Origin of the sequence: Nocardiopsis lucentensis DSM 44048 (assembly GCF_000341125.1) — a bacterium.
In the GTDB taxonomy this organism is placed as follows: domain Bacteria; phylum Actinomycetota; class Actinomycetes; order Streptosporangiales; family Streptosporangiaceae; genus Nocardiopsis; species Nocardiopsis lucentensis.
Genome location: NZ_ANBC01000112.1, coordinates 17,813 through 61,857 on the forward strand (window position 1 = coordinate 17,813; position 44,045 = coordinate 61,857).

Genomic DNA, 44,045 nt, shown 5'->3' on the forward strand with positions numbered 1-44,045 from the left:
CTGGAGGAGGTGCTGGGCGGGCGGGCGTTCGCCGCGCACGTCGAGAAGGCCGCCGAGGCCTACCTCGCCCCGGAGTTCCCCGACTACACGGGCCGCGCCGCCCCCCAGGACCTCTTCGGACTCGGGGCACTCACCTACCTGATCTTCACCGGCCGCCCCCCGGGCCGGAACCGCAGCGAGCTGAGCCAGCAGATCCAGGAGCACGGCTGCCTGACCCCGGCCGCGATCAGCGACGACGTCGTGCCCCAACTCGACACGCTCGTCCGCGAGTCCACCCGGCGCTCCCCCAACGACCGGTTGGCCAACGTGCAGACCTTCCTGCGCATGCTCGACCAGGTCGAGGAGTACCTCACCCTTCCCGAGACCATCACCGACCCCCTCGACGCCCGCCGCGGGGACGAGGTCGTGCAGGGCTGGAGGGTCCGCGAGGTCCTGGGCAAGGGGGCGACCGCCCGCGCCCTGCTCATGGGGCGCGACGGCCATCCCGAGGAGGTCGTCTACAAGGTCGCCCTCAACCAGGAGTCCGCCGCCAAGGCCCTGCGCACCGAGGCCGAGACCCTGCGCACCGTCGCCGGGAGCACCAGGATCGTGGCGCTGGCCGCCACGGGCGACGAGAGCGCGTCCGGCGTCCTGGAGATCGGTGAGCGCACCATCCTGCCGCTGGAGCGCGCGGGGGAGAGCACCCTCGCCGACTACCTGTCCCGCCAGGGAGCCCTGGGCCCCGGCGAGCTGCTGGGCTTCGGACGGCACCTGTTCGACGCGGTCGAGCACCTGGAGGAGCACGAGGTCTTCCACCGCGACATCAAACCCGCCAACCTCGGAGTCCGGGAGACCCGCAAGCAGGGCAGGGCCCTGGTGCTGTTCGACTTCTCCCTGTCCCAGGCGTCCGTGGAGAGCGTCACCGCCGGCACCCGCGGCTACCTCGACCCCTTCCTGGGGCAGGGCCGCCCCTACGACGACGCGGCCGAGCGCTACGCGGTGGCCGTGACCCTGCACGAGATGGCCACCGGAGAGCTCCCGGTCTGGGACGACGACGGCGTGGGCCCGGAGTTCCTCGGCGACGACGTCGTGGTCCCCCGCCTGGCCGAGGAGGCCCTGCCCAAGCAGAGCCGCACCGCACTGGTGGCGTTCTTCCACCGGGCCCTGCACCGGGACCACCGTCAGCGCTTCGGCGCGCTGGCCGACATGCGTGACGCCTGGGAGTCCGCCTTCCACTCCGGCTCGGTCACCGACCAGGTCGAGGAGGACGAGGAGACCCGGCGGCGCAACGCCGAGGCCGCCACGCTGGACACCCCCCTGAACCTGGCCGGGCTCACCCCGCTGGCCCTGGACGCGGCCCAGCGGCTCCTGCGCTGCGACAAGGTCGGCGACCTGCTCAGCAAACCGGTCCGGGAGATCACGCACATGCGCGGTGTCCCCCTGGCCGTGCGCAACGAACTGCGCAAGGAGTCCTCCGAATGGCGCAGGCGCCTGGACGTGGCCGAGTACGCGGTCGCGACCCGGGCCAAGCTGCCGACCGGCGCGGGGGAGGACGTCAAGCGCAACGCCGTCCTGGACCAGGTGATCCGCCAGTTCCTCCCGACCACCACCGACGCCAACCGGCAGTGGGTGCGGGTGGTGCGTGAGCTGGTCGGCATCCCGGAGGGGCGGAAGGGCCGCAAGCACTGGTGGCCGACCCGGCGCGAGGTCGCCCGCTCCCTGGGGATCCCCCGCTCCCTGGTGGACGAGAGCCTGCGACAGGCGTGCGCCCACTGGGGAAAGAACGCCTCCCTGCTGGGCTCGGTCCGCGATGACGTCGTGGACATCCTGTCCCGCAACAGCCGGGTGCGCGAGGTCGGACAGATCGCCGCCGAACTGCTGACCCTGCGCGGCTCGACCCTGGAGGGCGACGAACGCTCGGTCTACGCCCTGGCCGCCGTGCGCGTGGTCGCCGAGTACGAGGAACAGCGCGTCGAGCAGCGGTTCGTGGTCCGCAGGTACGACCGCAGGGTGCTGGCCGCCCAGGTGATCGACGACGACCCCCGCGTGCCGGTCGAGGGCGACCTGTTCGACTACGCCGAACTGCTCGGGCTGCGCGCCGACGAACTCGTCTCCCTCGGCGACGCCGACCTTCTGCCCGGCCCCACCGCGGTCAGGGAGGCGCTGCGCGGAGTCGACGCCCCCGAGGGCATGGAACCGTTCACCGACACCGCCCTGGTGCAGATCGCGGCGGCCGCCTCCGGCAACGCCGAGGCGACTCCGCGTCTGGAGCTCTACCCGGCCGACCTCGACCTCGAGCGGGCCCTGCGGATCACCCAGGCCGTCGGCTACCTGGGCAAGCCCGGCATCACCCCGGAGCAGATCCAGGACCGGGTCCTGTCGCGGTTCCCCGCACTGCCCAGGCCCGGCGAGAAACGGTTGCGGGCACTGCTCAAGCGGCGGCACCCCAAGCTCCAGGAGACTCCGGTCGACGGCACCGTGTGCTGGTACCTGGAGCCGGAGGTCACCACCTACCAGCCCTCGACCCACACCGGACACCACGAGCCGGACCGGGTCGACGCCGCCTCCGTCGAGACGTGGAACCGCCTGGCGCAGGCCGTGGCGAGGGGCGGCTACCGGGCGGTCAAGACGTGGATGCCCGACACCGAACGCGCGGCCCACGCGCTGGGGCGGATGCCCGGTGTGGTGTCCTTCGACGTCTCCGCCGAGTTCGTCCACGTCGTCGACGAGGTCATGGACGGCATGGGAAGCGCCCTGAACTGGGACATCCTGAGCGAGGCCGACAACAGCCGCCCCGAGCCGTTCAACCGGATGCTCGCCGAGGTGTTCCGCCGCCTGGGGGAGCGTGTCCGCGCCGCCGGGGCCGACGCGCCCACCGGCGACGGGGTGGTGCTGCTGCACCGGGCGACCCCGCTGGCGCGTTACGAGCCGGGGCGTGCCCTGCTGGGCAGCCTCGTGCAGGAGGCCCGCGAGGCGAACCGTCGCCCGTACGGACTGTGGCTGCTGTGCCCGATGCGGGGGCCTCAGGCCGTCGCCGCCCTCGACGGGCGCTCCGCGGGCATCATCGGCGAGTCCGAGCAGGTGCTGCTGCCCAGGGGGTTCTCCGCGCCCGAGGCGGCGTTGGCGGGCTGACTCCGGACCACGGGGTCTTCGTTGGTCCGAGGAGGAGCCGACCGGTGCGTGCTGGTCGGCCCCTCCTCGAATGAGCTGTCGTCTTCATGGGGAAATGTCTCCACAGTGGCATTCGGGCGTTCACGCCAGAAGTCGACGGGATTTTCGGATTTCGGAACACTACTGGCAGGTAGGCGCTAGCGTCGTTCTTGTCGGTCTCCCCGCGCAGCCTTCCGTGCCATTGCCCATGTGATCGGGTGTGCTTCGCTGCTGCGGGTGTCATTCTTCATTCTCTGGGGCGAGTGTGCGCATCACTTCTGTTCGTGTGCAGAATTTTCGGAGGTTGCGTTCGGTCAAGGTCGACCTTGACAAGGACGCGACGGTCTTCGTGGGGGCGAACAACAGTGGGAAGACATCGATGACCCATGTCTTCCGCTTCTTCTTCGGCCGAAGGAAGAGCGACCTCACCTTCTACGACTTCAATTCGGGCTGTTGGGACCGCTTCCAGGGTGTGACGGAGCTCGACGACGAGGCTGTGGGTGAACTGCCGAGGATTCGGCTCGACCTGCTGCTGGAAGTGGGGCGGGAGGAGTGGTATCGGGTCGTCGAGTTGATGAGCCTCCACGACCTGGACCGGGACATCGGCCGTGTGGCACTGCGATTGGAGTTCGCGCCGCGTCCGGAACTGGCGCCGAGGTTCGCGGAGAGCCGCGCGAAGGCGAGGCGGGCGAAGCAGGACCTCGCACCTGGGGAGAAGGGGATCTATGAGCCCTGGCCGGAGGACCTGCGCGAGTACCTGGACCGGGAGTTGGGTTCGGCCTACGCGTTCCGGTACCACGTGATCGATCCCGCCTCCTTCGACCGGGAAGGGGCCGAGTGCGCGGAATCGGATGTCATCGGGCGCGTGTGCGACTCACCGGCCGCCGCGCAGGAGTTCGTCGACGGACTCATCCACGTCGACATGGTCGACGCGCAGCGTTTCCTGTCCGACGACCAGAACTCCAAGGGCCGTGACCTGTCCCGGCACGTGCGCAGGATACTCGAGCACTCCCGGTCGGACGAGGTCGACCACGCCGCGCACCAGGCGGTCAAGTTCTCCGAGGCGCGGGTGCAGTCCTACCTCACCGACAAGTTCGCGCCCACCTTCGAGCGACTGCACGGGGTCGCGGGGCCCGGTGTGCGCAATCCCCGGCTGAGTGTCCGCAGCCGACAGAGCGACCAGACTCTCCTCGCCGAGAGCGCATGGGTCTACTACCAGTTCACGGCTGGCGAACACGACGAGAACCGGCAGCTTCCCGAGCGGCACAACGGATTGGGCTACAAGAACTTCCTGTTCATGCTGCTGGAGATCCACGAGATGCACCGCAGGTGGGTCTCGAGCGCTGAGCGACGGCCCCTGGTCCACCTCGTGGTCATCGAGGAACCCGAGGCGCATATGCACCCCCAGCTCCAACAGGCGTTCCTGAGGATCGTGCGGGAATTCGTCGCTGAGGAGGGCGAGACCGGCTTCCACACGCAGCTCATGGTGACCACGCACTCCCCGCACATCATCCACGACACGTCCTTCGACCCGATCCGGTACTTCCGCCGGGCCAACATCGACGGTGTGCCGATCTGCGAGGTCAGGGACCTGTCACGGCTGCAGTCCGACGACACCCGATTCCTGCGCAGGTTCCTCACGCTGACCAACTGCCACCTGTTCTTCGCCGACGCGGTCATCCTCGTGGAGGGCGACGCCGAACGCGTCCTGCTTCCCCTGATGGTCGCCAACCATCCCGGCGACCTGCATCATGTCGCCAGCTCGCACATCCCCCTCCTGGAGGTCGGCGGGTCCCACGCCCACCGCTTCAAACCGCTCGTGGAGTTCCTGGGGCTGCCCGCCCTGGTGATCACCGACCTGGACAGCGTCACCGATACCGTCAGCGCGGACGGTCGTACCCGCAAGAAGGCGTGCCCGGTCGGAACCGACGGAGCTGTGACCGCGAACCCCACACTCGCCGGCTGGCTGCCTGGGAAGAAGGGTGTCGACGACCTCCTGGCGCTTCCCGAGGGTGACAAGAAAGTCGAGCACCGGGAGGGCATGGTCCTCTCACGTGCGCGTGTCGCCTACCAGACCAGGCAGAAGTTCGTGTGGGAGGAGCGGACGCACATCGCGGCCGGGCGGACCTTCGAGGAGGCCATGATCCTGGAGAACCTCCCATGGATCCGCACGCACGGCAAGGAGATCGGACTCCGTCCCCCGGAGGGGGAGCCCGTGGAGGAACTCCTGGAGAAGGTTCACGGCTTCGTCCGCAACCCTCCTGCGGGAAAGACCAATCTCGCCCTGCACTTCTTCGAGCTGTACGCGGACGAACGGTGGAAGAACCCGCAGTACATCAACGACGGGCTGTCGTGGCTGAACGACGAGCTCGACAGGGAGGTGGAGCTGTGAGCACGGCGCTCGGGCAGGACGGCGTCGACGCGGACGAGCGGATCCGCGCGATCCTCCAGGACCAGGTCAAGCGGGGTTTCGTGGTGATCGCCGGGGCCGGTTCGGGCAAGACGACCTCCCTTGTCAGGGCCCTGCGCCAGATCGGCTCTCAGGAGGGAGCCGCGCTGCTCGGGCAGCGGCGTCAGGTCGCCTGCATCACCTACACCAACGCGGCGGTCGAGGAGATCACGCACAGGGTCGACGCCGAACCGCTCTTCCACGTCTCCACGATCCACAGCTTCCTGTGGCGGTTGGCGCAACCGTTCCAGGGGATGATCCGGGACTGGGTGCGGGAGGACATCACCCGTGTCATCGACCAGGGTGGTGCCGAGGACGCGGCCAGGCATGCCGAGGAACTGGAGCGGGTGGCCGACCCCTCGCTGCGCTTCAGGTACCAGACGGCGAGGAACTACGGCACGGGCGCCCTGGGCCACCACGAGGTCCTGCGCATGGTCCCGGAGATGATCATGCGCCACGAACGCCTGGCCACGATCGTCGCCCAATCATTCCCCTACGTCCTGGTGGACGAGAGCCAGGACACCGACCCCCACGTCGTCGAGGCTCTGCGAAGCGTCGAGAGCAGAGAACGGGGAAGGTTCTGCGTCGGGTTCTTCGGCGACCCCATGCAGCGGATCTACCTGCAGGGGACCGGACTCGTCACGGGTGACGGCTCCTGGGCGGTGATCCGCAAACAGCAGAACTGGCGCTGTCCGGAGCAGGTCCTCAACGTCATCAACCGCATCCGGAGCCTGTCGCCCCATGACGGAGACCTGCAGCAGGTGCTGGGCGGGGACGAGGGGCGCCAGGGCCACCCGGGGTACGCGGACCTGTTCGTGCTGCCCTCCCAACAGGAGGACGACACCCAACTGGATCAGGTGCGCGACCACCTCGCCGTGCGGCAGGGGGACCTGTGGTGGAGCCGGGGGACGGAGGGGGAGCACCTCAAGATCCTCGTCCTGGAGCACCGCCTGGCCGCCCTGAGGTTGGGCTTCGGGGACCTGGACCGTGCGTTCCGTCAGGCGAGAGGAAAGCCCGGAGGGAGGCTCAAGGACGAGTACACGGAGGGGACGCACTGGAGCCTGACACCCGTACTGGACCGGCTCATCCCTCTGGTCGAGGCCGTTGAGGCAGGCCATGGCGTCACCGCACTGGCCATGCTCAGGGGATTCTCCCCCCGCCTTCGGGACTTCACCGAAGCTGACGCTCCGGTGCAGGTTTTGTCGGAGCTGAAGGCGGACACGGACACGCTGGTCGAACTCCTCGCCCGCGACAGTGAAGAGCCCGTCGCCGAGGTGCTGCGCCACGCCGTCCGTTCGGGCATCATCCGACGGGACCGTCGGATGAAGCCCCATCTCCCCGACAACGGTGACCTCTCCCTGCCCGAACGGGCCGTGGACGAGGAGGGGCCCGAACCTGAGGAGGAGACCGCGCACCTGACGGAGGAGCGCAAACGGGAGAGGCAGAGGAGTCTGGCGAACGTGATGCGCTCGTACCTGGCCTGTCCGGCGGGCCAGCTCCGCGCCTACCACGACTACCTCAGGGGCCGTTCGCCCTACGGAACCCAGCACGGGGTCAAGGGCGCCGAGTTCGAGCGGGTCCTGGTGCTGCTGGAGGACGACCGCAGCAACTGGAACAAGTACTCCTACGAGAAGCTCCTCGGGCTGAGGGAGTTGAGCAAGTCCGACCGCCAGAACCTGGAACAGGACAAGGAAGACACCCAGGAACGCACGCGCAAGCTCTTCTACGTCGCCTGTTCCCGTGCGACCCGGTCCCTGGCCGTCGTGCTGTTCACCAAGGACCCGGACACCGCGCTCCGACGGCTCCACGAGTCCGACGACTGTCCCTTCCCCAAGGAGAACATCCACGGGATCGAGGACCTGGTGACACATCAGGTGTGACCCCCGGGCTCCCGTCAGCGGCGGGAGCCCGCGCCACATCCCGTGGCATGTCCTGAACACACGTGCGGCGCTGCACGGTCCCACGGTTCCGGGCAGGGAGCCGGTCAGTCGGGGGCGCGGCGTAGTACGCGCCCCCGAAGCTCTCCCCACCGCCGCCGCGGTCAGGCCAACGTCAGCCGGTGTCTCCTGTCTGCCATGCCCAGCCGCGTGCACATGCCCTCGAAGTGCTTGGGGTCGGTGTCTCGGATCAGCGTGAACACCCCCTTCAGGACGTGCGTCGCGGCGGCGTCCAGGATCGGTTTGCCGACCGCGTCGGGGGTCCGGTGCGAATTGCTGTGCAGGAATCGGGTCAGTTCCCTGGCGAGGTCGCGCTTTCCGGGGAGCAGCTCTTCGACGGCCTCGGTCAGGTTCCCGCCCTTCTCCGGTACCCGGAACTGGAGGAAGTGTTCCAGCATCTTGCGCGCGTCGTTGGGAACCGAGGTGGCCAGGCGCAGGTCGGCGTCCAACGACGTGCCGTCGATCGCCTCCAGCAGGTTGTGGGTCACGCTGTGGAAGAGCAGGAGGTACTCGGTCTCCAGGATGACCGACTCCCTGCCGCGCTTGGCGTCCAGCGGAACGAGCACTGGTGCGCGATCCGCGCCCTCCCCGACCGACTTCATCATGTGCAGCGTCGTGGAGCTGTCCTTGCGCTTGAGGTCCTTGCCCCAGTGGCGCAGGAAGACGGTGTTGTGCGTGAGGACGAAGAGCTGTCGGCACAGCCCGGCGTCCGGGTCCAGTTTGGCGATCAGCATGGAGTAGACGCCGAACATCAGGTGGTCGTCCAGGCTGGAGACCGGGTCGTCGACGATGACGACGGTCTTCTCCAGGCTCCGGCCTTCGCCTACCAGGCTGGTGAGGAAGTAGATCAGGGCGATCGCGGTCCGTTCGCCCTCGCTGAGGTGGCGGGCGGGGCGGTCGTGGCGCAGCACCCGGTAGCGGCCGTCGCTGTGGACGAATCGCAGGTCCGATCGCCGCAGTAGGGAGGAGATGTCCCTGTTGAGTTCGGTGAGGAAGTACTCGGGGTCGTGTCCGAGCCGGGGGGTTTCCCGCAGTAGCTCACGGCACTCGTCCAGCGTTCGCTCCTGCTCCTGTATCAGCCGTGTCAGCTTCGACACCTCGCCGTCGTGGTCGCTGACCGGGCCCACGAGTCCGTGGAGCATGCGCTCGAACTCGCGGTCCGCGGCTCGCGCGCGTTCGTCGGCGATTGAGTCCGTGCGCGCGTTGTGGTCGTCGATCATCCGGCCCAGCCCGGCGGTGTCGACCGCCCTCGGTGCGATGTCCGAGGGCAGCGCGAGCGGGGCGAACATCTCGCCCCTCTTGCGCTCCAGGACCTCCACGACGCGGTCCAGCCCGTTCTGGAAGGCCGTGACCGCGCTCTCGACCTCCTTGCACGTCTCGTCGTAGTCCTCGCGCATGTCCTCGAAGAACTGTGTGCGGTGCGGGAGCGCGGAGGCGAAGTGTTCGGCCTGGGAGCGCAGGAGCCGCGTCTGTGCGACGGCGTCGTCGAGTTCGGCCAGGAGGCGGGCGTAGCCTTCGTCGAAGTGGCGTTCCAGCCGCGCCCTGCGGCCGTCGGTGATCTGCCCCTCGCAGAACAGGCAGGTGTCGCGGTCGGCGTGCAAGCTGCCGCCTTCGCGCACCCATGCCTCGTGTTCGGGACGGCCGATCAGTGCGTCGAGAGCCTCGGAGGCCACGGTGCGGGCCAACAGAGCCACGACGTGCCCCTCCAGTTCGCCGATCGCGAGGCCGCGGGCGTTGACCGGGGAAATCGGATCGGGGGCGGAGCCGGCGATCAGGCTCCGGTCACGGTCGCGTGCGGCGTCGAGCTCCTCCTGAGGGGTGAGCGGAGCCTTCAGAGCCCGCTTCACGTGGTTCCGGTTGAAGCCCCTGGAGAAACGGCCGCTCACGGGCCCGAGTTCGCGGTGGGCCCTGCTCCCCAGTTCGGTGCACAGACGGTCCCGCTTGCGCTCGACCGACGCGCGCTTCTTGCGCAGGTCCTCCAGTTCGGCGCTGGCCCGTTCGAGTCCGGCCTGCGCGGCGTCCCTGCGCTCCTGCTGTTCGATGGTGGGCCGTCCCAGGTAGAGCAGCGCGTCAGCGTCGGCGCCGCCCTCTCCCTCGTGTGCGTCGAAGCGAAGGTTGCGCCGCACGTACTCGGCGCCGAAGAGGCGGACGTCGTCCCAGATCCAGTGCCCAGGACCCTCGACCGTCTCCGTGGCGTCCGGGGCGTCACCGGTCCCGACCTTGACCCTCATGCCGTGGGACCACGCGGGATCGTCCGGAACGCCGTTGATCAGCTCGGCGAACGTGCTCTTCCCGGTGCCGTTGGGGGCGTAGATCAGGTTGAGTTTCTCGAAGTCGACGGCGTTGTTGTGCTGCCTCCATCCCTGGAAGCAGCGGAAGTCCTTGACACGGGTGACGCGCTTGATCAACGGGGGTCCTCGAAACCGCGTGAAGAGTGTGAACAGGAGAATCCAGGATGACAGGGCCGCACCCGTGATGTGCGGCATTCTTCCCAGTTCACGCGGTCTTCGTCCGGCTCCGTGGAGTCCGGAAGACGATATCGATGGACAAGACTATAAAAACAGCGCATCGAGCTATAAATCTCACCAGAGTGAAAGGAATGCATCAAACATTCGAAAAAGAACATTCCAATCCGGGTAGGTCCTCACACCGGGGGATGAACCGGACAGGGAACGGAAGGGTTGACGAGTCCCGCAGGGCATGGCCATCGGGTCTCGCCACCGGTCGCGGGGACCGGCCGACCGCGTCGGTCCGCTCTTCGAGCGGTCACACCGCCCGGAACACCCCCAACGGCCCGCCGCCACCGCGACAACCCCGACGGGGCAGGGGTTTGCGGATGGCCGGAAGGGGACACCGGCTTTACCCCGACCATCCGTGTGCGTAGGCTCACCCGGGGCGCGGACGCCCCCATGGACTCGGGAACACGCGACCCCTCGGAGACGACGTGCGGCGACGCCAACGACTCGCCCTGATGCTGCAACTGGTCCTGGTGCTGGCCGCGGGTCTGCTGGGAGTGGTCACCAACTTCGCCACCGACGGACGCGCGACACCCCTGCCCCTGCGGGTGATGGAACAGGCCGCCGTTCCCGGCCTGGTCCTCATTCTGGTGGTCCTGCTCGCGGGGCACTTCGCCGCCTACCGACTGGAGCACCCGCCCCCTCCCGAGTTCGGCTGGCAACCGGGGCGCTCGCCCTACCCCGGCCTCGCCTCCTTCCACGAGGACGAGGCCGCCGTCTTCTTCGGCCGTGCCGCCCAGACCACCGAGGCCATGCGCCGCCTCAACGGTGTCGGCGCCGAACCCCACGAGCGCTTCCTGGCCGTCATCGGCGCCTCCGGCAGCGGCAAGTCCTCCCTCGTCCAGGCCGGGATCCTGCCCCGCCTGAGAGGGCAGCGCTGGAACATCCTGCCCGTCATGGTGCCCGGAGCCGATCCGATCGGCGCCCTGGCCCGGGCTCTGGCCGCGGACCAGACGCAGGCCGACGCCTACGCACGCCGCATTCGCCGTGACGCCGGCGAACTCCTCACCCTGCTGCGGGGGATCCGCCGCGAGAGCGGAGGCCCCCGGCGGACCGTCCTGGTCGTCGACCAACTGGAGGAACTGGTCACTCTCAGCGGCGACCGCGATCGCGACCTCTTCCTCAACGCACTGCGCGACGCCCTGCACGGCGACCGCCACCTGAGGGTGGTGGCCACCCTGCGTGTGGAGTTCCTCGGCGACCTGCTGGGCGGCCAGGCCGCCGAACTGTTCACCAACCCCCTGGCCCTCGGTGCGCTGAGCCGTCAGGATCTCGTCGAGATCATCGAACGACCCGCCGAGGCGGCCGGTTTCCGCTTCGAGGACGGTCTGGTCGAGCGCATCGCCCTCGACACCGGAAGCGGCGACGCCCTGCCCCTGCTCGCCTACCTGCTCCAGGAACTCCACATCCGCTCCGGCGCACGCGGGGTCGCCACCGAGGCCGACTACCGGGCCCTCGGCGGCGTGGAGGGAGCGCTGGCCCGCCACGCCGACCAGGTCACCGCCGAGCTGCGTGCCGAGGCCGACCTCGACCGCGTCCTGCGGGTCCTGCTGCGCTTCGTCACCGTCACCAGCGGCGACGCCACCCGCCGCCGGGTGCGTCTGTCCGAACTCGACGCACGCGACCGCCACATCGTCGACGCCTTCGTCGACGCCCGCCTCCTGGTCAGCGACGTCCACGAAGGCGGCCCCGTCGCGCAGGTCGCCCACGAGGCGCTCTTCCGCCAGTGGGCGCCTCTGCGTCAACAGGTGGAGGCGCACACCGAACGCCTGCGCCAGCGTGCCGAGCTGGAGCGCTGGGCGGGCGACTGGGAGAGTTCGGGCCGCCACGCCGACTACCTGCTCACCGGAGCCCGGCTGACCACCGCGGAACGCTGGCTGGCGGCCCTGCGGGAGAACGACCAGGACACCCCCGCGCTCACCGCCTTCGTCGACGCCTCCCGCCGCCGCGACCACGGGTTCCTGCGCCGGGTGTCGCTCTCGATTGCCGAGTACGTCCTGGCCGGGGTCGAGGAGTACCCCGAACTGGCCGTCCTGCTCACCCTGGCCGCACTGGAGGAGTGCGAGCCCGTACCCGTCGTCCGCGGAGCCCTGCTGTCCGCGCTCGCCCACAGCCACTGCTCCGCTGTCCTCACCGGTCACACCGACACCGTGCGCAACCTCGCCTGGTCGCCCGACGGAACCCGGATCGCCACCGCCTCCCGGGACGGCTCCGCCCGCCTGTGGGACACCCGCGGAGGTCTGGTCCGTGAGCTGCGCGGCCACATGGGGATGGTGGAGATGGCGGCCTGGTCCCCGGACTCGCGTCGGCTGGCCACCGCCTCCCGCGACCACACGGTGCGGGTGTGGGACGCCGACTCGGGCGAGACCCTCCTGCGGTTCGCCGACGCCACCGACGTGGTGCGCGGCGTCTCCTGGAGCCCCGACGGTCGCTACGTCGCCGCGGCCTCACGCGACCGCGTCGTCCGGATCTGGGAGGCCGACACGGGCCGTCTGAGCACCCGGTTGGCCGGGCACGACGACAACGTCCTGGGCATCCGGTGGTCGCCCGACGGCACACGCCTGGCCACCGCCTCCCACGACCGGACCGTCATCGTCTGGGACGTCGGCGACGCACGCGAGGCCGTCAGGCTCACGGGCCACCGCGACTTCGTCGAGGGAGTGTCCTGGCATCCCGACGGGACCCGGATCGCCACGGCGTCGGGCGACCACACCGTCCGGGTGTGGGACGCGGCCACGGGGGAGCAGACCCTCCTGCTCCGCGGTCACCGCGACCGCGTGTGGAACGTGGAGTGGTCCCCCGACGGACGTCTTCTGGCCACCGCCTCGGCCGACCGCACCGCCCGTGTCTTCACCGCCGACGACGCCGAGGAGCGGGTCGTCCTGCGCGGCCACACCGACGCCGTCTGGGGCGTGGGCTGGTCGCCCGACGGCACGCGCCTGGCCACGGGGTCGGAGGACGGCACCGCGCGCCTGTGGGAGATGGAGCCCCGCACCGTGGAGCACGCGGTCCATGCTGCGGAGGGCGCGGCGGTCAACGCCGTGGCGGCCCGGGGCGGCACGGTCGCCGCGGCGGGCGAGGACGGGACCGTTCACGTGTGGGAGGAGGGCGGCGGGACGCCGGTGCGCCTGCGCGGGCACACCGGCGCGGTGCGCGACACCGCCCTGTCCCCGGACGGCTCGGCGCTCGTCTCGGGCGGCACCGACCGACGCGCCCTGCTGTGGGACCTGCAGACGGGCCGGGCCCCGGTGGAACTGGGCCATGAGGGCGCCATCGTGGAGTCGGTGTCCTGGTCGCCCGACGGAGAGCGCGTCGCCACCGGCGCCCAGGACCGGAGCATCCGCGTGTGGGACGCACGCGACGGCTCCCTGCTGACCACGCTGCGCGGCCACCAGGACTGGGTCGTGGGCCTGGCCTGGTCTACCGACGGGCGGATGATCGCCTCCTGCTCCGACGACCGCACCGCCCGCGTGTGGGACCTGACCACCGGTCGCGAGCACGTCGTGCTCACCGGACACGAGAACTGGGTGGACTCCGTCGCCTGGTCCCCGGACGGGACGCGCCTGGCCACCTCCTCGGCCGACTGGACGGTGCGGGTGTGGAACCTGGCCTCGGGGCAGACCGAACGTGTCCTCACCGGGCACGGCGGTCGGGTGCCCGCGGTGGCCTGGTCGCCCGACGGCGCCCGTCTGGCCACCGCATCCCACGACCGCACCGTCCGTGTATGGGTTGTCAAGGGCGAGGGTGAACCGCTGACGGTCGGTGTCCACCGCGACCGTGTCCTCAGCGTCGTGTGGAGTGGCGGGTCGCGGACGGTCGCCTCGGGGTCCGCGGACGGCACCGTGCGAGTGTGGGACGCGGACATGCCTGTGGCGGAGTTGACGCGTGTGGCGCGCCGGCGCACCTTCCGGGCTCTGACCCGGGAGGAGCGCCGCGCGCACCTGTTCGCGGTCGGTGAGGGATGAGGGCCGGGGTCAGTAGACCCGGGTGACCTCGCGGACGTCGGTGGAGACCAGGTAGTCCTTCGGGTCCAGGTCCATGGCCTCGCGATCGGGGGAATCCCAGTACCGGCGGTTGCGCTCAGCGAACGTCTCGGGGCCGTCGTAGGAGATCTCCCAGATGAAGTGGCGGCGTTCGCGGTCGATCCAGGCGCCGCCGAGGGAGAAGCCGAACTTCAGGCGCAGGGGGACGATCTCCTCCTTCCAACGTTGGGCCCACTCGTCGAGCAGGCCCTCGCGGACGGTGTAGGTGCGTACCTGGGTGGTGGCGGGCACGGTGCTGCCTTTCCGAAGTGGTCGGCGTGGCTTCGGTCGTCCTGAGTGTTCCCGTCACGGATGCTAGCGACGGCCAAGAGCACGAAGCGCGTGGCGGATGTGGCTCTGTTCGCCTCAGCGGCGGGTGCGTACACGGGCGCGTACGAGCCAGCCGTCGCCTGTCTCTTCCAGGACCGGGGACAGCGTGCCGGCACTGGGTCGATCGGCCTGTCGCCACTGGTGGACCCACCGCCGTACCTCCCGCCCGGAGGTGGTGTCCCCGGTGCTGAGCAGCCGGCCGCCACCCAGCATCGCGGCGGCACCTCCCGCCGAGGCGTGCCCCGGGGCCCAGCCGCGTGCGCCCAGGCCGAACATGCTCAGCCCTTCGGGGGCGGTCGCGTACAGGTAGGCGTGGAAGTCGGCGACCGGTTCCTCCGGGCCGAGCAGCGCCCCGCCCTCTGTTCGAGCACCGACGGCCAGGGCGTCCACCAGTGACCGCGCCCTCGCGGCGGTGTCCTCCCCGGAGATCCACATGCCGCTGACCCACCAGGGGTTTCCCTCCTGGTCGGCGGTCTGTGCGTGCACGCCGCGCGGCGGCACCAGCCACTGGGTGAGTTCCTCGGGGTGCATCTCCACGTACCCGCCCGGCCACAGCCGCTCGGCAGCCAACCGTCCGTCGCGCGTGCGGTGGGCACGCACGATCGCGTTGGCCCGGGGAAGCGGGGCGATCGCGACCGGCACGACCAGCGCCGCGCCCGGTACGCACTGGTCGGCCCAGGCCCGGTGCAGCAGGTCGCTGCTGGCCCAGGCCACGATCCGGTCGTAGGGGGCGTGGTCGGGTGCGCCCTCAGTCCCGTCACGGGTGACGACGCGGATGTTGTCGGCGCCCCTCCGGGCGTGCAGGTCGCGCGCCCGTACGACCAGGTCGTCCACCACGTCCACGGAGACCACCGAGCCGCCCTCACCCACGAGCGCGCCCAGCAGGGCCCCGGAGAAACCGGACCCGGTGCCGATCTCCAGCACCCGCATCCCCGGGCGCACGTCCAGGCGCTCCAACCCGGCGGTGATCGCCTCGGCCGAACTGCTCTGCCGGACGAGGCTCCCGTCCTCCCGGTGGGTGTAGTACTCCTCCGGTACGGAGGCCAGGGCGTCCTGGATACGGCTTGTGGCCATCGGTTTCCTCATCTGTGGTCGTAGTGTTCTTCTCTTCGACACGGGGGAGCCAGGGCGTCTGTCGGACCCGATACACCCGAAGGCTCGGGTGGGCGTCGGCCGCACGGCGTCGGAAGCAATGTCGAGCAATGCCGTTGGCGGGAGCCCGGCGAAGGGCTTTGATGAGTTTCGAGGCCATGGAGTGTCCCGGGTCCGCTCATGGTCTTCGCGCACACGACCACCTTCGACGTGAGGAGGCCGAGATGAACGACGACGGCAACAACTGACGACGCCGAGGACCGACATGACACGGGGTGGTGCGGACGAAGTTCGTCCGCACCACCCCTGCGGCGTATGTGTCCCCGGGGGTGTCAGCGGTCCGCGTTTCTGATGCGCTCCGCGAGACCCGCCAGCCAGGTGTCGTCGGCGCGCTCGTGGTCGTGGGAGGACAGGTAGCCCTGGTAGCGGTCGAAGTAGCCGTCGACGGGCGAGACCACTTCCCGCCAGTCCTCACCCGCGTTGCCGGCGGGTCCGTGCATGGGGAAGAGCTTGGCGTGGGCGTGGTCGACCCCGTAGCCCTCGTACATGATCCCGGTGCGCGCCACGTCGGGAAAGGTGGCATCCAGGAGGCGGGCGACTTCGCGGGCGGCCAGGTGCAGGGCCGCGTATTCCCGGGGTTCCAGATCCACCACGTAGCTGGTGCGGTGGGCCTTGGGGATGACCACGGAGAACCCCTCCGTGTTGGGGAAGATCGACAGGAAGGCCACGTGTGAGGCGTCCTCCCAGATCCGGTGGGCGGGGGCGTGCCCGCTCACGATGCGGCAGAAGACACAGCCAGGGGTGGAAGGTGCGGTGTTCAACGGGCTCCTCGAAGTCGGTGCACGGAGGGTCGGACGCCGGCGCAGGTGGGGCAGTCGGGGGAGCGTTCGACGGGTTGCTCATCAAGGGCAAGCTCATGAGTCCACACGCCCATACGCCGGTTCAGGGACGCGGGTTCACCGAACCCGCCCAGGTGTCGTAGAACGTCCAGTGCCGCCAGAGACGAGGCGAGCATGTTGACCGGGCCGTTGGACGGCGCCTGGTAGCGACCGTTGATGCGTGTGATCAGCTCGCGCAGCTCTGGATCGTCGGTGGGTGGCCGGGCGGTGAGCGTATGACAGTCCCAACAGCCCGTGACTCCGGGGATCACGAGCGGTCCCCACACCGCGATGTCGTTGACGTAGCAGGTGTTCAGCCAGACCCGTCCGGACGTGACGCAGTGCGCGTTGACCAGGTCGGTGAGGCCGGGGGAATCGGCCGAGACCAGGATCAGATCGGCATCAGGCAGGGTATCGAGACTTTCCTCATCGGTGACTTCCCCGGTGATGGACCGAATACGGCATGTCGAATCGCGCCGCCGCAGTTCCCGGGCCAGCACCTCGGCCTTGGGCAGGTCGATATCGGCCTCGGTGAACAGGAACTGGCGGGTGAGGTTGCTCAGTTCGACGCGGTCGGAGTCCACCAGGGTCAGTTCTCCAACGCCGGCGGTGGCGAGCGCGGCGGCCACCAGGTTGCCGATACCGCCGCAGCCGAGCAGGAGTACACGGGACTGGGACAGCCGTTGCTGTACCTGTTCGGCTTGAGCACCGGACAGCTCGTAGAACAGGGCGTGCCGACTGTAACGGTCCGCGGGGTCGTAGGAGTGCGCGGAGATCAGATAGGAGTCGCGTTCCAACGTCAGCATCACCGCGTCGGCCAACGACCCGTCCACGCCGCACGACTGGGTGAGGAACACCAGTGCCTCCGAACGTGTGCGCGGAGTCATGTGGTGATGGGCGAGTTGAACGAGCGGTTTCCAGAGCCGACGGTCGTTGATGGCCTGACGGATCGATCCGAAGCCCAGGAACAGGGTCTGCGCCTGGACGCCGATCCGCACGTAGGGGGCCAGGACACGCGGGGTCTCGGAGCGGTGGGCGCAAAGGTGCACGGATGAGCCGCCTTTCGACGAGGGACGTGAAGGCCGGGGGGCGGGATTCCTTCGACCCTAGGACCGGCACTTCCGCCGAACCCACCGGTTGCTCGGAATTGCTCGCGCGGCCTGTGGGAAGCCCTGGCGCCTGTCCTGCGATCCTGGGGAGACTGGACCTCCCCGTTCCCTCGGAGAGGAAGCCCCCCATGAGGTTGCACAAGATAGGGACCACGTCTCAGAACGGTGGTTGTCCCACGCTGTACGAGACCGACACCGGTGACATCGTGGTGCAGGGTGACCGGCTGACCGACCCCGAGGCTCTGGAACAGTTGAAGGATGTGCTCGAGGGCGAGGAGTTCGTCGTCGTTCCCCGCGCTTTGTTGACACGCTTCGCCCCCAAGGAGTGAGATGAGCGAGATCATCAGCGGAGAGGCCTTCGACGACCTCTTCCGCCGTTACCGCCACACCGCGTGGCGGCTGGAGACCCGCTCCTATTACGGCAAGCTCGACGAGGACCGCCCCTTCCAGGACTGGCTCGCGGGTAAGGATCCGGGGCTGGACTGGTTCACCCCCTGGCTGCGTATGGTGCGCGAGGAGTCGGCCACCGGTAAGCGCATGGAGCGGGTCCGGCTCATCGACGACCCGCCCTCGGACTACCTGCGTTGGGAACTGTGGGGTACCCCCTACAACCTGGGCGTGGGGGAGGACATCCGCTACCTGCCGCGCGATCACCCGATCGTCGCGGAGCTGCCCGAATTCGACTTTTGGGTCTTTGACAGCACCACTCTGGCCCGCCTGGAGTTCGACGGCGACCGGTTTCTCGGGGTGCGGCTCACTGAGGACCCCGGCCAGGTCCTGGCGGCGCTCCGGGCCCGGGACGCCGCCTGGCACCACGCGCTGACCTTCACCGAGTACATGGCGTCCAAGGCCGTATGACCGATTACCAGACCGCCCGTGTCTCGCTCGGTGTCCGCCTGCGCGAACTCCGTTCCGAGGCCGGGCTGTCCGGTCGCGAGCTCTCCGCACGCCTGGGCTGGCACCCCTCGAAGGTGTCGAAGCTGGAGCATGGAAAGCAGACCGCGAGCGTGGAGGATCTGCGCTCGTGGGCGCGGGTGTGCGGGCGTGCGGAGGCCGCCGAGGGACTGGTGGCTCAGCGGCGTTCTCTGGAGACCCACTACGCGAGCTGGCGTCGTCAACTGTCGGCCGGGCACGGGCCGCGCCAGTGGGCTTACGGTGAACTCGACGAGCGCACGCGCCGCTTTCGGATCTTCGAGTCGGCGTGCGTTCCCGGCCTTCTCCAGACCGCCGACTACGCCCGGTTCATGTTCCGTAGAGGGGTGCGCCTGCACCGCACACTCGACGACGGTGGCAAGGCGGTACGCGCGAGGATGGGCCGCCAGGGGATCCTCGACCTACCCGACAAGACCTTCCACATCCTGCTCTGGGAGCCCGCCCTGTGCCTTCGGCTGGGCCCGGAGGACGTGATGGCCGACCAGTTGACCCGTGTCATCGCGGAAATCGTGCGGGGCCGGGCGGAGATCGGGGTGATCCCGTTGCGCGCCGGCATGGACGTGGTCCCTTCCCACGGCTTCTGGATCTTCGACGACGACCAGGTCCTGGTGGAAACGATCGGGGCTGAGCTGTGCCTGACCGATGACGACGCGGTCGCCCCCTACCAGCGGGTGTTCACGGAGTTGGCGCGCTCAGCGGTGCGGGGCCCCGCAGCCGCCCGATTGGTGGAGGGAATCCGTCGTGACCTGGGGCGCTTCTCCGGCTGCTGATCGCCGCGATGGCGCTTCTATGTCGAACGGCAGGCCGACAGACCTCACCGGCCTGCCGTCCGGCCGTTCGGTCGGCGACCATCACCCGATACGCCATGTTCGCCGACGCGGAGGAATCGATCGACATCATGGTCTACGCGGCTCTGTTCCGCCACGAACAGATCCCTGACTGGAACGACCTGCTTTCGAGCACGGGCCGCACGGCGTGTAGGCATTCGAGTGCTGATCGGTGATCCCGACTGCGACGTGCTCCGCACGCGCGGCCAAGAGGAGCGGTTCGGCCACGGGATCGAATCACGCTGCCGTCTGGCGCGACCGCACTACCAGGCGCTACCCCAGACAGCGGGTATCCCTGTGGCGCAGCACCCCACCACGCTGTACGGCACGGGGTACCGGGCCGACGACGACATGTACGTCGACACCCACCTCAACGGGGTCAACGCTTACGGCAAGCCTGTGTTACTCCTGCGGCGTCATGACGACGGCGGCCCGTTCGACGCCTACGCCGCCGGTTCGGACGCCGTAGGGCGGACCTCCCGGTATCTCAAGGAGTAGCCGAGTACGGCCTGTACCGAGTACTACGACGATCCGCCCGCGCCCACGCCGAACAGCCCGGTGGTGGCAGCCGGCGCTGCTGTTCTCGACGAGGCGGGGCGCTGACTGGATGAGGAGAGGGCTTACGGACGGTCGGAGCGGGTGGCGTTGAGGAAGGCATCCCACTCGCGGGCAGGGAACGGGATGTGGCCCTTGGTGGGGTTCTTCGAGTCCCGAACGGCGGCACCACAGGGGAGGTCGGCGACCTCCACACAGTTCGGCTCTTGGCCGCTGTAGCTGCTCTTGCGGAAGCCCGTCGGGATGTGCGCGACCTCCACACAGTTGATGCGGTCGCTGCTGTAGCTGGACTTGAAGAACATCAGTTCGTCAGTCGTGCTCATGTTGCTCAACGGACTCCATGATCTGCCGGATGAAGCGGATACTCTGTGTGGCTCGAAGCGCGGCAGCATTCAGGTCAGAGAAGATCGTGACAAATCGTTGGACGGACTCAGGATCCTGTACAAACAGACTATCCGTCGCGTTCTCCGTGTACACGATGCTGGGGTCGAGCTCACCAGGGAAGTCTAGGAGGTAGAAGGAGCCCGAGAGCCCTGAGTGCATCCCAGCGTTGAAGGGCAGCACTTGGAGGTCGATGTTGTGGTGGGTAGCCATGTTGATCAGGTGCTGTAGTTGTTCGCACATGACCTCCGGGCCATCTGGTTGGCGTCGAAGAGCCGCCTCATCGATCACAGCCCACAGGTGAGGTGGATGGTGTCGGTGCAGGATGCTCTGTCGTTGCACCCGTGCGTCCACGCTCCGCTGGATCGCATCAGCACCACACGCTCGTCCACCACGGAAGATGGCTTCGCTGTACCTGGGGGTTTGGAGTAGGCCAGGGATCACCTGGCACTCGAAGGAACGGATCATCGAGGCTTCGACCTCGAAGTCCGGTAGTGCGTTGCCGCCGAAGACGTCCTTGTAGCTGGACCACCAGCCCCGCTCCTTGGATTCCAGGGCAAGCTCTTGCAGAGCGGCGCGGATGTCAGCGGGCGCTTCGTAGAGATCGGCCAGAGCATCGATGTCCCTGGGCTTGATGCGGCGTGCCTCGGCTGACTCGATGTTGCTCAGCGTGGACTGAGGGACAGATGTCTTCTTGGCCGCGACGGAGAGCTTGAGTCCGTGTGCTTCGCGCAGGCGACGGAGCTCCCGCGCGAGCCTACGACGCCGCACCGTGGGGCTGATGGGGTGGTTCATATGGGGAGTCTACGCAGAAGTTGACTCGAATATCGAGTTCTTCGTTGACATCTCGAATATCGGAGAACATGATGAGTGTGTAGCCAGTGATCGGTGTCTCACTGAGAGTTGATGGCGCTGGTCGGGCTACGCCGTGCCCCTTCCCGCTGTTCGGGAAACGCGAAGGTCTCACCCCTGCGGGCACACCGAACCCCCGTCCGCTCCACACACGCAAGGAGTCCGTTCGTCATGCCCGCAAACGCACCCATGCCTGTGCTGCCGGAGATCACCATCTCCCTCAGCGAGCTTGTCCCGCCCCGGTGCCGGCACTACTTCAACCACCGGTCCGGCCGTCCGCACTACCGCACCCGCCGCTACGACTTCGGCTCCTCGCCCCAGTACATGCCGCTGGTCCGTGCGTTCCTCAACGCCTGCGCAGCCGAACACGACGAGGACTACCGCTACGTGTTCACCCTGCTCGGGTCGGAGCTGGCGAACAACGCCCTCTGTCACTCGAAGTCGGGGGAGCGGTTCGGGTTCTACACCCTGCGCTGCGTGCGTCGTCGTGACGGCCTTCGCCTCACCTGCCGCGACCAGGGAGTCAGGAGTGCCTCCACTCGTGGGAGGACGGACGACCACCACCTGAGCGCCGACCCTGACGGGCTCGACTGCGATGCCGAGTCAGGACGCGGACTGGCGCTGGTCGACGCCCTGGCCACCGACTGGGGCGACAACGGCTTCTCCGGTCACCGTCAGGTCTGGTTCTTCCTCGCCTCCGACCTCACCGGTAGCCGCTGGAAGGAGGTGCGGTAGGGGGCACTTCGCTTCTCGGTAGTCAGTCAGTGCCACCGAACTCAGTGTTGCCCAACTGACGCGGGCCCAGGAGAGCGTTGCCGCGCTCTTCCCGGGCCCTCAGATCCCAAAATCCGACAGTTCCACATGTTCAGAAAGCAGGATCGATGACGCATCCTATCCCCGCGCACCGACCTCCCAGTGACCAGCTCTGCCGTCCTGTGCCCCGCCCCCAGCCGCTGCTGGGACCCTTCTGCCCATCCTGTGTTCACCGGTCCTGCCGTGAACGCCGTGCCGAACGCCTTCCCCGGATCGGTGGCCACCGGGCCGAGTTCGCCCGCGAACACCTGCGCGCGGCCTCCGTTCAGGCCCGCTACCCCCACCTGGTCGTGTGGTTCGGCGAGTCCACACAGTCCTACTGGGTGGCCGGGTCGGGCGGCCTCACCGAGGCCCCGAACCTCGGAGCCCTCCTGCTCCTGGTCGGTCCCGTGCAGGTCGGGACCTGAGCGGCCGTCGCGTCGGGTGGTGATCACGTTCGAGTGTGACCACCACCCGGTGTCTTTCGCTGTGGATCGGCGCGCGGACCGGCGGTCGGGGTTGAGGAATCGAGGTGCGACCAGCACCCTCCAGACGGGACAATGAAGGAACCCTGTCCCTCCCGTCGTGTTTGGAGCCCTCGTGGTCGATCATGCGCAGCTACTGAAGGACTTGCAGAAGCAGATGCGTTTGCTGGAGACAGATCTTCGGGAGCGTGGCGAGGACTCCACCGCGATCAAGGGCACCGACTCGAACGGGGAGCCGGAGACCTTCGACACCTACCTGAAGCGCGAGTACCAGCGAGCCCGAGACGCCGAGCGGACCGCGATCACCGAGGGTGAGTGGCGTGAAGGGCAGATCACCCAGGCCGCAGCGGCATGGGTGCTGTCCACGGTGTTCCTCCGCTTCTGCGAGGACAACGGACTCTTGGAGCAGCCCTTCATCACGGGGCCGAAGGACGAACGCGACCGGTACAGCGTTGCTCAGGAGTTGAAGGAAGCTTGGGTTCTCCAAGGGCGGAGCGAGAACCCGGATGCGCCCGAGCGCACCGACCGGGACTGGTTGGAGCACGCCTTCGCGCAGATGAGCGTGTCCTCGGTGATGGCCGGGTTGTTCGACAAGAAGCATAACCCGATGTGGTCTATCACCCCGTCTCACCAGGCGGCCAGGGCGCTCATCGAGTTCTGGCGCGAGGTGGGGGAGGACGGCCACCTTGTTCACGACTTCACCGACCCCGACTGGAACACCCGCTTTCTCGGTGACCTGTACCAGGACCTGTCCGAAGTGACGCGGAAGACCTACGCGCTTCTCCAGACGCCGGAGTTCGTTGAGGAATTCATCCTCGACTACACACTGGAACCTGCCATCGAGGAGTTCGGGCTCGACGGCAACCGCATCTACCAGGAAGAAAACAAGGGCTTCCGTCTGATCGACCCAACCTGTGGGTCAGGGCACTTCCTGCTGGGTGCTTTTCACCGCCTGCTCAACAAGTGGCGCGAGACCGAGCCTGGTACGTCGGACTGGGACCTGATTAGTCGAAGCCTGCGTAGTGTGCATGGTGTCGACAAGAACCCGTATGCGGTGGCGATCGCCCGATTCCGCCTCCTCATCGCTGCGATGAAGGAAGGTGGAATCACCTCCCTGAGTGCGAGTAACCCTGAGTGGCCCATCGTTGTGGCCACGGGTGACTCGCTTCTCCATGGACGTGGTGCGCCTCAGCGGCAGGAGGGCCTGTTCGGCGCGAGCCTGGTACATCGATATTCGTCGGAGGACGTGTACGACTACGAGGGTGAGTACGACTTGTTGGAGGTGGCGAGCTACCACGCGGTGGTGGGAAACCCTCCGTACATCACGGTGAAGGACAAGCAGGAGAACCAAAACTACCGGGCCCGGTACTCAACATGCTCGGGAACGTACGCTCTCTCAGTCCCGTTCGCCGAGCGATTCTTCAACCTTGCCAAGCGTGCTGGTGGTGACAAGATCGGCGCGGGCTTCGTGGGACAGATCACCGCGAACTCCTTCATGAAGCGTGAGTTCGGCAAGAAGCTCATCGAGGAGTTCTTCCGCAACGAGGTGACCCTTACGCATGTGATCGACACGTCAGGCGCCTACATCCCCGGGCACGGAACGCCGACAGTGATCCTGGTGGGGCGGAACCTGGTGCCCTCGCACACAGGAAGCATCCGGGCGGTCCTGGGTATCCGGGGTGAGCCCAGTCAGCCCGAGAATCCGACTGAAGGGCTGGTGTGGTCTGCAATTGTGGAGCAGATCGGAGATCCAGGTCAACTAGTTTCCGAGTGGGTGAGTGTTGCTGACTTTCCCTGGCGAGACTTTACGGTTCATCCTTGGAGTCTGTCGGGTGGGGGTGCAGGAGATGTGGTCCAGGTGATCGAGTCTGGTGCGCGAGGCTTGGCTGGGTGCATCGAAAAACCCGTGGGTAGGGCGATTCGAGCAGGGGCAGACGAAGCATATATGCGCCCTTCGCGCTCTACCTACAGCCCGCCCGGTGCTGCTCGTGGGCTCAAGGATCTGGCAGTAGGCGAAGTTATTAGAGATTGGGACTTGTCTCCCTCGGAGAAGATTTGGTATCCATACCATTCTTTGGAGGATGTGCTATCTCTGGTCAAATTTGATCTTTGGCCTCTTCGTTCTGTTCTTGCTGCCCGAAGAACATTCAAGGGAAACATGGAAGATGCGGGTCTCTCATGGTGGGAGTACATGCAACATACTGCATCTGCGTATTCGACTCCTGAGTCGATCGTCTTTGCTTTTGTGGCTACGCATAACCACTTCGTGCTTGATCGGGGTGGGAAGGTCTTCAAGCAGTCGGCTCCGGTGATTAAGTTGCCGGAGGGGGCTACTGAGGACCAACATCTGGAGTTGCTGGGGGTGTTGAACTCGTCGGCGGCGTGCTTCTGGCTCAAGCAGGTGAGCCAGTCCAAGGGTAACGGCGGCATCGGTGGGGGAATCTCTGACGAACTGTGGGAGCACCGGTTCGAGTTCACTGGCACCAAGCTCCAAGAATTCCCGCTTCCTCAGAAGCTTCCCCTGGCTCGATCCAAGGAGCTTGACGCGCTCGCGCAGAAGCTTTCTTCCCTTGAACCCTCCACAGTCGTGGAGTCGGCGACCCCGACCGCAGAACTCCTCAAGGACGCGCACGCCGACCACGTCGCCACCCGTCAGCGGATGATCGCTCTCCAGGAGGAACTCGACTGGGACGTCTACCACCGCTACAACCTCATCTCCGACGCCCAACTTGCTGAGCTGACGATCCCCGACACCGCTGACGTCCCCAGGATCAACCTGGGAGAGCGGGCCTTCGAGATCGTGCTCGCGCGCAAGATGGTCGCGGGCGAAGCCTCCACCGAGTGGTTCAACAGGCACGGCTCCACGCCCATCACTGAAATCCCCTCCCACTGGCCGGACGCCTACAAGCAGGTCGTCACCAAGCGCATCGAACTCATCGAGTCCGACAAGAACATCAACCTCCTCGAACGCCCCGAGTACAAGCGCCGCTGGCAGTCCGAACCCTGGGAGAAGAAGCAGAAGGCCGCCCTCAAGTCCTGGCTGCTGGACAAGTGTGAGGACCGCCGCCTCTGGTTCACCACCGACGACTACGGCGACGAACGCACCCGCCCGCTCTCCGTCCGCGCCCTGGCCAACCGGGTCCGCGACCTGTTCCCCGAGGCCGCCGAGGTCGCCGCGCTCTACGACTCCGCCACGGACTTCGGGCAGGTCATCGAGGAGATCACCAAGACCGAGCACGTCCCCTACCTCGCGGCCCTGCGCTACAAGGACACCGGCATGCGCAAGCGCGCCGACTGGGAGCACGTGTGGGACCTCCAGCGCCAGGAGGACAAGCTCAACGCCGACCTCGCCGAGGGCGAGCAGGAGAAGCGCCTCGACACCCCCGTCCCGCCCAAGTACACGTCCGCGGACTTCCGTCGGAACGAGTACTGGGCCAACCGGGGCAAGCTCGACGTCCCCAAGGAGCGGTTCGTCTCCTACCCGGGTGCCGAGACCGACACCGATCCGACCCTCCTGCTCGGTTGGGCCGGGTGGGACCACGCTCAGCAGGCCGACGCTCTGGCCACCCTCGCCCACGAGCGCCGCGACGAACTCGGCTGGGGCGGTGAGGACACCCGGGACAAGTTGGTGCCCCTCCTGGCCGGGCTCCTCGAACTGCTGCCCTGGGTCGAGCAGTGGCACACCGAGACCGACGAGTACGGTGACACCCCCGCCGAGCACGTTCGGGAGGACCTCACGGACCTGCGCAACTCCACCGGCATCACCGACTCGGAGATGACCGACTGGCGTCCCCCGGCACCGACCCGGGCTCGGCGCAAGAAGTCCTGACACCCACCCCTCGACCCCGGGTCGGACGACGACTCCGGCCCGGGGCCACATCCGGCCACACTCGGCCACCGTCCGCCGGGCACCCCCGGACAACACCCGGGAACGCCCCGAAGTCCGGCCGGTGACCGTACCGACACCGCACACCGCCCGCCTGACATGGGCGTTCCCCGGCACCGGAACACCCCTTCTTTCGCACTCCTCATGTCCGACCCGGGACCTTCGTCGGTGTGGAACCGCCACAGCCAGGGCATAGGCTGGAAACCCCTGATAGAACACCTGGGGCCGCGTACCACAATCCTCCCGATGTCCCCACCGCACAGGGCATCCCGGAGTCCGGTCACGCGGGCTCCTCCACCGGCGACCCCACTCACCGCACCCCGGTCTCCGACCCGACCCGATGGCAGAAAGGCGCACCCTGGCGATGACGACCCCTCCCCCCGGCCCGGGCGGCAACGGCAACGGCCGAGTCATCAGCGACCTGATCGACATCCCCGAGGCCGTCCAGGACGGCGATCTGGTCGTCAAGCTCACCGAGAGCGCCACCACCCGCCAGGCCCAGGCCATCGCCGAGTACGTGGTCACCCCCCAGCTCGCCGAGTGCTTCGACCAGGCCCTGGAGACCATCCGCTCCTCCGTCGCCGACGGCAAGTCCCAGGCCGCCTACCTGCACGGCTCCTTCGGTGCCGGTAAGAGCCACTTCCTCGCCGTGCTCTCCGCGATCCTCGACCACCACCCCGACGCGCGCGGCAAGCCCGGCCTGGCCGACATCCTCGCCAAGCACGACACCTGGCTCGCGAACAAGAACTTCATCGAGGTCAAGGCGCACCTGGTCGAGGAGACCGTGTCCATCGAGGCCAACATCCTCGGCGGGTATGTCCGCCAGGTTCGCGCCGACCACCCCGACGCCCCCGTTCCGGCCGTCTACCGCGCCGACGGGCTACTGGCCGATGCCCGCGAGCTGCGCGCCAACCTCGGGGACGACGCCTTCATCGCCCAGCTTCCCGCCCGGGGCTCCACGTCCGATGACGGCCAGGGCAGCGGCGGCGCCGACGTGTGGGGCGCCTTCGGCGGCCCCGCCGCCTGGACCACCGACACCCTCGACCAGGCGTTCGCCGTCCACCCCGAGAGCACCGACTCCACCGAACGCACCCTGCGCGAGGAACTGGTCAGCGCCCTGCTCGGCGGCCCGTTCAAGCGCTACGCCGCCAGCGTCGGCGACTCCGGGGACGCCTACCTCGGCATCGACGAGGGCCTGTCGGTCATCAGCCGCCACGCCAAGGAGCACCTGGGCTGCGACGCCGTCGTCCTGCTCCTGGACGAGCTGATCCTGCGCTTCACCGCCTTCATCGGCGACGAGGCGCGCATCAACGGCGAGATCCAGAAGATCGCCAAGCTCGTCGAGTCCTCCCACAGCCACCGGCCCGCGCCCATCATCAGCCTCGTGCCCCGCCAGCGCGACCTGCGCGACCTGGTCGGCCTCGGCGGCGGAACCGAGGGCATCTCCCAGACCATCAGCTACTGGGACGGCCGCTTCGGCCACATCAAGCTCGCCGACGCCAACCTCACCGAGGTGGTGCGCCACCGCCTCATCAAGCCGCGCGACGCCGCCGCGGAGGCCGAGATCGACACCGCCTTCGAGCGGATGCGCAACACCCGCGCCGAGGTGCGCGACACCCTCCTGGACAGCGACGGCGGCGCCGACACCAGCACCTGGGAGGACTTCCGCAACCTCTACCCGTTCAGCCCCGCCCTGCTGCACGTCATGGTGGACCTGTCCGCGGCGCTCCAACGCCAGCGCAGCGCGCTCAAGCTCCTCCTGCAACTGCTGGTCAACCACCGCACCAGCCTGCCGGTCGGGCAGATGGTGCCGCTCGGCGCGGTCTTCGACGTCCTCTTCGAGGGGGAGTCCCGCCCCTTCAAGGACCAGCTCAGCGCCGAGTACGCCAAGATCAGCACCTTCTACCGCAACCGGGTGCGGCCCTGGCTGCTGGACAAGCACCGGCTCACCGAGGCCGACACGGCCGGGATCGACGTGCGCTCCCCGTTCCGCCGCGACGACCTGCTCGTCAAGACCCTGCTGCTGAGCGCGCTCACCCCCAACGTGCCCGCGCTGAAGGACCTGACCGCCAGCCGCGCCATCGCCCTCAACCAGGGCATCGTCAAGGCCCGCCGCACCGGCCAGGACGTCACCGCCGTCACCCAGTTCTTCAAGGACATGGCCGCCCAGTTCGGCGAGGTGCGCGTCGGCGCCCAGTCCACCAACCCCACCATCTCGCTCAACCTGCTGCGCGTGGACACCGAGGCGCTCATGCGCAGCGCCTACCCGGCCGCCAACGACCCCGCCCTGCGCCACCTGTTCAAGCGCCTGCTCTGGGAGGAGCTCGGACTGGACGCGGGAACCGAGCGGACCACCGTCGTGTGGCGCGGCACCCAGCGCACGGTCGAGATCGTCTTCGGCAACGTCCGTTCGCCCGAGGACATGGACCGGGAGGACTTCCAACCGCTGGCGGCCAACGCCGTGCGGGTGGTCGTCGACTACCCCTTCGACGAGGGCGACCACAACCCCACCGAGGACCGGCACCGGGTGCAGACGCTGCGCCAGGAGTTCACCGAACCCGTCGCCGGGCTGGTGTGGCTGCCCACCTTCCTGTCCCCGAACCGGATCGAGGACGCCCGCCGGATCCTCATGATGGAGTACCTCCTCCAACCGGGCATCGTGGAGGAGAAGGCGCCCGACTGGAGCAGCGACGACCGCCGCGAGGCCCGCGCCCAGCTCGACAACCAGCGCAACCAGCTCACCAACCAGGTCCGGTCCCTGTTGCGCGGCGCCTACGGGCTCGTCGAGGCCGGCCCCGACAGCGGCGACTACGGGGCCCAGGCGGACCCGCACATCGAGCCGCTGCCGTCGTCGCTGTCCATCCCGCTGGAGGCGGGCAGCCAGTTCCCCGCGGCATTGGAACGCGTCACCTTCAAGCTGCTGGACCACCTGTACCCGGAGCACCCGGACCTGTCCAGCCCCACCGGCAAGGCCGCGGTGCGCCGCAGTGAACTCAGCACCGTGCTCGCCGCCGTCGAGTCCGCCAAGGCCGACAAGCTCAACCGGTACGAGCCGCCCAAGACCGACCTGAACGTGCTGCGCCGCATAGCCGACCCCCTGCACATCGCCACCGTCACCGAGGTGTTCGTGCTGCGCGACGACTGGGTGCGCAGGATCGACCGGTACGCCAGCATCGACCAGGCCACCAGCACCGACGTCAACGTCGGCAAGCTCAAGGAGTGGATCCGCACCCGCGAGGACGGTCAGGGCCTGCCCGAGGACATCGTCGACCTCATCGTGCAGGTCTACGCCGTCCAGAGCGACCGCGCCTGGATCCGGGGCGGCAAGCGCTACACCGGCGCCACCTTCGGCCAGCTCGCCGGTGACATCGTGCTGCGCCGCCAGGAGCTGCCCTCCGAGGAGGACTTCGAGCGGGCCAACGAGCGCGCCGAGCGGATCTTCGGGCTCACCCGCCAGCCGCTGCGCAGCGCCCGCGCCGTCCAACGCCTGGCCGAACAGCTCAAGGAACAGGCCCGCCGCCTCCAGTCGGGCACCGAACACCTGGTCGGACAGCTCACCCGGCACGCCCGGGTCCTGGGGCTGGACGACGACGCGCCCCGCCTGCGTACCGCCCGCGCGTGCGACGACCTCCTCGGCCGCCTGGGTGGTCTGACCGACGACACCGAGCTGGTCACCGCTCTCGGACAGGCCGCCCTGCCCGGAGAGGCCGGGGTGTACAAGATGGCCATGACCGGCGCCGGAAACCTGGCCAGCGCTCTGGACGCCGCCCAGTGGGAGCTGCTGGAGGCCCTCGAACCACTGGCCCGCGAAGGCGGTGACCAGTCCGACCAAGCCGCCGGAATCCTCGCCCGTCTCCAGGAGACCGCGCGCCACGACGAGAGCAGCAGGCGTCTGGCCACCGCCCTCAGTGCAGCCAACAAGGAGGCCGTCGCCCTGCTCGTGCGCAAGCCCTCCAAACACACCGAGAAGGAGGGTTCGGGCAAGGGGAACGGGACATCCGAGAACACGGGTAACGACAGCGGTCCGGAGCCCCAGCCGCAGGAGACCGTCTCCTGGGTGCGGGTCGACTCCCACGACGACGTGGCCACCACCGTCGCCAAGCTCCGCCGCGACCTCGGCATCCCCGAGGGCAGGGCCATCCAGATCACCATCCGGGAGGCCGAGTGACCGCCACCCGAGGCACCGCCCCCGCCCCCACCGCACTCGGACGGGTCAACGAGGAGGCCGTCACCAGCGCACTCCAGCGCGCCCTGGAGGCCGAACAGCGCCGGGTCGACAAGGGCCACCGGCCCTCCGCCGCCCGCGCCCTCGCCCTGTCCGCCGACCCGCACTGGGAGGGCCCAGACACCCTCAGCGTGCGCCACGGCGACGCGGACCTGACCGTGCGCGTCGCGGGCGCGGACAGCGTCCTGGCCATTGTGCGCGAACTCAGCCTGCTCGGTGAGGACGTCGACCACCTCGTCGTGCTCACTCCGCTCGACCCCGCCGACTTCGGCGAGGCGCTGCTGGGCAGGTTCCTCGGCGAGGACGTCACCCGACTCAACGACTGGGAACTGCTCGCCACCGACCTCAAGGTCACCGGCATCGACCCGCGCCTGTACTCGGGCCGGTGGAGCTGGCTCGCCCACACCCTGCGCGGCATCCGCGCCACCCGGCAGCTACGCCTGGGCACCGGCGTGCTCAAGCTCGAACAGGCCCTGTCCATCGCGGTGTCCGTGCGCTTCGGCCGTGAGCCAGGCGAACAGGTCGACAGCGCCGCCCTTCTGGAGTGGACCCGCGACCCCCACGCCGTGGCCGCGTTCACCCGACTGGGCGAGGACGAACGCGACGAGCTGCGCGCCGCCGCCGTGGAGGCCCTGGGCGCCGTCCCCCGCGTTCTCTTCACCCTCCTGGACCGCGGCCACGCCCTGGACGCCATCCCCATCGGACTGACCCTGGGCGAGCTGGCCCGGGCCGCGCGCGACGAACAACCCGGTGCGGAACAGCGGCGCGGGGTCGCCCACAACGCCCTCATCCGGGCGCAGGAACGCTACTTCGGGCTGAGTCGGCCCAGCTCCCGGGACCTGGACGAGTTCGGCAAGTCGTGCGTCGCGGCGCTTCTGCGTCTGCTCGACCTGTCCGACCCCGTCCACGCCGACGAGACCATCCGCCGCGCCGAGGAGCTCCTCCTCCAGCTCGACGCCGGATCGATCGCCGAGACCAGCGGTCTGCTCGACGCCGGACTGCACAGCCGCATGGCCGACCTGGGCCGCGCCATCGGGGTCGCCCTCGGCGAGGGGAACGCGTCCGTCGGCGAGTCCCTGCCGCTTCCGCAGGACCTGCGCGAGGTGGAGGAGGCGCTGACCAGGCTGTCCGAACACCGCCGCCACGCCCCCGACAGCCGCTCCGGGCTGGTCGCGGTCAACGCGGTCCGACTCCTGCGCCGCCTGGCCACCGGCACCGCCGCGCACCCTCTGGGCGCGTCCGCGCCCACCACCACCCGGGCCTGGGTGCGCGCCCACGTGCGCGACACCGGGTGGGTGGACCGGGCCGCCTCCCTCATCTGGCACCACCACACCGAGGTGCCCGTCCTCGACCAGGCCCTGGCCACCCTCTACCACCGGGTCCGCGCGTGGCGGGCCCTCGTCGACGCCGAGTTCGCCACCGTCGTCAACCGGTGGAACGGCGGACACTCGCCCACCGACGAACAGCCGCGCGCGGAGAACCTGCTCGCCCACTTCGCCCGCCCCCTGGCTGTCGGGAACGCCCCCCTGGTCATCGTCCTGGACGGGATGAGCGCCGAGGTGGCCGTACAGCTCGCCGAACACGTCAACGCGCGCGGACGCCTCGTCGAGATCGGCCGCCAGGACACGGACGGCGACCCGGCCAGGGAAGGCGCGCTGGCCACCGTCCCGTCCACGACCAACTGCTCGCGGGCCTCACTGCTCACGGGCACCCTCACCACCGGCAAGCAGGACACCGAACGCAAGGGGTTCCGCGACCTGTGGGCGAGCCCGGGCTTCGGGCGCCGCGACGCCGTGCTCTACCACCAGCGCGACCTGGAGGCCGGGGCCGGACAGCACCTGCCCGTACGGGTCCAGGCACACCTGGAGGACACCGGCACCGTGGTCGGGGTCGTGCTCAACACCATCGACGACGCCCTGGCCAAGGGCCGGGAGGGCAACGACCCCACCTGGCGGCCGGAGCAGGTCGGCGCGCTCACCTCCCTCCTGGACGCCGCCGCACGCGTCGGGCGGCCCGTCCTGCTCACCTCCGACCACGGCCACGTGTGGGACCGCCAGGAGGCGCGCAAGACCCAGGCGGGCGAGTCCGCCCGGTACCGCACCGGGCAGCCCGGGGACGGCGAGGTCCTCGCCACCGGCGACCGGGTGCTCGTCGGTGACGGCCGCCTCGTGGTGCCCTACCGCGAGGACATCCGCTACACCGACCGCAAGGAGGGCTACCACGGCGGGTTCTCCGCCGCCGAGATGGTCATCCCCGTCCTGGCGTTCGTCCCCGTGCTCGACCGGGCGCCCAAGGGGTGGTCCCGGCTCTCGCCCGCCGAGTCCGAACCCACGTGGTGGTCCCAACCGCTGGAGGGCACCGCCGCCCCCGTCGCGGAGGCCGGAACGGCATCCTCCCCCGTCCAGAGCGGACGGCCCGCACCGGCTGCCTCGGCTGTCTCCGGGCCTGTCCGGGACGCCGCGGGCGGTCGACACAAGAGCACGGACGGTCGACGGTCGCGCCCCAAGCCCGCACCGGACCAGACCCCCGCGCTGTTCGGGGACGAGGACCTGGCCCCCGACAGCCTGGGCGCCAGGGTGACCGCGACGGCTCTGTTCGAGGCCAGTCTCGCGCGCGTGGCCAAGGCGCCGTCCGCGCGGGAGATCGGCGCGGTCATCGACGCCCTCGTCGCCGCGGGCGGCACCCACCCGCGCCTGCCGGTCGGCGCCGCGGCCCGGGCCGCGGGCAAGTCCGAGGCCCCGCACCGGGCCGTGCGCTTCCTCAAGATGGTCGGCAAGGTCCTCAATCTCGAGTCCTACCCGGTCCTGACCCTGACCGACGGCGACCGCGGCGCGGAACTCAACACCTCCCTGCTCCACCAGCAGTTCCTCAGCGAAGGGAGCTGACCGTGACCACCGTCAGCGCCGCCCGCCGTGACGACGTCGTCGGAGCCCTGCGCCGCGGCACCGTCCCGCACAGCGGCCTCGACCTGTTCGCCGTGGGCCTGGACCGCTTCACCCACGCCCTGGACCGGGAACTGGGCTCGGTCACCAGCGGGGGAGCGGAGTTCAAGGCGGTCCGGGGCGAGTACGGGTCCGGCAAGACCTTCTTCGTCCGCTGGTTGGGGGAGCGGGCCAAACGCGCCAACTTCGCCGTCACCGAGATCCAGATCTCCGAGACCGAGACCCCGCTGCACCGGCTGGAGACCGTCTACCGGCGGCTGACCGAGCGCCTCACCACCGCCACCCAGCCGCCCAGCGCCCTGCGCGAGATCGTCGACAACTGGGTCTACGCCCTGGAGGAGGACGTCCTGGCCACCGGCGAGGTGGCCGAGGACGACGAGGAGGCGCTCGACGCGGCCGTCCTGGAGCTGCTGGAGCGGCGGCTGTCCGNCGCGGCTACCACCGGGCCCAGTCCGAGGGCGAACCCGCCATCGCCGAGGCGCTCATCGCCTGGCTCGGCGGGCAGCCCAACGTCGCCTCCGCCGCCAAACGCTACGCCGGGATCAAGGGCGACCTCGACCACTTCGGCGCCCTGGCCGCGCTCAAGGGTCTGCTCGTGCTGCTGCGCGACTGCGGCCACCCCGGGCTCCTCGTGGTCCTGGACGAGCTGGAGACCCTCCAGCGGGCCCGCACCGACACCCGGGAGAAGGGGCTCAACGCGTTGCGCCAGCTCCTGGACGAGATCGCCAACAAGCAGTTCCCCGGCCTGTACCTCGTCATCACCGGCACGCCCGCGTTCTTCGACGGCCCCCAGGGGGTCCAGCGCCTGGCGCCCCTGGCCCAGCGCCTGCACACCGACTTCCTGCCCGACCCGGCCCACGACAACCTGTACGCCACCCAGATCCGCCTGACCGGCTTCGACCTGGCCAAGCTGCACGAGCTGGGCGCGGCCGTCCGGGAGCTGTACGCCGACGGCGCCGACACCCCCGAGCGGGTGCGCGAGAAGGTCGACGACGGCTACCTGCTCGCCTTCGCCGAAGCCGTCGCCGGGGAGCTGGGCGGCCGGGTCGGTATCGCGCCCCGGCTGTTCCTGCGCAAACTCGTGGACGTGATGGACCGGGTCGACCAGAACCCCGACTTCGACCCCCGCGCGCACTACCGCCTGACCGTCGGCGGGCATGAGCTCACCGAGGTGGAACGCGGCTCCCACGTGCAGCGCGCCGCCAGCGCCGACGAGGTGGAACTGGACCTGTGAGCGGCGCCACCGAGGACCCCGGCGGGCCGGGCCCGAGCAGCCTCGACCTGCTCCACCCCACCCTGGCCCACCACGTCGTCAACACCCTCGGCTGGCCCGGGCTGCGTCCGCTGCAACGCGAGGCCCTGGCCCCGCTGATCGACGGCGGCGACGCGGTCCTGCTCGCGCCCACCGCCGGGGGCAAGACCGAGGCGGCGCTGTTCCCCCTGCTCACCGCCATGGCCGGGCGACCGGGGGACGGGCTGTCGCTGCTGTACGTGTGCCCCATCAAGGCGCTGCTCAACAACCTGCTGCCACGGGTCCAGGCCTACGCCGGGTGGATGGGGCGCACGGCCGAACTCTGGCACGGGGACGTCACCACGTCCGCGCGCCAACGCATCCTGCGGCGTCGGCCCGACATCCTGCTCACCACCCCGGAGTCCCTGGAGTCCATGCTGGTGAGCGTCAAGGTCGACCACCGGGCGTTCTTCACGAACCTGCACGCCATCGTCGTGGACGAGGTGCACGCCTTCGCCGGGGACGACCGCGGATGGCACCTGCTGGCCGTCCTGGAGCGGCTCGGCCGGGTGGCCGGGCGCCCCGTCCAGCGGGTGGGCCTGTCCGCCACCGTGGGCAACCCCGACGACCTGCTCACCTGGCTCCAGGGTTCGGCGGCGGGCAAGAGGCCAGGGCGGGTCATCGCTCCCGGGGTGCACCTGCCCGAGCCCGGCCGCGTGCCCGACGAGCCGCCGCCCGGCGACGTCGAACTCGACTACGTCGGCTCCCTCACCAACGCCGCCAAGGTCATCGCCTCCCTGCACCGGGGGGAGAAGCGCCTGGTGTTCTGCGACTCCCGCAAGTACGTGGAGGAACTCGGCCACGCGCTACGCGAGCTGGGCGTGACCACCTTCCTGTCCCACGCCTCCCTGTCCCTGGACGAGCGCCGCCGCGCAGAGGCCGCCTTCACCGAGGCCCGCGACTGCGTCATCGTCGCCACCAGCACCCTGGAACTGGGGATCGACGTCGGCGACCTCGACCGCGTGATCCAGATCAACGCACCCGGCACCGTCGCCTCCTTCCTCCAGCGCATCGGCCGCACCGGGCGGCGTCGGGGAAGCATCCGCAACTGCCTGTTCCTGGCGATCGACAAGGCCGGACTCCTGGACGCCGCCGGTCTCCTGCACCTGTGGGGGCGGCACTGGGTGGAACCCGTCGTCCCCACCCCCGAACCGCGGCACATCGTCGCCCAGCAGCTCCTGGCCCTGTGCCTGCAGGAGCCCGAGGTGGGTGCGAGCCTCTGGCCGGAGTGGTGGGGCGACCTCGAACCCTTCCACCAGGGCGAGCCGATCGCCGCCCACCTGATCAGGGAGGGGTTCATCGACCTGGACGGCGGGCTGATGATGATCGGCCCCGAGGCGGAGAAGCGCTTCGGCCACCGCCACTTCATGGAACTGACCAGCGTCTTCACCGCACCGCCGCAGTTCACCGCGCTGAACGGGCGCACCGAGATCGGCCGGGTGGACCCGGCGCTGCTGTCCTCCGACGAGGAACGGACCGGACCGCGCCGCCTTCTCCTGGCCGGGCGCACCTGGGTGGTGACCGGGGTGGACTGGCGCAGGCAGCGGTGCTTCGTCGACCCCGTCGAGGGGGGCGGAGGCAAGGCCAAGTGGGACTCGGGCGGCCACCTGGGCTCCTTCTTCCACCTCACCCGAGCGGTGCGCGAGGTGCTCCTGGGCGCCGATCCGCTGGTGCGGCTCACCCGCAGGGCGGTCAACGCCCTGGCCGAGGCGCGTGAGGAGCACATCGACCTCGTGCACCCCGCAGGGTCGGTGATCGTGCGCGCCGCCAACGGCGACCTGCGCTGGTGGACCTGGGCCGGTGCCCGGGCCAACCTCACCCTGATCGCCAGCCTGGGAAACGCCGCCGACCCCAAGCAGCAGCCCAACGACGCGTGCCTGCGACTGAACGCCGACCTGGACCCGCGCACCTGGGTCGCGGCCAAGAAGGCCGCTCGGGAGAGCGTCACCCTGCCCACCGTGGCCACACGGGCCCTGGAGGGGCTCAAGTTCAACGCCGCCCTGCCCAAGCACCTGGCCGAACGCACGCTGTCCGCGCGCCTCGCCGACGTGGAGGGGGCGCGTACTCTCCTCACAGAAAGCACCCGGTTCATTGCCCAGTGACGACTCTGCCGTACCAGAGGACCCGCTCGCCCGTATTTCCCGGCGGGTGGAGAAGTTCGCCGAGGAAACCGAACAGAGGGCAGGTGAGGCAGCTGCGGGGCGGATCCAGCGACTGCTCGAAACCTACCGTGAACCGGAGTACCGGAGGGGAGTCCACGCGGCACTCGCCGAACTGAACGAGTCCACGGAGCCGTCTGAGGAGGACTGGCAACGCTCCTTCGAGGAACTCGAGTCACTCGTCGAGCCGCTGCTGAAAGCCGGATGGTGGATGTTCGACGAGTTCCAGGAGGGTTACCACGAACCAGGCCACGGTCCGACGATCACCGCCCGGCTCGTCCGTTCCGGAGTGGTTCTCCTGGCCGAATACGACGTGTGGGCACAGCGGATCTGCTTTTCCTCGGACGAGTTCCCCGCAGCCGAGATGAACTCGCTGTACCCGCTCATCGAACCGCTCGACGCACCCGTGACGTTGGACACCGGTCCCAGCAGCGAGGCGGCTACAGGTACGATCGCTCGACGGCTCGGAGCGCTCGGACTCCTGGACCCCCTCCACATGAAGGCCGCCGAGGGCAGTGACGTCAGCACCGACGAACTCCTCTCCTGTGCCTACGCCGACTGGATCTTCGCACCGGCGGCCGCCTACAGCGGGCTCTCAAGGGAGGAGCTGGGGACCAGGCTGAACCAGGAGGAGGGGTTCAGGACCTACTACGAGTTCGTTCGGGGCCTGGTGGGACGGGACGTGTTCCCCGACTACGTTCCCAGCGCGGCGGCGATCGGCGTCGCGCTGTGGTGCTGGAGGAACGAGACGGCCGTGGAAGGCCATCACCTGCCCGACGACGTTCTCATGGCGCGGGTCAACATCGCGGTGACCAAGGCGGTCATGCCCTATCTCGACGACGTCGAGGGGACCGATTGGGATGCGATCGAAGCTCGGCTCACGGATTCCGATGGGGCTCTTCCCGACGGGCGGAAGATCTCCGGCCTGTTCGGTGAGGGGTGGCCGGAGGTACGAAGGACGGTGTCCGAACAGCTGCGCTTGTGGAAGCGCCTCGACGAGGACCTTCTCGGCCCCGAAGCGACCTTGCGGCTGCTCAGCGTCGGCGGAGCGACAAGCTACACGCGCCACTGGTGGGGCCGGGGCCGCTGGGACGCCATCTGCGAGCGGATCGTACGCGACGCGATCCAAGCGAGGGTTCCGCTTCCTGGGGTTTACCGCGACACCACGGCGGAGACCCTGCTCAAGGACCTGTCGGAGCCCGATCTTCTGGACGACGAGACGCTGGACTGGCTCATCGACATGCCTGGCGCCGACGCGGACCAACCGGGAGGGCTGCGTCACCATCCGGAGGCTACCCGCCCCGTAACCAGGGAGTTCACCATCCACCTTCTCGCGGAGGCGAGCGAGGATGAGGATAAACGGAGGTGGTCCCCGACCATGGTGTTGAGTCACCTCACCTGCGCAGAAGTCGGATCTTCGGGAACATCGTGACGGTGTCGTGCCGGTCTGCGCGATCGAGGAGTGTCCGGGCCACGGTGAGCGCGTTGTGGGGGTACGGCTCACGGCTGCGGTAACGCATGCTTCCGAGCATTCGGAAGGAGCCCCCGGGAACCGCTGCGCGCGGTTCGGTGCCGCTTCGAGCGCGTCGACACCGCTTGGTGGGCAAAGCAGTCACTCTTGTGTCCCCGGACGTTGCGAGTCACGGATACGCACCACAGCGCTGCACACGAACTCCCAGCTCGGGGGTGGTCCCCAAGGGTGTGTGGTCAAGGCTGTCGGCACCGGGCTCGAGGACTCCAGTGAATAGTCCGGTAGCGGTCGGAGAGAGAAGTCCGCCGTTCAGGAGCGCGCCACGCGCGTGTGAGGCGTGCTCGGCCGGAGAACCGCGCTTCCGGCCGTTCAGGGCACTGTCCCGGGAACGGACGAGCCGGGTACGCCCTTCGGGGACCTAGTTGTTCACTGTCCTCCTCCAGGAGCAGGACGCCACTCATTGGCTCCGGCCACGTCCGGAAGGCCGTTGCGTCCCGAGCCGCAGCACCGCCTCCCCCAGGTCCGCCCGTCGCCCTCCACCACCCTCAAAGAACGCCTTCGGCGCGGTCTCGCCTCTTACCCCCACCTGTTCATCTGGTTCGGGGAGTCCACGCTCTCCTACTGGGTCGCGGGCCCCGCCGGCCTGGCCGAAGCCTCCGGCCCCGACTCCCTCACACGCATCCTCGAACGGGTCCCGACCCGCCTCTGATCGGCTGCGACCCCCGGCGATGGCCGCGCCCGAGACCGGAGCGGTCGCCGTTGACGTAGGCCCCGACGTGGAGCTTCGCCTCACCCGCTTTGACCTGTGCGGAGAACCGCAAGTACGTTCTACGTCGATCGTCGCCTATGTCCGTCCAACCCAGTGGAGCACCAAAGTGAACAGTGAAGCCGTCGAGCAGGCGGCCGCCGTCCCCGGATGGTTTCAGGACAACCTCGATCTGCTGGTCGGCGTTCCCCTGCGGATCCTCCTCATCATCCTCGGCGCGCTGATCGTCCGAGCGGTGGCCAGGCGCGCGATCTCCCGCGCCGTGGAACGCCTCCTGCAGCCCTCCGAAGGGGAGAACGCGCCGAACCGCTCCGCCCGGGGCCCCGCGGTCCTCCAGCGCGACGCGTCCCGGGCCAGCGAGAGGCGCCAGCAGCGGGCCCGCACCATCGGTTCGGTGCTCAGCAGCTTCACGACCATCGTCGTCGTGGGGACGGCCCTGGCGATGATCCTCGACCAGGTCGGCATCGCCCTCGGTCCCCTGCTGGCCAGTGCGGGAGTGGTCGGCCTGGCGATCGGCTTCGGTGCCCAGAGTCTGGTCGCCGACTACCTGGCCGGCATGCTCATCATGATCGAGGACCAGTACGGCGTCGGTGACGTCGTCGACCTCGGTGAGGCGGTCGGCACGGTCGAGAGCGTGGGTCTGCGGCTCACCCAGGTCCGCGACATCAACGGCGGCCTGTGGCACATCCGCAACGGCGAGATCCAGCGGGTGCGCAACGACAGCCAGGACTGGGCCCGCGCCGTCCTCGACGTCTCCGTGTCCTACGAGTCCAACCTGGAGAAGGTCTACGAGGCCTTGGAGCGGACCGGCCGGGAGATGCGCAAGGACCCGCAGTTCGAGGGCATCCTCCTGGAGGACCCGTCGATCTGGGGTGTGCAGTCCCTGGACGCGGACGGCGTCGTCGTGCGCTTCGTCGTCAAGACCGTTCCGCTCGAGCAGTGGGCCGTGACCCGTGAACTGCGCCGCCGCGTGAAGGCGTCCCTGGACGCCGCGGGAATCGAGATTCCCTTCCCCCAGCGCACCGTCTGGATGCGCACCGACGGCGGTTCCACCGCCTGACGGGGCCGCCCTGATCGAGATGGGCTGCCACGTGATGGCCGCGCACGCCGGGTGAGCGTGCGCGGCCATCATCTTGGTCCTGATTTCTCGGACCGCTCGCGCGATCCTTCCGTGGGCCGCCCGCCCGGCCTGGTGCGGCTCACGGGGTGTTCCCCCCTGCACGACGCCCGCACCGTGGAACCCCTCAGCCCGATGAGTGCCACCGGGGACGTGAACGGTATGGACTCGCCCGGCGGCGGCCCGACGCCTCACCCCCGGCTGCGGGCCTTGTGGGCGGCCCGCCGGGCCGCCTTGGCCACCCGCCTGTCCGGGTGCAGCCGCCCCAGGGTCTCCAACGCCGTGACGGTCTGGGGGTGGTCCACCCGCCACAGGTCGTCGGCGGTCTCGAGCACCATCCGCCCGATGGACCCTCCGTCCGCCTCCTCGTTGAGGGCGAACAACGTGCTGACCTGGTACTCGCCCAGTTCCATCGGCCCGGCGACGGTGTCGATGACCATCCAGGGGCCGTGCTCGCTGAACATCCGCCGCCCCTCCTCCCGGGAGAGCGCGTCGGAGCTGAGCAGCGCGCTGGCCGCGAGGCCGACCATGGTCCTTCGGTCCGATCCGAGCAGGGCGCGCAGCGCGGGCGCGGTCCGCTCACCCAGCGAGTTGAGCACCATCGCGCCCAGGGCGCGGCGCGCGGCCCCGTGGCCGGTCGGCGCCGCGGCGGCCTCGGCGATCTCCCGCACCGCCTCGTCCGCCGTGCGGTTGGCCGCCCACGGCGTGACCTCGGCGGTGTGGTACTCCCTCGGCAGCGCCGCCAGCGCGTCGAGGAGCTCGTCCGCCCCGGCCGTGGCCAGGGACCCACTCAGCGGTGCCGGGATTCCCCAACCGAGCAGGAGCTCCCGGGTCCCGAACCGGCCCAGGGGGGTGAGCGCGACCGAGCAGTCGATGACCCCGGCCGCGTGGGCGGCCTCCTCCTCAGCCTGGTCGGGGACGCGCGAGCGGGTGTGCCCCGGCCGGTACAGGGCCGCGAGGGGCGGGGGAGTGCGATCGGTCAGCCGCACCGCGCCGATCCCGGCGAGCTCGTGCACCGCGGCGTAGAGGATCTCGGTCATGAGCTCCTCCCACCTCTCGGCGTCCGGGGCGGGAAAGAGGCTCACTCCGTCTTCCCGGGGGACCAGCGCTCCGGCCAGCTCGGCGAGGGGGAACTCGGTGCCGTCGGGCGCCTCGTACAGGGAGCGCAGGGTCGGGGGAAGGACGTCGGACCCGTCGATCCCCGAGCGGCGGTAACCGCCCGGGGTGGGCGGACCCTCGATGACCGCCTCGAACAGGTCCGTCCACAGGTCCAGCACCCGTTCGGGGTCCGCCTCCAGTCCGTGGACCGCGCCGGTGGGGCGCGCGGTGGTGGCCCGTACCTCGACCAGACCCAGCTCGACGGCCGCCTCCCAGGGCAGCAGGAAGTCGAGGAGGTCCCTGGCGGTCCGGCTGTGCCGCAGGGCCTCGGCGCGCTCGGTGGCCTCCTTCTCGGAGACGACCGGCCACAGGTCGAGTTCCTCGACCGCGGCGCGGGCGTCGGTGGGGCGGGGCACGCCGGTACCGGTCAGTTTCCGGCTCGGGGCGGTCCACCGGGCCAGCCGGACCGCGCCGAGCAGCAACGGGGCGTCCAGGGCCGTGCGGGCGAGCTCGTCCGCCGGGGGGAGCGTCACCGGCCGGGCGGGGTCGGCGCGTGCGGCGGCGTCGGCGGGCTCGTCCAGGGGCAGTGCCCCGACCGCCGCGCGCAGCGCCTCCCCGATCTCTCCGACCTCGAGGTCGTCGGGGGCGAGCAGCCCCACCCAGGCCCGCTGCTCCTCGGCCTCGCCGTGGGAACCGTCCTGGATCTCGTCGGGATGGTCGCGCAGGTGGCGCAGGTGTTCGTACCCCTCGGCGCCGCCGCAGTCCTCGGGCGGGCAGCCGCCGTGGCCGTCAAGGAACCGCGGGTAGACGGTGCCGGTCGCGGCCTCGCCGACGTCCTCCACGGTGATGGTGTGCCGCCAGTCGTCGCCGAAGTCGTAGCCATAGGTGCCCTGGGAACCGGGGCGCCGCAGGACGTCACCGACCCTGGCCGCGCGCTCGTCCCGGTCGGGGGGACCGAACCCGGGATGGTCGTCCGCGTGGCCGCTGTAGCGCCGTCCGCCGAACTCGAAGGTGTGCAGGTGTTCGTCGTTCCAGCCCATGACCGCCTGGATGACCGTGTGCAGTTCGTCGAGGCGGGTGACGGAGGGTACTTCGACGCGGCGCCACACCGGAGGGTTGGTGCCGTCGAGGGCGATCGTGAGCCGGTGGACCCGATGCGACGTTGCGCGGCGTGCCATACCCTCTCCCTGAGGCTTGCTGCGGTTCGGTGCTCTCAGTTCTAGCGGTCGGCCTCGGGGAAGCACGGCGGTTTCGGGAAATCCGCGCGGAGAAGGGCACGAGACGGGTTCCGCGCGGGTCCGACGGGCCGGACCCGCCGCCGGACGCGGGACGCAACGCCGCCCCCGACCGTCCGTGTCGGGGGCGGGCGGTAGGTTCCTCGGGACACCCGCACGAAGCATCGGAGAAACCCCCACCATGCCCTCCTCCACCGCCTGCCGCCTCGTCTACTGCGAGGGGTGGGACCCCGCCACCGCCCGCCCCGTCGGCCTGTTGGCCCCGGGCGCCGCACGGGAACGCGACGAGGCCGGTGAACAGTACGCCGTGCTCGTCCGGGACCCCGGGGGCGACCCGCTCGTCCTACTGGAGATCGCCTGGTCGCATGACCACTGCGGGGTCTGGCTGTTCGACGCCGACGGCGAGCGGCGCACCCACCACCGCTACGCGCGCCGGGAGGACGGCGCGCTCACCCTCACCCACAGCCGACGCTGGCCGGACCCCGCCGCCACGGAGGGCACCGACGCGGACCAGGGGCTCGTGCTGACCACCGTCGTGCTGATGGGGTCGGAGTGGGCGAGCTACCACAACGACTACCTCGGCGGTGGGCGCACCACCGTCAACCGGTGGCCGGACGAGGACCTCGTGGCCATCGCGAACCTGTCGGCGCCCGGGTTCGGCCGCTGGGAGGAACTCCTGGCGCTGCACCCCCGGCTACGCGAGACGTCCGTCCGGTTGAGTGACGCCGACGTCGAGCCCGACTCCGCTCCCGTGCCCGCGCCCTGGAGTCCTCCGGGCCCGTTGGCGCCGGTCGGCGTCGACGAGCTCTTCCGGCCGGGGACGCGACACCGGGACGCGCGGTGGAAGAGCGCGGGCACGGTCGAGGTGCACGACATCGGGACGATCGCCCTGCCCACCGGGCGGCTCCTCGTCTGTGACCCCTCCCGGCTGGTGGACGCCGAGGAGGAGCAGGCCCTGGCGGTCCCCCTGCCGCCCGGCGATCACCCCATGCGGCTGTCGGTGCTGCGCTCCACCGCTCCCGACCGGGAGTTCGCCCTGGTGGCGGGCCTGCGGATCGACGTCGCGGATTTGGCGGGAACTCCGGTCGACTCCTGGGAGATGGCCCTGAGCCCGGGCCAGGACTTCCACGTCCTCGGCGAGGGTCAGTTCTTCGGCGTGCTGGTGGACGGCGGCAGCGGTGTGGTCAGTGCCTGCGACGTGTCATGTCTGCCCCACGTCAAGGAACTGTTCCTGGAGTCGGAGCGCGACCACAACCTCGTCATCGGCCACACGGGGCAGGAGCGGGAGCGGTTCGCCGACCGGGAACGGCGGATGCGGGAGGCGGCCCGCGCCTTCCTCGACGCCCCCGGCTCCCACACGGCCCAGGTGTTCGCGGGTACCGTCGGCGACTCCATGGGCGGGGAGGCGCACACCCGGCACGGTGTGCTCCTGCTGCGGCGCCTGGCCCACGCGATCGTCCACACGGAGGCCCCCGATCCCCTCGCCTCCACCGACCCCCGTGCGCGGTCCGGGGACACCAGCCACTGGTCCAGGACCCTGGACGAGCCCGTCAGTGGCGGGGACCCGG

General features: G+C 69.5%; 26 protein-coding genes and 1 pseudogene (1 of these 27 cut by a window edge). 19 read left to right on the top strand and 8 right to left on the bottom strand.

Annotation, left to right across the window (positions count from 1 at the left end):
* From pglW to D471_RS32855, 3 genes are all read left to right on the top strand, one after another.
* Nucleotides 1-3,111, top strand: partial view of a BREX system serine/threonine kinase PglW gene (gene pglW / locus D471_RS0103500; protein WP_017597342.1) — the 3' portion only. The gene continues 1,125 nt to the left of window position 1, outside the view; 3,111 of the gene's 4,236 nt are visible here — the last part of the coding sequence; its start codon lies off the left edge, out of view; its stop codon occupies nucleotides 3,109-3,111.
* Nucleotides 3,112-3,394: 283 nt separating this feature from the next.
* Nucleotides 3,395-5,521: an ATP-dependent nuclease gene (locus D471_RS0103505; RefSeq protein ID WP_275041335.1), complete on the top strand. Its 2,127-nt coding sequence runs from the start codon at nucleotides 3,395-3,397 to the stop codon at nucleotides 5,519-5,521.
* A complete protein-coding gene (locus D471_RS32855) occupies nucleotides 5,518-7,458 on the top strand; it encodes a UvrD-helicase domain-containing protein (protein ID WP_017597344.1) in 1,941 nt (646 codons plus the stop codon). Before D471_RS0103505 ends, D471_RS32855 begins: the two co-directional genes overlap by 4 nt.
* A 161-nt stretch (nucleotides 7,459-7,619) precedes the next feature.
* Here the strand turns inward: D471_RS32855 and D471_RS0103515 are convergent, their stop codons facing one another.
* Nucleotides 7,620-9,923 carry an AAA family ATPase gene (locus D471_RS0103515; RefSeq protein ID WP_026127372.1) on the bottom strand — a complete coding sequence of 768 codons (2,304 nt, stop codon included), beginning with the start codon at nucleotides 9,921-9,923 and terminating at the stop codon, nucleotides 7,620-7,622.
* Between the two features lie 563 nt (nucleotides 9,924-10,486).
* Here D471_RS0103515 and D471_RS0103520 point away from each other — a divergent pair.
* Complete coding sequence (locus D471_RS0103520) at nucleotides 10,487-13,996, top strand: nSTAND1 domain-containing NTPase (protein WP_017597346.1); 3,510 nt, start codon at nucleotides 10,487-10,489, stop codon at nucleotides 13,994-13,996.
* Nucleotides 13,997-14,005: 9 nt separating this feature from the next.
* Here D471_RS0103520 and D471_RS0103525 read toward each other — a convergent pair whose 3' ends face one another.
* The 4 genes from D471_RS0103525 to D471_RS0103540 form a co-directional block, all read right to left on the bottom strand.
* A complete protein-coding gene (locus tag D471_RS0103525) occupies nucleotides 14,006-14,305 on the bottom strand; it encodes an NIPSNAP family protein (RefSeq protein ID WP_017597347.1) in 300 nt (99 codons plus the stop codon).
* Nucleotides 14,306-14,419: 114 nt separating this feature from the next.
* Complete coding sequence (locus D471_RS0103530; protein WP_017597348.1) at nucleotides 14,420-15,457, bottom strand: protein-L-isoaspartate O-methyltransferase family protein; 1,038 nt, start codon at nucleotides 15,455-15,457, stop codon at nucleotides 14,420-14,422.
* Between the two features lie 350 nt (nucleotides 15,458-15,807).
* The gene (locus D471_RS0103535) at nucleotides 15,808-16,296 is read right to left on the bottom strand and encodes an HIT family protein (RefSeq protein WP_017597349.1); all 489 of its coding nucleotides are present in this window, start codon (nucleotides 16,294-16,296) and stop codon (nucleotides 15,808-15,810) included.
* Nucleotides 16,293-17,402, bottom strand: a complete 1,110-nt coding sequence (locus tag D471_RS0103540) for a HesA/MoeB/ThiF family protein (RefSeq protein ID WP_017597350.1) — start codon at nucleotides 17,400-17,402, stop codon at nucleotides 16,293-16,295. Before D471_RS0103540 ends, D471_RS0103535 begins: the two co-directional genes overlap by 4 nt.
* A gap of 188 nt (nucleotides 17,403-17,590) precedes the next feature.
* On the opposite strand from D471_RS0103540, the gene D471_RS0103545 reads away from it, so the two are divergent.
* The 4 genes from D471_RS0103545 (at nucleotide 17,591) to D471_RS32860 (ending at nucleotide 19,720) form a co-directional block, all read left to right on the top strand.
* Entirely contained in the window at nucleotides 17,591-17,791 is a 201-nt protein-coding gene (locus D471_RS0103545) for a hypothetical protein (RefSeq protein ID WP_017597351.1), read from the top strand.
* 1 nt (nucleotide 17,792) lies between these two features.
* Nucleotides 17,793-18,320: a DUF6879 family protein gene (locus D471_RS0103550; protein ID WP_017597352.1), complete on the top strand. Its 528-nt coding sequence runs from the start codon at nucleotides 17,793-17,795 to the stop codon at nucleotides 18,318-18,320.
* On the top strand, nucleotides 18,317-19,165 hold the full coding sequence (locus D471_RS0103555) for a helix-turn-helix domain-containing protein (protein WP_017597353.1): 849 nt from the start codon (nucleotides 18,317-18,319) through the stop codon (nucleotides 19,163-19,165). Before D471_RS0103550 ends, D471_RS0103555 begins: the two co-directional genes overlap by 4 nt.
* A 219-nt stretch (nucleotides 19,166-19,384) precedes the next feature.
* Nucleotides 19,385-19,720 (top strand): hypothetical protein, encoded by a 336-nt coding sequence (locus D471_RS32860; protein ID WP_017597355.1) that lies wholly within the window; start codon nucleotides 19,385-19,387, stop codon nucleotides 19,718-19,720.
* A gap of 122 nt (nucleotides 19,721-19,842) precedes the next feature.
* Here the strand turns inward: D471_RS32860 and D471_RS0103565 are convergent, their stop codons facing one another.
* On the bottom strand, nucleotides 19,843-20,100 hold the full coding sequence (locus tag D471_RS0103565) for a DUF397 domain-containing protein (RefSeq protein ID WP_017597356.1): 258 nt from the start codon (nucleotides 20,098-20,100) through the stop codon (nucleotides 19,843-19,845).
* The gene (locus tag D471_RS0103570; RefSeq protein WP_017597357.1) at nucleotides 20,087-20,953 is read right to left on the bottom strand and encodes a helix-turn-helix domain-containing protein; all 867 of its coding nucleotides are present in this window, start codon (nucleotides 20,951-20,953) and stop codon (nucleotides 20,087-20,089) included. Before D471_RS0103570 ends, D471_RS0103565 begins: the two co-directional genes overlap by 14 nt.
* Nucleotides 20,954-21,181: 228 nt before the next feature.
* Here D471_RS0103570 and D471_RS0103575 point away from each other — a divergent pair, with 228 nt between their 5' ends.
* The 10 genes and pseudogenes from D471_RS0103575 (at nucleotide 21,182) to D471_RS0103620 (ending at nucleotide 40,087) form a co-directional block, all read left to right on the top strand.
* Entirely contained in the window at nucleotides 21,182-21,745 is a 564-nt protein-coding gene (locus D471_RS0103575; RefSeq protein ID WP_026127374.1) for an ATP-binding protein, read from the top strand.
* Between the two features lie 146 nt (nucleotides 21,746-21,891).
* The gene (locus tag D471_RS0103580) at nucleotides 21,892-22,230 is read left to right on the top strand and encodes a hypothetical protein (protein WP_026127375.1); all 339 of its coding nucleotides are present in this window, start codon (nucleotides 21,892-21,894) and stop codon (nucleotides 22,228-22,230) included.
* Nucleotides 22,231-22,402: 172 nt separating this feature from the next.
* Complete coding sequence (pglX, locus tag D471_RS0103585) at nucleotides 22,403-26,116, top strand: BREX-2 system adenine-specific DNA-methyltransferase PglX (protein ID WP_152486207.1); 3,714 nt, start codon at nucleotides 22,403-22,405, stop codon at nucleotides 26,114-26,116.
* A 421-nt stretch (nucleotides 26,117-26,537) separates the two neighbouring features.
* Nucleotides 26,538-30,341 carry a bacteriophage resistance gene pglY gene (locus tag D471_RS0103590; RefSeq protein ID WP_026127376.1) on the top strand — a complete coding sequence of 1,268 codons (3,804 nt, stop codon included), beginning with the start codon at nucleotides 26,538-26,540 and terminating at the stop codon, nucleotides 30,339-30,341.
* Nucleotides 30,338-33,283 (top strand): BREX-2 system phosphatase PglZ, encoded by a 2,946-nt coding sequence (gene pglZ, locus D471_RS0103595; RefSeq protein WP_017597361.1) that lies wholly within the window; start codon nucleotides 30,338-30,340, stop codon nucleotides 33,281-33,283. Before D471_RS0103590 ends, pglZ begins: the two co-directional genes overlap by 4 nt.
* 2 nt (nucleotides 33,284-33,285) lie before the next feature.
* Nucleotides 33,286-34,574, top strand: a pseudogene (gene brxD, locus D471_RS32865) (BREX system ATP-binding protein BrxD).
* Nucleotides 34,571-36,733, top strand: coding sequence for a DEAD/DEAH box helicase (locus tag D471_RS0103605; protein WP_017597364.1), 2,163 nt, complete (start codon nucleotides 34,571-34,573; stop codon nucleotides 36,731-36,733). Before brxD ends, D471_RS0103605 begins: the two are co-directional and overlap by 4 nt.
* 46 nt (nucleotides 36,734-36,779) lie before the next feature.
* Nucleotides 36,780-38,222, top strand: coding sequence for a hypothetical protein (locus D471_RS0103610; protein ID WP_017597365.1), 1,443 nt, complete (start codon nucleotides 36,780-36,782; stop codon nucleotides 38,220-38,222).
* A 526-nt stretch (nucleotides 38,223-38,748) separates the two neighbouring features.
* Nucleotides 38,749-38,970 (top strand): hypothetical protein, encoded by a 222-nt coding sequence (locus tag D471_RS40715; protein WP_017597366.1) that lies wholly within the window; start codon nucleotides 38,749-38,751, stop codon nucleotides 38,968-38,970.
* 166 nt (nucleotides 38,971-39,136) lie between these two features.
* Nucleotides 39,137-40,087: a mechanosensitive ion channel family protein gene (locus D471_RS0103620; RefSeq protein WP_017597367.1), complete on the top strand. Its 951-nt coding sequence runs from the start codon at nucleotides 39,137-39,139 to the stop codon at nucleotides 40,085-40,087.
* A gap of 248 nt (nucleotides 40,088-40,335) precedes the next feature.
* On the opposite strand, the gene D471_RS32875 is transcribed toward D471_RS0103620, so the two are convergent.
* The gene (locus D471_RS32875; protein WP_017597368.1) at nucleotides 40,336-42,420 is read right to left on the bottom strand and encodes a plasmid pRiA4b ORF-3 family protein; all 2,085 of its coding nucleotides are present in this window, start codon (nucleotides 42,418-42,420) and stop codon (nucleotides 40,336-40,338) included.
* A 238-nt stretch (nucleotides 42,421-42,658) separates the two neighbouring features.
* Here D471_RS32875 and D471_RS0103630 point away from each other — a divergent pair.
* Nucleotides 42,659-44,045: DUF4241 domain-containing protein (locus D471_RS0103630; protein WP_026127377.1), on the top strand; the 1,387-nt coding region annotated here is incomplete at its 3' end.

What these genes read in the sequence shown, in the direction of transcription:
- D471_RS0103520 (WP_017597346.1), top strand. Translation starts at nt 10,487, where the DNA reads ATGCTGCAACTGGTCCTGGTGCTGGCCGCGGGTCTGCTGGGAGTGGTC.
- D471_RS0103530 (WP_017597348.1), bottom strand. Translation starts at nt 15,457, where the DNA reads ATGGCCACAAGCCGTATCCAGGACGCCCTGGCCTCCGTACCGGAGGAG.
- D471_RS0103545 (WP_017597351.1), top strand. Translation starts at nt 17,591, where the DNA reads ATGAGGTTGCACAAGATAGGGACCACGTCTCAGAACGGTGGTTGTCCC.
- D471_RS0103550 (WP_017597352.1), top strand. Translation starts at nt 17,793, where the DNA reads ATGAGCGAGATCATCAGCGGAGAGGCCTTCGACGACCTCTTCCGCCGT.
- D471_RS0103555 (WP_017597353.1), top strand. Translation starts at nt 18,317, where the DNA reads ATGACCGATTACCAGACCGCCCGTGTCTCGCTCGGTGTCCGCCTGCGC.
- D471_RS0103565 (WP_017597356.1), bottom strand. Translation starts at nt 20,100, where the DNA reads ATGAGCACGACTGACGAACTGATGTTCTTCAAGTCCAGCTACAGCAGC.
- D471_RS0103570 (WP_017597357.1), bottom strand. Translation starts at nt 20,953, where the DNA reads ATGAACCACCCCATCAGCCCCACGGTGCGGCGTCGTAGGCTCGCGCGG.
- D471_RS0103575 (WP_026127374.1), top strand. Translation starts at nt 21,182, where the DNA reads ATGCCCGCAAACGCACCCATGCCTGTGCTGCCGGAGATCACCATCTCC.
- D471_RS0103580 (WP_026127375.1), top strand. Translation starts at nt 21,892, where the DNA reads ATGACGCATCCTATCCCCGCGCACCGACCTCCCAGTGACCAGCTCTGC.
- D471_RS0103590 (WP_026127376.1), top strand. Translation starts at nt 26,538, where the DNA reads ATGACGACCCCTCCCCCCGGCCCGGGCGGCAACGGCAACGGCCGAGTC.
- D471_RS32875 (WP_017597368.1), bottom strand. Translation starts at nt 42,420, where the DNA reads ATGGCACGCCGCGCAACGTCGCATCGGGTCCACCGGCTCACGATCGCC.